Genomic DNA, 45,327 nt, shown 5'->3' on the forward strand with positions numbered 1-45,327 from the left:
ACCCCACCCCAGGCCCCCCGCGAGCCTGTAGTTACCGTGCTCGCTACTCGCACTTCTTCGCGCCAACTCTCCCCCGCAAGCGGGAGGTACCCCCAGGCTCGCGAAAGATGTCGGTGCCGATCGGCAGCATCTGGCCATGGCAGAGGTCTTCATCGGGAGCGAGGCGCTGGCGCACAGCCGGCTCACCGAATACGAGCTGCGCCGCTGGCACCGGGCGATCTTCCGCGACGTCTACGTGCCGAAGACACGCCAGCTGACCCTGCGCGACCGGATCGAGGGGGCGTGGCTGCGCTCTGGACGGCACGGCGTGATCGCGGGTGTCGCGGCTTCCGCGCTGCACGGCGCCCGGTGGATCGACACCGATACCCCGATCGAGCTGGTCTGGTCGAATACCCGGCCGCCGCCCGGCCTGATCGCCCGCGACGAAACCCTGGCCGATGACGAACACACCACAGTCGCCGGCATACCGGTCACCACGCCGGCCCGCACCGCTTACGACCTGGGCCGCCACCTGCCCCGGGGCCATGCGGTGGCTCGGCTCGACGCGCTCGCGAGGGCCACCCCGTTCAGCGCCGAGGACGTGCTGTTGACCGCCAAGCACCACAACGGCGCCCGCGGTTCACGACGGCTGCGCGCGGTGCTACCGCTCATCGACCCCGGCGCCGCCTCACCCCAGGAGTCCTGGCTGCGGCTACGACTTATCGACGCCGGCCTGCCCACCCCGGCCACCCAGATCCCGGTGTGCGACCGCAGCTACTGGCCGTTCGCCTGGCTGGATATGGGATGGGAGGACTACAAGGTATCCGCGGAATACGACGGCGATCAGCATCAAAAGGATCGTCAGCAGTACGTCAAAGACCACAAGCGACAGCGCAGGCTGGAACGCCTCGGCTGGATCAACATCCGGGTGATCAACGAGGACAATCCCCGCGAGACCATCCGCCGCGTCACCGAGGCCTTGCGAACCCGCGGCTGGAGACGCTAGACCGGCTGCAGCACATCGGCGATCGGCGCCCCCACCGCGATCTTGCCGCGTGCCGTGCGGACCTTCTCCGGGATACCCGCGCCCACCACGCCCACGAGCACACCATCGCGCTCGTAGTAGGCGAGGAACCTACGCCCGTCGTCCTCGGCCAGGTGCACGGTGTCGAGCACCCGCGGGTGACCGAGGCACTGGATCTTGATCTCGTACTGGTCGCTCCAGAAGTACGGCACACCCGCCGCCACCGGACCCAGGCCCAGCATCGCCGCCACCAGGATCTTCGCCTGCTCGGCGACGTTGCTCCAATGCTCCACCCGCGCTTGGGAACCCGCCTCGTCACGCCACGACGCCACGTCGCCGAGGGCCCAGACGTCCGGGGCGCTGGTACGCCCGGCTCCGTCGCAGACGATCCCGTCGTCCACCGCGATGTCGCTGCCGGCCAACCAGTCGCAGGCGGGCCGCGACCCGATGCCCACGACCACCAGATCGGCCGGGACCACCGCACCGTCCGACAAGCTCACCGACTCGACACCGTCTGCCCCGGAGACCGAAACCACCCTCGCGCCGGTGCGCACGTCGACGCCCTCGGCCTGGTGCAGCCGGGCGATCAGCGCCCCGACCTGCTCACCCAGCACCGAGGCCAGCGGCGTGGGCTGCGGCTCCACCAGCACCACGTCCACCCCCGAGCTGCGCAGGCTGGCCGAGACCTCACACCCGATGAAACCGGCACCGATCACCACCGCGCGGCGCGCGCCGGCCGCCCGCTCCCGCAGCGCCACACAGTCGTCCAACGACCGCAGCACGTGGATGCCGTCCAGGTCGCCGAACGCCGGGATCCGGTTGGGCACCAGGCCGGTGGCGATCACCAGCTGGTCGTAGCCGAGCACCTTCCCGTCGGCCAGCGTCACGGTGTGGGCCGCCGCGTCAAAGCCGAGGGCGGCGACGCCGAGCCGCAACCCGACGTGGTGCTGTTCGTAGAAACTCGCCGGCTTGAGGGCCACATCGTCGACCTCGCCGCGCAACATCTGTTTGGACAGCGGCGGGCGGTCATACGGCAGATGGGCCTCGGCCCCGACGACGGTGATCGGGTCGTCAAACCCGTTGCGGCGCAGTTGTTCGACGACGCGGACCGCGGCCAATCCGGCCCCGACGATGACCACCCCGCTCATGGCCGGGCCACCTCCACCATCTCGAAGTCGGCCTTCGCCGCGCCGCAGTCCGGGCAGCTCCAGTCCTCGGGGATGTCGGCCCAGCGGGTGCCGGGTGGGATGCCGTCCTCCGGCCAGCCCAGCGCCTCGTCGTACTCGAAGCCGCACTGCAGGCAGCGGAACAGAGCGTAGTCGTTCATGAGTTCACTCCCATCGCTTCGAAATCCAGCTTCTCGCGGACCGCACAGTCCGGGCAGCACCAGTCGTCGGGGATCTGTGTCCAGGCAGTCCCGGCGGGGTAGCCCTCGCGCGGTGCGCCGAGTACCTCGTCGTAGACGTAGCCGCAGCCCGGGCACTTGAAGGTGGCCATCAGACGGCTGCACCGTAGCGAGTCAGCACCTTGCTGCGCACCCGTGGGTGAATGTTGGCCCGGGTGATGTCACCGTTGTAGTGCTCGAGCACCCGGTGGTCCATCAGCTTGCGCCACACCATCGGGAAGTACGTCACCCCGATGAGCGCCCCGTATCCGGCCGGAAGGTTCGGCGAGTCGGAGAAGCTGCGCAGCGTCTGGTAGCGCCGGGTCGGGTTGGCGTGGTGGTCGCTGTGCCGCTGCAGGTGGTACAGGAACAGGTTGGTCACCATGTGGTCGGAGTTCCAGCTGTGCTGCGGGGTGCAGCGCTCGTAGCGGCCTTGCGAACCCTCACCGCCCTGCTTCTGGCGCACCAGCCCGTAGTGCTCCAGGTAGTTCACCGCCTCCAGCAGCGACGAGCCGTAGACGGCGTTGATCAGCACGTAGGGGATCAGTGCGGCACCGAAGACCGCGATCATCACGCCCCAGAACAGCACCGACATCGCCAGCGCGTTGATCACGTCGTTGCCCGGCCAGGTCCGCGGGTCCCAGGGGTTCTTGCCGGTGCGGCGGACCCGCGCTGCCTCCAGCCCCCACGCCGAGCGGATGCCGCCGAAGGTGCTGCGCGGCAGGAACTCCCAGAACGTCTCACCGAAGCGGGCCGACGCCGGGTCCTCGGGGGTGGCCACCCGGACGTGGTGGCCGCGGTTGTGCTCGACGTAGAAGTGGCCGTAGCAGACCTGGGCCAGGGTGATCTTGGCCAGCCAGCGCTCCAGCGACTCCCGCTTGTGGCCCAGCTCGTGGGCGGTGTTGATGCCGACCCCGGCCACGATCGCGGTGGTGAGCGCGACCCCGATCTTGCCCAGCCAGCCCAGCGACCCCTCGAAGCCGAGCCAGCCCAGGTCCGAGGCGGTGAACAGGTAGGCGCCGAAGATGGCGCTGGCGTACTGGAACGGGATGTAGGCGTAGGTGGCGTACCGGTAGTACTTGTCGTTCTCCAGCGCCGCCATCACCTCATCCGGCGGGTTCTGGCCGTCGGCCCCGATCATGAGGTCCAGCGTCGGCAGGATCACGTAGAGCAGGATCGGCCCGATGTAGAGCGGCAGTTGCGCCGCGGTGTGCAGGCCGGCCTGGTTCAGCGCCCAGACCAGCGGCAGCATGAGGAACAGCATGGTGGGCACGATCAGGCCCAGCAGCCACAGGTGACGTTTCTTGTCCTGCCAGATCGCCGGCTCGCTGGCCATTCGGGTGCTCATTGCATTCAGCCTTTCGTCGAGGTCACACCGCTAGTGATGACGACGTTAGGTAGCAGCGCCCGGTGGTTGCTCGTCCCGCAAGGCTGTAATTCCGTCGGCTATTCGTCTCCGGAGGACAACGGTGACAACACCGCCGCGCCGTACCACTGGCACAGCAGCAGCGCGATCTCGACGTCCAGGCGATCTTCGGCGATCGGGCGGCCGCGCCGCTCGATCGCCCGCTGCACCCGGTACTTCATGGTGTTGACGTGCAGATGCAGCTGCTCGCCGGCCGCCTTGAAGCTGGAACCGGTCCGCAGGAACACCCGCAGCGTGTCACGGAGGCGCTCGTCGGCCTCGGTCGCGCGGGCTAGCGGGCCGAGCACCTCACCGACCCAGGCCCGGGCGGCGGCCACGTCGCCGCCGCCGAGCAGTGCCGCGGCCGACAGTCCCGGATCCGCTGCCGCGCTGACCCGGGCGGTGGCGGAGGCGACCGACAGCGTGTGTACCGCCAGCGCCTGCTGGTGCGACCGGCGGAAGCCCTCAACTCCGGGCAGCGGATTGCCGATCGCCACCCAGGGCTCGCCGGAGGCGCTCTGCGCGCAGGCGCGGATCTGCGTCACCGCCTCGGCTCCGGCGGTGGACGCCAAAGGGATCCAGGCCCATCCGGTGGTGCTGTCGGCCGGGACGAACAGCGGCGCCCCTTGGACCACTAGCGACTCGGCGAGCTTCTTGATGAATCCTTCGGCGGCCGCGAGTCTGTCGCCGCCCGACTCGGGATACCACACGACCAGCGCCACGTGGGTCCGCCGCAGCGGGTAGCGGATCGCGGTCGTCATCGCATCGACGTCCAAGTCGTCCCCGGACAGGATCTCGCGGACCCGCAACGCGCGCACCGCGTTTCGGCTCTCCAACCACCGCTCGCGTTCGGCCTGGTAGACGGAGGACACCTGTTGGGACATCTCGTCGATGTAACCGAACATCAGCGTCGACATCTCCGAGAGCACATCCAGTCGCAGGTCGGGATCCAAGTCGGCGGAACGGATCTCCTGCAGCACCAGCTGGAGTGCCACCGAGTGGCCGAGCCGGTAAGCGCGCACCAGCGCATTCACCGGGATCCCGCGTTGTGCCAGGCGGCGGGCGTGCTCCAGGGCGACGACCGGCGCGGCGATATCGGCGACCGGGATGTTGTGGCGGATCGCCGAGAAGTATGCATCGACATTGGCCGCCACGGTTTCGTGCAACAGCTGCAGCAGCGACGAGTCCCCGGTCAGGTCCGGCGACTCCTTGGCGACCAGATTCTCGATCACCTGGGTGGTTTCGTCGAGGTGATCGAAGAGCCGCTGCGAGATTTCGATCGCGGCCGCGGCGATTGCGGTGTCGTCGGTCGCGCCCGGGTCGGCCATAGCCCGACGGTAGTCCGCGACTAGGAGTCTGCTGAATTAATCCCGCGTGGCGGGGTGGTTGTGGTGGGGTTTTCGCTGATGATTGTTGGGTGCAGGGTCGCTCTGATGATCAGCGTGAGTTGTTGGATGCGGAGTCGGTCGCCGGACATCTGTTGAAGGCGGACAGCATGTTTGCGTTCCTGGCAGCCCATCGCGGTGAGTTATTTCCCGAGGAGATGTTCGCCGATCTGTTTCCGTCGCGCCGGGGCCGGCCGAGTGTGCCGGCCGAGGTGATGGCCTCGGTAATCACTTTGCAGGCTCTGCACGGGATGTCGGATAACGAGACCGTCGATGCGGTGGCTTTCGACCTGCGATGGAAAGCCGCGTGCGGTCTGGCGGTGACAGCGCCGGCATTTCATTCCACGACGTTGACGTACTGGCGGCGCCGGTTGGCGGCCTCGGATCGACCGGACCGGATCTTCGAGGCGGTCAAGGCCGTCGTGGCCCAAACCGGGGTGCTGGCAGGCAAGACCCGGCGGGCTCTGGATTCCACAGTCCTCGACGATGCGGTGGCCACCCAGGACACCGTGACCCAGCTGATCGGCGCGATCCGCCGGGTGGCCCGCGATGTCCCCGGCGCCGGCGAGGTCATCGCCGCGCACTGCCGCGCTCATGATTACACCGACCCGGGCAAACCAGCGATCGCCTGGGACGACAGTGCCGCCCGGGACCGGCTCGTCGATGCCCTGGTCGGCGACGCTCACCGGGTACTGGGGTATCTGCCCGAGCAGGAGCTAGCGCCACGCGCGGCCGAGGCAGTGGCGTTGTTGGCGCTGATCGCCGGCCAGGACGTCGAGCCGGTCGAGGGCTCCGATGGCACCGACGGGCAATGGCGCATCGCGCAGAAAGTCGCTGGGGATCGCGTGATCTCCACCGTCGACCCTGAGGCGCGGCACGCGCACAAGACGGTGCATCGGCGCCAGGACGGGTTCAAAGCCCACATCGCCATCGAACCTGACACCGGAATCATCACCGATTGCGAGTTGACCAAGGCCAGCGGCTCCGACAATCACGAGGCCGTCGTCGGACTCAGACTGCTCGCCGACGAAAACACCCCGGTGCGGGTACTGGCTGATTCGGCGTATGGCACCGGGGCGGCTCGGGCCGCACTGGCTGACGCCGGCCACGTCGTGGTGATCAAACCACTGCCGCTGCGCGCGCCGGTGCCCGCCGGATTCACCAGCGACGATTTCGTCATCGACTTTGACGCCCGTATCGTGACGTGCCCGGCGGGCCACCAAACGCCAATCGGCCCCAGCGGCGGAGCCGCGTTCGAAAGACACTGCCGCTCATGCCCGTTGATGTCCCAGTGCACCACTGCGGTTCGCGGACGAAAACTCACCATCCACATTCATGAGCAGTTACTGCGCGCTGCGCGCGCCGCAGCCCGCCATCCCGACTGGCAAGCCGAATATCGACGCCACCGCCCCATGGTGGAACGCTCCATCGCCTGGCTCACTCGAGGCAACCGAAAAGTGCGTTACCGCGGCATAGCCAAGAACGATCGCTGGCTGCACCACCGCGCCGGCGCATTGAACCTGCGCCGCCTGATCACCATGGGCCTGACCCACACCGGCACCGCCTGGACCATCGCCTGACCCAGCGCCCGGGCATTGCCTTCAAACCAACCCCGTGCCACGATCGCCACGGCGGGGTGACCTCTTCTGTCGACCTCAGGGTCTGACTTCAAACCAGCGCCAACGAGAGCGCCGCGAGGCACCCCGCCCCCGAAGACCACTAATTCAGCAGACTCCTAGACGCGCCGCGGCGCGACCAGCCGCTCGCGGCGCAGCGTCTCGACTTCGGGCAGTTCCAGCGGCGCCAGGGTGCCGACCACGTTCGACAACAGCAGATCGGCCAGTTCGGGGTTGCGAGCCAGGCACGGCCCGTGCAGATAGGTGGCGACGACGCTGCCCTGCACCACGCCGTCGTGCCCGTCGCCGGCCCGGTTTCCGGCGCCCTTGGTCACCGCCGATAGCGGTGTCGCCGACGGGCCCAACACGGTTCCGCCGCGGTGGTTCTCGAATCCGGTCAGCGGCTGCGTCAGCCCCGCCAGCAGCGGGGTGCCGACCACCTCGCCGATGGTGCGCGTCTCCTGCGGTGAGGTGGTGACGTCGAGCAGTCCGACCCCGTCGACGCGTTCTCCGGCCGAAGTCTCATACCAGTGTCCGAGCACCTGGATAGCTGCGCAGATCGCCAGGACCGGCGCCCCGCGTTCGGCCGCGCGCTGCAGTCCCGGATACCGGATCAGGTGCCGGGTGGCCAGTCGTTGCGCGTAGTCCTCGGCGCCGCCCAGGGTGTAGAGGTCGAGTGATTCCGGTACCGGGTCGGCGAGCGTGATCTCGACGATCTCGGCGGGGATGTCGCGCAGCAGCAGTCGCTGTCGCAGCACCACCGCGTTGCCGCTGTCGCCGTAGGTGCCCATCACGTCGGGCAGCACCAGCCCGATCCGCACCGTCATGCCAACCGCCGCTGCAGCTGTAGGAACGCCGTGTAGTTGGCGACGACCTCGACCGGCCCGGGCGGGCAGGACGCGATCGCCGCGCAGGTGTCGTGCACCAGGCTGTGCTGCACACCGGCGTACCCGAGCCGCACCGCCAGGTCGGTGCCGCGCTCACCGGCGGCCACCACGTGGACCCCTTCGAAATGCTCGAAGCGCACATCCCACAGCCAGGACAGGTCTTCGCCGTCGGGGACCTGGCCGTTGACGGCGATCACCACCCCGGCGGCCTGGTGGTCGACCATCGACAGCGCCTCCTGCCAGCCGGCCGGGTTCTTGGCCAGCAGCATCCGCACCGTGTGCTGGCCGACCTGCACGCTGCGGTAGCGCCCCGCGACCTCGTCGACGGCGCCCACGGCGGCCACCGCTGTGCCGGGATCGGCGCCCACCGCCACGGCGGCGGCGACGGCCTGGGCGGCGTTGCCGCGATTGACCTTTCCGGGCAGCGCGAGCCGCATCGGCAGCATCAGACCGTCGGGCCCGTACAGCGAGTCGTCGTCGAACCACCACTGCGGGGTGGGGCGGTGAAAGTCGCATCCGGTGGAGCGCCAGTGCCCATCGCGGCGTTCGATCACCTCACCGCTGCGCGGGCAGCTGACCGAGTCACCGGCCCAGCCGCCGCCGGCGGCCACCCACACCACGTTGGGGGAGTCGTAGGCGGCCGAGGTCATCAGCACGTCGTCGCAGTTGGCGACGACCACCGTCTGCGGATGCCGGGCCAGCCCGGCGCGCAGCGCGCGTTCCACGGCGTTGATCTCACCGACCCGGTCCAGTTGGTCGCGGGACAGGTTGAGCAAGACGACCACGGCCGGCGAGACCGCATCGGCCACGTGGGGCACGTGCATCTCGTCGACCTCGAGGGCGGCCAGCGGCGCGGTGCGGTCGGCGGCTAGGGCCGCGATCAGCCCGGCGTCCATGTTGGCGCCCTCGGCGTTGGTGGCCACCGCGCCCAGGTCACGCAGCGCCGCGGCGACCATGCGGGTGGTGGTCGACTTGCCGTTGGTGCCGGTGACGACAACGCTGCGCCGTCCGGTGCCCAGCTGGCGCAGGATCGAGCGGTCCAGGGTCATCGCGACCAGGCCGCCGATCATCGCCCCGGCGCCGCGGCCGGTGACCCGCGACGCCCAGCGCGCGCCGGCTCCAGCGGCCAGCGCTAGGCGTCCACGTGCGGTGATCACGCTCGGCAGTTTATGGCGATCGCCGGCGCGCCGTCCGCGCCGGGCGTCGCGGACCGCGCTCAACGGTTTAAGTCGCCGACACGAGGTGCAGCAGACGTGGAACGGTCACCCCGGCGTGCCATCCTCATCGCATGAGTGCGCTGTGGGGCCGCCCGGCTCGCGATCCCGGCGACGGCTGGGCCGTCGTCGACGTCGAGACGTCGGGGTTTCGGCCCGGGCAGGCTCGCGTGCTCAGCGTCGCCGCGCTGGCGCTCGACGCCGACGGGCGCATCGAGCGGTCGGTGTCGCACCTGGTCAACCCGGGCACCGACCCCGGCCCCACCCACGTGCACGGGCTCACCGCCGAGATGCTGGCGGGTCAGCCGCGGTTCGCCGACGTCGTCGACGAGGTCGCCGAGCTGCTGGCCGGTCGCACCCTGGTGGCGCACAACGTGGCGTTCGATTACACCTTCCTGGCCGTCGAAGCCGAGATGGCCGGCGCCGAACTGCCCATCGACTCGGTGATGTGCACGCTGGAATTGGCCCGGCGGCTGGACCTGGGCCTGGCCAACCTGCGGCTGCAGACCCTCGCCGCGCACTGGGGCATCGTCCAGACCCGGGCGCACGACGCGCTCGATGACGCTCGGGTGCTGGCCGGGGTGCTGCAGCCTGCCCTGCAGCGGGCCCGGGAACGCGACGTGTGGCTGCCGGTGCGGCCGGTCACCCGCCGCCGGTGGCCCAACGGCCGGATCACCCACGAGGAACTGCGGCCGCTGAAGGCGCTGGCATCGCGGATGCCGTGTGCGTATCTGAACCCTGGCCGATACGTGCGGGGGCGTCCGCTGGTGCAGGGTATGCGGGTCGCGCTGTCCGCCGAATGCACCCGCACCCACGAGGAACTCGTCGAGCGCATCCTGTACGCCGGCCTGGCCTACAGCGACGTCGTCGACACCACCACCTCGCTGGTGATCTGCAACGACGAACGTCCGGAGCAGGGCAAGGGCTACCAGGCGCAGGAATTGGGTGTGCCGACGGTCTCCGACGAGCAGTTCATGGCCTGCATCGGAAGGGTGGGCGGGGTCGTCCAAGGCACCGGCATCGAGCAGTTCGTCGACGCCGGGGCGGCCGGCGAGCAGATCTCACTGTTCTGAGGGGTTGGCGCGCCGCTGGACTACGCGGTGATGCCGTAGGTCTTCAATTTCCGGTACAGGCTGGAACGCGACATTCCCAGTTCTGTCGCGGCAGCTACCCGGTTGTGGCCCACATTCTGCAAGGCCGCGACGATCGCATCGCGTTCGATGATTTCTAGCGGGGTCAGGGCGCGCCGCGAGCTGGTATGGCAGTAGCCAGGCAGATCGCCATCCTGAATTTCACCGACCGGACGCTGGCGAACTGCGTGCGCCAGCGCTTCGCGCAGCTGAGAGATGTTGCGGGGCCACGAATATCGGGAGATGAGCCGTTGCGCCGACGGGCTGATGCGGATCTTGTGTTTGGGCGCGATCGTGTGCAGAAGTGTCGCGGTGATGGCCGGTAGATCATCGGTGCGGCACCGCAGCGGGGGCACAGTGATCGTGGTGTCGAAATGACCCAGCAGTTCACAGCATGGCATGTCTGAGTTAGACGGGGATTGCGACACGGTCGCTACGATCCATGCCGGCCCATCCAACGATTCGACCGCCGAGAAATATGCCTCGAGCCTTTCAACCTCGTCCGGGCTCGCCTGATCGATGTCACGCACGATGTGCAGTGCGGGTTCACTCAGGTTGCTCACTAGCGAGCCGATATCCGATGGAGTGACTTCTATCCCGACCTGTGCCGCGTCGAGCGCAATGCTGCGTGCGTTGGGATAGATCGAGTGGAAGAGCTCAATGGCCAAGGTGGACTTGCCTACACCGGTCTCGCCGACCAGCAGTGCCGGCTGCTTGTTCTCCAGCGCCGTGCGTAGTTCGCAGCAAGCTCGAACCCACGCCGGCGAGCGGCCGCCGGCCAGAGCGCCACGTGAGCAGAAGGGTGCATCCGCGATCTGTGCGGGCTGGTGGGTCGCCACACCGATTCGCGGCGACGCTTGCGCGGCGAAATGGTCGTGTGATCCGGCGCGGCCAGAGTTGACCAGTTCGGCCGTCACCACGATGCCGGCGACCTCCGAGCCGGCAAAGATGCGGGTTCCCCAGAGGTGCACGAGACGGTCTCGGCCCGACAGGGCGAATGTGTCGCTCGCGTGTTCCTTGTGCGTCATCAGGAAGGTTGCGTGCTCTCGGAGCACCTGCTGCTCGCCGGCGTCGAACATCTGTTGGGCGCAGGGGCTGGCGATGAACAGCGTGTCGCCGAACGCGAAGACCGCGTGCCGAGCCGATCGGGCGGCAACACGTAGGTAGGTCTCGAATATCGCGCGTTGGGACTGGTTACGGTCGAGCAGCAGGTTGCGGCTGATGTCGTTGGCGGCGTTCTTGATCAAGGTGGGTATCAGCGGACTCCACGCCTGGGCCAGTGACGTGATGTCCAAGACCCCCTCGATTCGCCTGGTGACAGGGTCGATGATGGGAGCGCCTGTGCATGCGAACCTTCGCAGGTTCTCGGTGAAGTGTTCTGATCCGATCACGCTGAGTGGCTGGCCCGCCTCGAGGACGGTTCCGATGCCGTTGGTGCCTAGGGCCGCCTCGGAGCAGTCGAAGCCCGGAGCGAACCGGACCTCGTCAAGGAGTTGGCCGACCACCGACGAGCAGTCGATCCGCTGGACGATGCGGGCCTTCTTATCTGACAAGGCGATGACCAGTGGCAGGTCGGCGGTGTCGATCTCCATCTGTTGGAGCACGGGCCGGGCACAGCGCACCAGCAGAGATCCGGTGTCGATCTCATTGGTGAACGAACTTTGCGGTTGCGCGGCATCTACGCCCGCGGCCCTGCTGCGCTCCCAGGACGCCGCAATCAGGTCGGAAACCCCTACTGACCTGGCGCGCAGCAGAACATCAGCACCGGTGGCGGGCCCATTCGGCAAGGGGTCGCAGGCGTCGGCCGTCACCGTTCCTCACTTAAAACACACATACTCATTTATATTACATAAATCATATTTTCGCTAATTTTAGACGTGGATCACGTTTGCGCGTTTGGGCTGCCGCGGGACGGCAGTGGTCACGGCCATGCCGTAATGGTCGGTGCTGCGCCGAGCGGGCAAGCGGGCTCCCTCAACGGCGTGTACTCCAATGGGATCGATGTCTGCTCGACCCATTTGCGACAGCGGCGTCGACGGCCGGGATCATAACGACCATGGTTGGTGCACTTGACTTCTCAGTCAAAACCAACTGATCGCAATCAATCGACCTTACCGCCGCCGGTACCGCTGGGGTGTGTCCCAATTTGGGATTTGCCAATGCATTGCGATTGCTGCGGGCGCCACGGTAGACATCAGTCACGCCATCCGCGTACGGCGCCGGGCGGCGGGTCAATCTCTCAGGCATCGAGGAGGCCAAGGTTGTGCTGATGTTGTCGCAGCGATCGGAACGGCTGGTAGGTCGGACATGAAGAGTCAGACGGTGCGCGGAGTGGTCTCGCAAAAGCAGGGCATGCCGGTCGAGGTGACCGACATCGTGATCCCGGATCCGGGTCCTAACGATGTGGTGGTCGCGGTGACCGCGTGCGGGGTGTGTCACACCGATCTGACCTACCGCGACGGTGGCATCAATGATTCGTATCCGTTCTTGTTGGGCCATGAGGCCGCCGGGACTGTGGAGGCGGTGGGTTCGGCGGTGAGCGCGGTCGAGCCCGGCGACTTCGTGATCTTGAATTGGCGTGCGGTGTGCGGGCAGTGCCGGGCCTGCAAGCGCGGCCGGCCGCACCTGTGCTTTGACACCTTCAACGCCTCGGTGCCGATGACGCTGACCGACGGCACCGAACTCACCCCGGCACTGGGTATCGGGGCGTTCGCCGACAAGACCTTGGTGCATGAGGGGCAGTGCACCAAGGTCGATCCGGGCGCTGATCCGGCGGTGGCCGGGCTGTTGGGCTGCGGGGTGATGGCCGGTCTGGGTGCGGCGATCAACACCGGCGGCGTCAGCCGTGACGACACCGTCGCGGTGATCGGCTGCGGCGGTGTGGGCGACGCGGCGATCGCGGGCGCGGCCCTGGTGGGTGCGCGGCGCATCATCGCCGTGGACACCGACGAGACCAAGCTGGCCTGGGCCCGAGACTTCGGTGCCACCGACACCGTCAACGCCGGCACCCAGGACCCGGTCGAGGCGATCCAGGAGCTCACCGACGGTTTCGGTGCTGATGTGGTGATCGATGCGGTGGGTCGACCGGAGACCTGGAAGCAGGCGTTCTACGCGCGTGATCTGGCCGGAACGGTTGTGCTGGTGGGAGTCCCGACGCCGGATATGCGCTTGGAGATGCCGCTGGTGGACTTCTTCTCCCGCGGCGGGTCACTGAAGTCGTCGTGGTATGGCGATTGCCTGCCCGAGCGTGACTTCCCGACCTTGATCAGTCTGTATCTGCAGGGGCGACTGCCGTTGGAGAAATTCGTCTCCGAACGCATCGGCCTGGGCGAGGTCGAGGAGGCGTTCGCAAAGATGCACGACGGTACGGTGCTGCGTTCGGTGATGGTGCTGTGAGCGGCATCGAGCGGGTCGTCACCAGCGGCACCTTCGAGCTTGACGGCGGCAGTTGGGACGTCGACAACAACATCTGGATCGTCGGTGACGATTCGCAGGTGGTGGTCTTCGACGCCGCCCACGACGCGGCACCGATCCTCGACGCGGTCGGGGGCCGCAAGGTGGTGGCGGTGGTGTGTACGCACGGCCACAACGACCACATCACGGTGGCGCCGCAGCTCGGCGAAACCCTCGACGCCCCGGTGTGGCTGCACCCGGCCGACGAGATGCTGTGGCAGATGACGCATCCGGACAACAACTTCGAGCCGATCTCGGACAACCAGACGCTGCGGGTGGCCGGCACCGAGCTGCAAGCCCTGCACACCCCGGGCCATTCGCCGGGCTCGGTGTGCTGGTATGCCCCGGATCTGGGGGCGGTGTTCAGTGGCGACACACTGTTCTGCGGTGGCCCGGGCGCCACCGGACGCTCGTTCTCGGACTTTCCCACGATCCTGGCCTCGATCTCCGAGCAGCTCGGCACACTACCGGCCGAAACCGTCGTCTACACCGGCCACGGCGACACCACCCGCATCGGGGATGAACTGGTGAACTACGACGACTGGGTAGCGCGCGGCCACTGACGACGCGCCACGAGGAACGAGCCGCGCGCTCATCCTCGACGGCTGGATCCACTGATGTTCGGTACCGCCGAAGCCGTCTGCGCTCTCAAATCCCTTGGGAACGCGCCCGACTCGTGTACCGAAATGTCCCATCGTGGGACATCGATCAACGAAACGACGACCCTAGGCTGATAAGCGACCAGAAATAAGGCCAATCAGCGAAGGGAGCACTATGGCCATCGACTTTACGCTGACTAGGGAGCAGAAGGAGCTCCAGAAGACTGCACGAGAATTTTCTCGAGATCTTCTCGCTCCTGTTGCGCTGAAGGCGGATGCGGAGTCTGACCCACAGCGGGCATTCGCGATGATGAAGCCCGTGTACGCCGAAGCGTACAAACTCGGCTTCGCCTTCGGATTTCTGCCGGAAGAGTATGGCGGATCGGGAGCAACCAATCTCGATGTCCAGATCATTTCCGAAGAAATTTGCGCAGTGGACCCCGGCTTCGGGTGCATTCTTCTCGTGAATGGCCTCGCGCTCATGCCGTTGCTGTGGTTCGGCTCGGAGGAGCAGAAGAAGAAGTGGTTTACCGAGGCCACCAGTGATCCGACCGGCGAATACATTGCCGGCTACAATGTGAGTGAGGCCAACGGCACGGCCAATTTTGATCACCCTGGTACCCATTCCGCAGGTCTGCAGATGACAGCGGAATTTGATAAAAGCACGGGTGAGTATGTGCTCAATGGCTCGAAGTTCTGGCCGAGCAGCTCAGGTGGATGGGACCTCAAGGGCGCCAATGTCAACATGTTCATCGTGCGGTCGGACCGCAACAAGGGTGGTAAAGAGGGCCTGAGTTGCATTCTGGTTCCGCGCGGAACGCCTGGCATGGAATTCAAGCCACCAATTGACAAGGTGGGCCATCGGACCAACCAGAACAACTGGATCGAGTTCGACAACTGCCGGGTCCCCGAGGAAAATGCGTTTGCGATCGGAAACGGCGACCTGGTTATTTCCAAGGCCTTCACCTGGTCGGGCCCCGTTGCGGGTATCGCCGCCGTGGGGGTGGCGCGCTCCGCGTTGGAATGGACTATGGATTGGTCGAAAACCTATACCGCCGCCGGCGATAAGGCGATCATCAATTATCAGGCCGTCGGCTACATGTTGGCCGATATACAAATGCGGATTGAAGCGAGTCGCTACCTGTGCTGGAAGGCGGCACACTACCTTGATATGTATCAGGAGGAAGGTCAGGCATTCGGTGCCATGGCCAAAGTATTTGCCTGCGAACTGTTGTTCGACACTGTCTTCAAGTGTATGCAGGTCACTGGCACAAACTCGCTGAACCGGGAATACCCACTGGAGCGGTACCTGCGCGAGGCCGTCGTTCTCCCGATATATGACGCGGGAACGATTGGGATGCAGCGCCGCAAGATCTGGGGTGTCATGGCAGACCCTGACTATGACATCAACGCCTTTAGGGACTGCAAGCCCGTTCCCTTTAAGAAGTCAATGGAGGGATGGGGGCTCTGATCCCCCTCAGCCCGAGTGGTGGACGGGCCCCGGTCGGTTGACGATACGGCAGTCTAAGCCGTTTCGCATGGCTGCCGGGGTCCCGTGTCCCGAGTGCTCGCTACTGCAGGTGTCTGCTCGAGTGGGCTTCTGAGCCGCCTCGCAGCTCAGCCGAGCCGGGCCGCCCGGTTCACCGCCGAGACCACCGCCCGCAGCGACGCCGTGGTGATCGACGACGCGATCCCGACCCCCCAGACCACGCTCTCGCCGATCTTCGCCTCCACATAGGCCGCTGCTTGGGCTTCCTCGCCGGCGCTCATCGCGTGCTCGGAGTAGTCAAGCACGTGCACGTGCACGTCCACCTGGGCCAGTGCATCGACGAACGCGGCCAGCGGACCGTTGCCCGCCCCGGCGATCTCGGTCTCCACGCCGTCGATCAAGACGGTGGCCTCGATACGGTCGGTGCCGTCGTCGGTCTCGGCGGCGATCACCCGCTGCCGCATCCGTTCCAGCGGCCGGATCGGGTTGAGGTATTCGTCGGCGAAGGCGTCCCACATCTCCTTGGGCGTGACCTCACCGCCTTCGCCGTCGGTCAGCTGCTGGATCACCTTGGAGAACTCGATCTGTAGCCGGCGCGGCAGCACCAGCCCGTGATCGGTCTTCATCACATAGGCCACGCCGCCCTTGCCGGATTGCGAGTTGACCCGGATCACCGCCTCGTAGGTGCGGCCCACGTCGCGGGGGTCGATCGGCAGGTAAGGCACCTGCCACAAGATGTCGTCGACGTCGGCGTCGGCGGCATCGGCGTCGATCTTCATCTGGTCCAAGCCCTTGTTGATGGCGTCCTGGTGGCTGCCGGAGAACGCGGTGTAGACCAGGTCGCCGCCGTAGGGGTGACGCTCGGGCACGTTGAGCTGGTTGCAGTACTCGACGGTGCGGCGGATCTCGTCGATGTTGGAAAAGTCGATCTGCGGGTCCACGCCGCGGGAGAACAGGTTCAGACCCAGCGTCACCAGGCAGACGTTGCCGGTGCGTTCGCCGTTGCCGAACAGGCAGCCCTCGATCCGGTCCGCGCCGGCCTGATACCCCAGTTCGGCTGCGGCGACGGCGGTACCGCGGTCGTTGTGCGGGTGCAGGCTCAGGATCACCGAGTCACGCCGCTTCAGGTTGCGGTGCATCCACTCGATCGAGTCGGCGTAGACGTTCGGGGTGGCCATCTCCACGGTGGCCGGCAGGTTGAAGATGATCGGGTTGTCCGGCGTCGGCTCGATGACGTCGCCGACGGCGTCGCAGACCTGCTTGGCGTACTCCAGCTCGGTCCCGGTGTAGGACTCCGGTGAGTACTCGTAGCGCCACCGGGTGTCCGGGTACTTGGCCGCCTCCTGCAGGCACTTGCGCGCCCCGGCCACCGCGATCTCTTGTACCGCCGCCCGGTCGGCGCGGAACACCACCCGGCGCTGCAGGACCGACGTCGAGTTGTAGAAGTGCACGATCACGTTCTTGGCGCCCGCGCACGCCTCGAAGGTGCGCTCGATGAGCTCGTCGCGGCATTGCGTCAGCACCTGCAGGGTGACGTCGTCGGGGACGGCGCCGTCGGTGATGATCTCGCGGACGAAGTCGAAGTCGGTCTGGCTGGCCGACGGGAACCCGACCTCGATCTCCTTGTAGCCCATGGTCACCAGCAGGTCGAACATCCGCCGCTTGCGGGCCGGGCTCATCGGGTCGATCAGCGCCTGGTTGCCGTCACGCAGATCCACCGCGCACCACAGCGGGGCGCGCTCGATGACGCGGTCGGGCCAGGTGCGGTCGAAGGGAACCGCCGCTGCGCCCAGCGCCGGGCTGCCGCCCGGCACCTCCTCGGCGAAGCTGCGGTAGCGGCGGACCGGCATCGCCGAGCCGCGCTGGGTGTTCCAGGAGGGTTGGCCGGGATTGGGCGGACCGGCAGGTTTGGTGATGCCTCGACCCGAGGTGAATGCGTCGGGAGACGGCTGGGAAAAACTGGTCACGGTGATTGCTCCGGGGTTCTCAGATGGATTCAGACCGGCGCATCGCGAACACCCGCGACGGGAAGCCGGTCTGGATCAGACCCCGCCGCGGCGTCCGAGAAGGAGCACCCGCTGCACATCGTGCAGTTTACGCGCTCAGACGGCGTTGACAGAAAACGGCCCCGGGCGCAGCGTCAACGCCGCAACCGGCTTCCCCTATCCTGGGACAAGCCCAGTGAGGAAGGGACGAAAAGTGGCGCTCGTCGTGCAGAAATACGGCGGATCATCGGTGGCTGACGCCGAACGGGTCCGCCGCGTCGCCGAGCGCATCGTCGAGACCAAGAAAGCCGGCGACCACGTCGTCGTGGTCTGCTCGGCGATGGGCGACACCACCGACGACCTCCTGGATCTCGCTCAGCAGGTCTCCTCCGCCCCGCCGGCCCGTGAGCTCGACATGCTGCTCACCGCCGGGGAGCGGATCTCCAACGCCCTGGTGGCGATGGCAATCGAGGAGCTGGGCTGCAACGCCCGGTCCTTCACCGGGTCGCAGGCCGGGGTGATCACCACCGGTGTGCACGGCAAGGCCAAGATCATCGACGTCACCCCCGGTCGGCTGCAGGCCGCCCTGGGCGAAGACCAGGTGGTGCTGGTCGCCGGCTTCCAAGGCGTCAGCCAGGACACCAAGGACGTCACCACCCTGGGCCGCGGCGGCTCGGACACCACCGCGGTGGCGCTGGCCGCGGCGCTGAACGCCGACGTCTGTGAGATCTACACCGACGTCGATGGCATCTTCAGCGCCGACCCGCGCATCGTGCCCAATGCCCGCCGCCTGGACACCGTCTCCTTCGAGGAGATGCTCGAACTCGCAGCGTGCGGCGCCAAGGTGCTGATGTTGCGTTGCGTGGAGTACGCCCGGCGCTACCACCTGCCCATTCACGTCCGGTCCTCCTACTCGGACAAGCCCGGCACCATCGTTTCCGGATCGATCAAGGACATCCCCATGGAAGACGCCCTCCTGACCGGAGTCGCACACGACCGCAGCGAAGCCAAGGTGACGGTGGTCGGCATTCCCGACCTGCCCGGCTACGCCGCCAAGATCTTCCGCGGCGTCGCCGACGCCGACATCAACATCGACATGGTGTTGCAGAACGTCTCCAAGGTGGAGGGCGGCAAGACCGACATCACCTTCACCTGCCCGCGCGACAACGGCCCGGCCGCGGTGGCCAAGCTGGAATCGCTCAAGGCCGAGATCGGCTTCACCGAGGTGCTCTACGACGATCACGTCGGCAAGGTGTCGCTGATCGGCGCCGGGATGCGCAGCCACCCGGGCGTGACGGCCACGTTCTGTGAGACGTTGGCCGACAACGGCGTCAACATCGACCTGATCTCCACCTCCGAGATCCGGATCTCGGTGCTGGTCGCCGAGGCCGACCTGGACAAAGCCGTCCGCTCACTGCACGAGGCGTTCGGGCTGGGCAGCGACGAGCAGGCCACGGTCTACGGCGGGACGGGGCGCTAAATGGTTTCCATCGGAGTGGTCGGCGCCACCGGCCAGGTCGGCCAGGTGATGCGCACCCTGTTGGAGGAGCGCGACTTTCCCGCCGATGAGGTGCGGTTCTTCGCCTCGGCGCGCTCGGCGGGGCGCAAGCTGGCGTTCCGCGGCGCCGAGATCGAGGTCGAGGACGCCGAGACGGCCGACCCGACCGGGCTGGACATCGCCTTGTTCTCCGCCGGTGGGGCGATGTCGAAGGTGCAGGCGCCGCGCTTCGCCGCCGCCGGGGTGACGGTGATCGACAACTCGTCGGCCTGGCGCAAGGACCCCGACGTGCCGCTGGTGGTCTCGGAGGTGAACTTCGAGCGTGATGTGCGGGGCAAGCGCCTGGCCAAGGGCATCATCGCCAACCCGAACTGCACCACGATGGCCGCGATGCCGGTGCTCAAGCCGCTGCACGACGAGGCGGGCCTGACCCGGCTGATCGTCTCGACCTACCAGGCGGTCTCGGGCAGCGGGCTGGCCGGCGTGCAGGAGCTCGCCGAGCAGATCCGCGCGGTCGCCGACGGCGCGGAACAGTTGGTGCACGACGGCGGGGCGGTCGACTTTCCGCCGCCGAACAAGTACATCGCGCCGATCGCATTCAACGTGGTGGCGCTGGCGGGCAGTTATGTCGACGACGGTTCCGGTGAGACCGACGAGGACCAGAAGCTGCGCTTCGAGAGTCGCAAGATCCTCGGCGTCCCAGACCTTTTGGTGAGCGGCACCTGTGTTCGGGTGCCGGTGTTCACCGGGCACTCGCTGTCGATCAACGCCGAATTCGCCCGGCCGCTCTCCCCGGAGCGGGCCGCCGAATTGCTCGCCGACGCCCCGGGCGTGACGCTGACCGACGTGCCGACCCCGTTGGCCGCCGCCGGCGCCGACGACTCCCTGGTGGGCCGGATCCGGGTCGACCCCGGCGCACCCGAGGGGCGCGGTCTAGCGTTGTTCGTCTCCGGGGACAACCTGCGTAAAGGTGCGGCGCTCAACACGATCCAGATCGCAGAACTGCTGGCCGGGTCTTCCGGATCCTGACCCCCCCGAGGCGCCGAACGTGCACCGGCTGCGAAAGACCGCGCGGAATTTCGCAGTGGCTGCACGCTCGGTGGGGGCTGTCGCTCTGCTGGTCTGCCCGCCCGCACACGCCGAACCGCCGGCTCCGATCCCACTCCCGGTGCTCTGGCCGCTGGCCGAAGGGCAGGTGGTCCGGATCGGGCCGAGCGCCGGAACCGGCACGCCCACCGGTGATTACGGCATCGGCGCCACCGATCTCTGCGAATTCATGGAGTTCCCCACTGCGGTGCTGCAGATCTGCGGGGACAGCTTCGCCGGCCAGGGCGTCGGGTTCGGCGGTTGGTATTCGCCGATAGCCCTGCGCCTGGATCCGGACTCGGTCGACGACTCCGCCGGGGTGCGCTACACCGGGGTGATCGGGGTGGACAAGCCACTGCTGGCAGACCCGACGCCGGCCGGCTGCACGCAGCTGCCGGCGGGGATCGTCTCGATCAACCGGAGCAACTACCTGATGGTGACCACCGCCAAGATGCTGGTGCCTCAGACGTCACGTCTGGTGAAAGCCGATCCGGCGCAACCGGGCTGGCAGACGGTGCCGGGTTCAGTGCGACCGGCCTCCTACCAGGATTTCGGCCAGTCCCAGATCAGCGGTTACTACGACCCGATTCCGACGCCGGATTCGGTTACCGGTTGGGTGTATGTGGTCGCCAACAACTTCGATCGCAGCGCCGCGGTGACGCTGTACCGGGTCAGCCCGGACAAGTTCACCGACCGGTCGGCCTGGCAGGGCTGGGCGAGCGACAAGGGCTGGGGTCACAAGCCCACACCGCTGTGGAACGACCAGATCGGCGAGCTGAGCCTGCGCCAGATCGACGGCAGGCCGGTGCTGTCCTACTTCAACGGCACCACCGGCAACATGGAAGTCCGGGTGGCCTACGAGCCGACCGGCCTGGGAACCGCCCCGGTGACCACCGTGGTGCAGCACACCGAGTGGCCGGATCCGCCGGTGTCCGTGGAGACCCTGCCCTCACCGTTCGACAACCGGCTGGCCCAGCCCTACGGCGGCTACATCTCGCCCGGGTCGACCCTGGACGAGCTGCGGGTGTTCATCAGCCAGTGGAACACCGAGCCCCGACATCGGGCTCCCTACCGGGTGATCCAGTTCGCGGTCAATCCGTTCAAACCGTGGTCGGTCAGTTGAACAGGCCCCACAGGTCCGTCCAGAAGTCGCCGCCCGACCCGGAGTCGCCGAGGAGATCGAGGCCCGCGTCGGCCGATCCGAACGGGGTGCCGTCCGGCGCGTAGTCCTGGATGTTGTCGCCGAGGGCGCTCGCGACATTGCTGCTGCTCCCGTCCCAGCCGGCATAGGCGATGGCGTGCAGGCCCTCGGCGGTGGCGGTGTTGAAGTGGCTGTCGTAGACGCCCGGCACGACAGAAGCGCCCGCGTGTGCGACGGCATAGTCGCCGGTAGCGGTCGCTACGTTGCCGTTGCCCCACGCCGCCGAAGCGCTGGCGTGATCGCCTAGCGCGGACGCATAGTTGAACGACCCGGTGTCTCCGACCACGGCGTTGCTGTGGTCGCCCTGCGCCGAGGCGTAGTTGAAGAAACCGCTCATGGCGTTGGCGTTGGCGAACTCCCCGTAGGCGAAGGCGACGTTGCAGAAGCTCGAGCTCGCGCTCGCGTTGCCGAGAGACAACAAGTCGAACCCGCTGATCGACAGTGCAATGTTGCCGAAGTCATCGGGGAGGGTCGGTGCTGTCGCGGCCGCCGTACCCACCGTGGCGACGGCGTCGCCGAGGTCCGCGGCGGCCAGCGCGCCGGCGACACCCAACGCACCGGCGCCGCCGTCAGCCGAGAGTGTTCCCGCCCCGGCCATCGGTGTGGCTGCCAAGGCGGCCCCGACCCCCAGTCCCAGCGCCAGCATGCCGAGACCGCTGACTCGCTTCACATTCCCCATGTTCGTGCCTTCCCCTACTTTCCAGCCGACCTGGCTGGTGTAGTCCTGACGCTAGAAGCGCAACGCACGGCTGCGATACAGGGTTTTCCCTGGACTTTCTGAAGTGCTGTACAGGGTCGGGTCGGGGTAGCCCCCGACCCGATGGCCCCCACGGCTCATAGCCGACGCATAGCCAGCACCTAGCGGTGCCGGGTGTTGCCCTCGCACGATGTCAACCATGAGCGAAACACCTGAAACCACGAACCCCCCGGCCGGGCCGCCGGGCCCGGGAGAGCAGAAGCCGTACTGGGTCTACCGACTCGCCGCCTGGGTCGCCATCGTCGCCGGGGTCGTCTTCATCGTCTCGTCGATCTTCTTCGCCGGTGTCTGGGCCAGTCATGGCGGGCCGCGCGGGCACCACTGCCACCACGGCCACCACCACGGGGCCATGCATCACGACGGGTTCCACCGGGGCTTTCACCACGGTCCCCATCGCGGTCCCGGCCCCATGGCCCCTGCCGGCCCGGAAGGCCCGGGCCCGAGCGAGGTCCCCCCGTCGGTCACCCACTCGCCGGCGCCCACCCGCGGCCGGTAACCGGCCCGGCCACGATCAACCAGCCGCCGCCCCTCCCGAAGGGCGGCGGCTGGCGTCGTCCTCAGGCATGATGGGGCGATATGACCGAGACACCAGAAACCCCGCCGCCGCCACCCCCGCCGCCGGTGGCCAAGCCGAACCGGCTGTTCCAGGTCGCAGCCTGGGTGGTGATCATCGCCGGAACCGTCTTCGTCGCCGCGGTGGTCTTCTGCACAGGCGTCTACCTCAGCGATAACGGGTGGCAAGGGGACCGTCACGGACCCTGCATGATGCATCATCACGGTCCGCCGATGGGTCCCGGCTTCGGGCCCGCCGGCCCGGGCAACGAGCCGGGTTGGCCCGGCTTCCGTCCGGCCGGCCCCGGCAACGGCCCGGGCGGCCCGGGCGGTCCGCCGCCCCCGCCGGTCCCGCCGCACCGTTAATCGGCTCTGGAAACGCGAATGCCCCCGGATCCCAAGGGGTTCGGAGGACACTCCCGGTTGCGCCCACCTGAAACGGAGACACCGATGACCGAGCACTACACCACCACCGAGGCCGGCGCACCGGCACCGAGTGACAGCGATGCGCTGACGGTCGGCCCGGACGGCCCGATCCTGCTGCAGGACCATTACCTGCTCGAACAGATGGCGATGTTCAACCGGGAACGCACCCCGGAACGCCAGCCGCACGCCAAGGGCGGCGGGGCATTCGGGCGTCTCGAGGTGACGGCCGATGTCAGCGCCTACACCCGGGCGGCGGTGTTTGCGCAAGGCGCCGAGACCGAGATGCTGGCCCGGTTCTCCACCGTCGCCGGGGAACGCGGCAGCCCCGACACCTGGCGCGACGTGCGCGGCTTTGCGCTCAAGTTCTACACCTCCGAGGGCAACTTCGACATCGTCGGCAACAACACCCCGATCTTCTTCTTCCGCGACCCGATGAAGTTCCAGCACTTCATCCGGTCCCAAAAGCGCCTGGTGGCAAGCAATCTGCGCGATCACCACATGCAGTGGGACTTCTGGACCCTCAGCCCGGAATCGGCGCACCAGGTGACCTATTTGATGGGGGATCGGGGCCTGCCGAAATCCTGGCGGCACATGAACGGCTACGGCAGCCACACCTACAGCTGGATCAATGCCGCCGGCGAGATCTCGTGGGTCAAATACCACTTCATCAGTGACCAGGGTGTGGAGAACCTCACCCAACAGGAGGGAGATCGGCTTGCGGGAGCCGACGCCGACTTCCACCAGCGCGATCTGTACGACGCCATCGAACGCGGCGAACATCCCAGCTGGGCGGTGAAGGTGCAGATCATGCCCTTCGAGGAGGCCAAGACCTACCGGCTCAACCCGTTCGATCTGACCAAGGTGTGGCCGCACGCCGACTACCCGCTGATCGACGTCGGACGTTTCACGCTGGACCGCAACGTCACCGACTACCACGCGGAGATCGAGCAGGCGGCGTTCGAACCCAGCAACACCGTGCCAGGCACCGGGCTGAGTCCCGACAAGATGCTGCTGGCCCGCGGCTTCTCCTACGCCGACGCCCACCGCGCCAGGATCGGCACCAACTACAACCAGCTGCCGGTCAACGCCCCGAAGACGGACGTGCACGCCTACTCCAAAGACGGCGCCATGCGGTTCCGCTACGCGAGTGATCCGGTGTACGCGCCGAACTCGGTCGGTGGGCCGGTGGCCGACCCGGCCCGGGCCGCCGAGGTGCGCTGGCACGCCGACGGCGACATGGTGCGCGCGGCGTACACACTGCGCGAATACGACGACGACTTCGGCCAAGCCGGCACGCTGGTTCGTCACGTCTTCGACGAGGAGCAGCGAGAGCGGCTGGCCGCCAACATCATTGGGCATGTTTCCGCCGGCGTGCGCGAGCCGGTGCTGTCGCGGGTGTTCGAGTACTGGCGCAACGTCGACGAGGATCTGGGCCGCACCGTGGAAGCCGGGGTCAAGGCGAATCTCTCCTGACGGGCGGGCCGCCGGCCTGGCATGATCGAGCCATGAGCATCACAGTGGTTTTCGCCACCGAGTCGACCGCGACCGGCGGTGGTCGAGACGGCCACGTCCACTCCGCGACCGGCCGCATCGACCTGGACACCCGTCCGCCGCGCGAGCTGGGCGGCAACGGTGAGGGCACCAATCCCGAGGAACTGTTCTCCGCGGGTTACGCGGCGTGTTTCCTGGGAGCGTTGCGGCTGGTGGCGCGCCGGTCGGCGGTCGCGCTGGACGACGCCACCAACGTCACCGTCCAGGTCGCCCTGGGCAAGGACACCGCCACCGAGGAATTCGGCCTGACCGGCACCATCATCGGGAGTCTGCCGGGGTTGTCGCAGGCCGTCGCCGACGACCTGATGGCGCAGGCCCACGAGGTGTGCCCATACTCGCGGGCCACCCGCGGCAACGCCGACTTCACCGTTTCGGCGAAGGTCTAGCGTGCGGGGCGCCGCGACGGTGGTGGTGGCGGGCCTGGGTCTGGCGCTCGCGGGCGCCCCGGCCGTCGCGGCCCGGCCCTCCGATCCGGGCGTGGTGTCCTACGCCGTGCTGCCGAAAGGATCCGTCGGCAACATCGTCGGCGCCCCGATGGGGTGGGAAGCGGTGTCCGGGCAGCCTTTCCAGGCGTTCTGGGTCGACGACCCCGCCTGCAACAACTGGGCCGACATCGGCCTGCCCGAGGTCTACAACGATCCCGACCTGGCCTCCTACAACAGCGCGATCACCCAGACCTCGGCCGGCGACCAGGGACACTACGTCAAACAGGCGGTCGGGGTGTTCGCCACCGAGGCCGCCGCCGAGCGGGCCTTCCACCGCATCACCGACCGCACCGCCGGGTGCTCGGGGCGCACCACCGCGATGCACCTCGACACCGGCGCCACGCAGGTCTGGGCGTTCGACGGCGGCCCGCCCGGCGTCGCCGACGCCGCCTGGACCAAGCAGGAGGCCGACACCGACCGTCGCTGCTTCAACCAGACCCGCCTGCGGGCGAACGTGCTGTTACAGGCCAAGGTCTGCCAGTCCGGCAACGCGGGTCCAGCGGTAAACGTGCTGGCAGGGGCGATGCAGAACACCCTGGGCCAGTAAACGGGAGGCGACTTGTCGGGCGGCTCCGGTAGCGTCGGGGAGATCGACAGGCGGAGGGGTTGATATATGGCGCTCGCCGCGGCGACACCACTGTCCCGCGCCGATGAGTCGCGCCCCGGTGAGGCCGACCTGTCCGGTGCCGCCGATGCCGCCGACTACATCGCCGCTCGCTGCCTCAGCGACGCGCCGCTGGGCCGGGTGGGTCTGGAGATCGAGGCGCACTGTTTCGACCCCGCCGATCCGCTCCGCCGCCCCGGCTGGTCCGAGATCGGAGAGGTGCTGGATTCCGTGCCGGTGTTGCCCGGCGCCAGCCGCGTCACGGTGGAACCCGGCGGCGCGGTGGAGCTTTCCAGCCCGCCACTGATGGGGGCGGTCGCCGCGATCGAGGCGATGGCCACCGACCAAACGGTGCTGCGCTCGGCGTTCGCCGAGGCCGGGCTGGGGTTGGTGTCCCTCGGTGCCGACCCGCTGCGACCGGTGGGTCGGGTCAACCCCGGCGCGCGCTACGCCGCGATGGAGCAGTTCTTCGCCGCCAGCCACACCGGCTCGGCGGGGGCGGCGATGATGACGTCGACGGCCTCGGTGCAGCTCAACCTCGATGCCGGGCCGCGGGCCGGCTGGGCCGACCGGGTGCGGCTGGCCCACGCGCTCGGTCCGACGATGGTCGCGATCGCCGCCAACTCCCCGCTCTTGGGCGGGGAGTTCTCCGGTTGGCGGTCCACTCGGCAACGAGTGTGGAGCCGGCTGGACTCGGCGCGCTGCGGCCCGGTCCTGGGCCTTGACGGCACCGATCCCGCCGCGGACTGGGCGCGGTATGCGCTGACGGCGCCGGTGATGCTGGTGCACGCCCCGGAGGCCATCCCGGTCAGCCGCTTCGTGCCGTTCGCGCACTGGGCCGACGGGCGGGTGATGTTGGGCGATCGCCGCGCCGGCATCGCCGACCTGGACTACCACCTGACCACATTGTTCCCGCCGGTGCGGCCCCGCGGGTGGCTGGAGATCCGCTACCTGGACAGCCTCGGTGACGCGCTGTGGCCGGCGGTCGTCTTCACCTTGGCGACCCTGCTCGACGATCCGGTGGCCGCCGACGCCGCCGCCGAGGCCGTCGGGCCGGTCGCGACCGCGTGGGACGTCGCCGCCCGGATCGGCCTGGCCGACCCGCGCCTGCACAACGCCGCGCTGCGGTGCGTGGGGCTGGTGGCCGATCAGGCGCCGGCGTCCCTGCGCGACGGGATGGACCACCTGGTGGCGATGGTCGAACGGGCCCGCTGTCCGGCCGACGACATCGCCGACGAGGCGGACCGCACCGGCGTTCCCGCGACGGTGGCCCGGCTGGCGCGAAGGCAATAGTGAGCACACCGGAGACGCTGGCCCGCGATTTGACCCGGGCACGCGAGCGCACGCTGGCGCTCGTCGACTTCGACGACGCCGAACTGCGCCGCCAGTACGACCCGTTGATGAGCCCGCTGGTGTGGGATCTGGCCCATATTGGTCAGCAGGAAGAACTGTTTCTGCTGCGCGGCGGGGATCCGGACCGGCCCGGGATCCTGCCGGCCGACGTCGAGGGCCTCTACGACGCGTTCATCCACCCGCGGGCCAGCCGCGTCGACCTGCCGCTGCTGGACCCGGAGCAAGCCCGGAAATATTGCGCCACCGTGCGTTCCAAGGTCTTCGACAAACTGGACGCGCTGGCCGCTGACTTCCGGGACGGCTTCGTGTTCGGTCTGGTGCTCAGCCATGAACACCAGCACGACGAGACCATGCTGCAGGCACTGAACCTGCGCACCGGCGCACCGCTGCTCGATGCGGCCGCCCCGCTGCCGGCCGGGCGGCCCGGGCTGGCCGGGACCTCGGTGCTGGTGCCCGCCGGCGAGTTCGTGCTCGGCGTCGATGCCTCCGATGAGCCGTTCGCGCTCGACAATGAGCGGCCCGCGCACCGGGTCGAGGTGGCGGCATTCCGGATCGGCCGGGTACCGGTGACCAACCGCGAATGGCGGGCGTTCATCGACGACGGCGGCTACCGGCAGCCCCGGTGGTGGACCGAGCGCGGATGGAACCACCGGGTTCAGGCCGACCTGACCGCACCGCAATTCTGGAGCCCCGACCACGCCTCGCGGACCCGGTTCGGTCGTGTCGAGGACCTTCCCGACGACGAGCCGGTGCAGCATGTCAGCTACTTCGAGGCGCAGGCCTACGCGAAGTGGGTCGGTGCTCGGCTGCCCACCGAGATCGAATGGGAGAAGGCCTGCGCCTGGGACCCGGGTGCGGCCACCCGCCGTCGCCGCCCGTGGGGCGAGGGCGCCGCGACGGCAGAGCTGGCCAACCTGGGCGGGGCGGCACTGCGCCCGGCCCCGGTCGGGGCCTACCCCGGCGGTGCGTCGGCCTACGGGGCCGAACAGATGCTCGGCGATGTGTGGGAGTGGACCAGTTCACCGCTGCAACCGTGGCCGGGCTTCACACCGATGATCTACCAACGCTATTCGGAACCGTTCTTCGGCGGCGACTACCGCGTGCTGCGGGGCGGATCTTGGGCGGTGGCGCCCGAGATCCTGCGGCCGAGCTTCCGTAACTGGGATCACCCGTACCGGCGGCAGATCTTCGCCGGTGTCCGTCTGGCCTGGGACGTCTGATGTGCCGACACCTGGGCTGGCTGGGCAAGCCGCGTTCGCTGGCCGAGCTGATGCTGGAGCCACCGCACGGCCTGCTGGTGCAGTCCTACGCCCCGCGCCGGCAGCGGCATGGGTTACTCAACGCCGACGGCTGGGGCGCAGGGTTTTACGACATCGCGGGCAGCGACGAGCCGCGGCGCTGGCGCAGCGCGATGCCGCTGTGGGGGGACACCTCGTTCGCGTCGGTGGCCCCGGCGTTGTCGAGTCACTGTGTGGTGGCCGCGGTGCGTTCGGCCACCGTCGGCATGCCGATCGAGGCCAGTGCCACGGCCCCGTTCACCGACGGAACGTGGCTGCTGTCGCACAACGGGGTGGTGGACACCTCCGTGCTGCCCACCTGCGCAGGCGCGGAATCTGTCTGCGACAGCGCCATTCTGGCGGCCTCGATCTTCTCCCGCGGATTGGAATCGCTCGGCGAGTTGATCATCGAGGTCGGCGCCGCCGATCCCCGGGCCCGGCTGAATATAGTGGCCGCCAACGGTTCCCGTCTGCTGGCCACCACGTGGGGGGACACCTTGTCGATGCTGCACGGTTCCGACGGCGTGGTGCTGGCCAGTGAACCATACGACGATGACCCGCGCTGGATAGATATTCCCGATCGGCACCTGATCGACGCCCGTGGCGGCGAGGTCAGTGTCACGGCGTTGGAAGGAAGTCGATGACAGGTTTCGATGCGTCAGGTGTGTCGGTCGGCGCGGTCTCGCTGTCCAACCACCTGGCGGACGACGCGGCCCGCACCGCGCTGTGCGACGACGTCCGGTACGGTCTGCGGCAGATTCCGAAAACGCTGCCGCCCAAATGGTTCTACGACGAGACCGGCAGCGATCTGTTCGATCAGATCACCCGGTTGCCCGAGTACTACCCGACCCGCGCCGAGGCGGAGATCCTGCGGCGGCACTCCGCGGAGGTGGCCTCGTTGTCCGAGGCCGACACGTTGGTCGAGTTGGGCAGCGGAACCTCGGCGAAGACCCGCATGCTGCTCGATGCGTTGCAGGCCACCGGTTCACTGCGCCGGTTCGTCCCGTTCGACGTCGACGCGGGCGTGCTGGAGACGGCCGGCGAGGCCATCGCCCGGGACTACCCGGGTGTGCGGGTAGAAGCGGTCTGCGGCGACTTCGAGCACCATTTGGGGAAAATCCCCGACGGCGGTAGGCGGCTGTTCGTGTTCCTCGGCTCCACCATCGGCAACCTGACTCCCGCGCCGCGCGCCGCCTTCCTGGCGGCTCTCGCCGAGGTGATGCACGACGGCGACGGCCTGCTGTTGGGCACCGACCTGGTCAAGGACACCGCACGGCTGGTGCGGGCCTACGACGACGCCGCGGGCGTCACCGCTGCGTTCAACCGAAACGTGCTCGCGGTGGTCAACCGGGAACTCGACGCGGACTTCGACCTGGACTCCTTCGCCCATGTGGCGCGGTGGAATTCGGCCGAGCAGCGTATCGAGATGTGGCTGCGGTCCCGCCGCGATCAGCACGTGGTGATCGCGGCGCTGGACCTGCGCGTCGACTTCGCAGCCGGGGAGGAGATGCTGACCGAGGTGTCGTCCAAGTTCCGCCCGGAGCAGGTCGCCGCCGAATTGGCCGACGCGGGCCTGCGGCGCCGGCGGTGGTGGACCGACCCGGCGGGTGATTTCGGTTTGTCGCTCGCCGTCAAATGAGCCTTGCCGACACCTGGCGCGCGGCACGCCCGCCGGTGGCCGGGCTGCACCTGGACAGCGCCGCGTGCTCACGGCAGAGCTACCCCGCCATGGCGGCCGCCGCCCGGCATGCCCGCCACGAAGCCGAGGTCGGCGGCTATGTCGCCGCCGAGGCCGCCGCACCGGTGCTCGACGCCGGCCGGGCCGCCTTCGCGGCACTGACCGGCATGGCCGGCGCCGACGTGGTGTTCACCACCGGCTCGCGGCATGCGCTGGATCTGCTGTTGTCCCGGTGGCCGGGCGGCCGCACCCTGGCCTGCCTGCCCGGTGAGTACGGACCGAACCTGGCGGTGATGGCGGCGCACGGCTTCGCCCGGCGGATGCTGCCGGTCGACGGCGCCGGGCGGTTGCTGGTCGAGGAGGCGGCGGCCGCGCTCGCCGACGACCCACCGGATCTGGTGCACCTGACCCCGGTCGGCAGTCATCGGGGACTGGTGCAGCCGTTGGCCGACATGGCGCGGGTGTGCGCCCAAGCGGGGGTGCCGCTGGTGGTCGATGCCGCTCAGGCGCTGGGCCAGATCGACTGCGCCGTCGGCGGCCCCGCTGTCTGTGCCGTCTACTCATCCTCACGCAAGTGGCTGGCCGGTCCGCGGGGGGTGGGGGCGCTGGGGGTGCGGCCCGATCTCAGCGACCGGATGCGGCCCGGGCCGGAAGCCGGTGATGTGAATGTTGCCGCGCAGGTCGGGTTTTCAGCGGCGCTGGGCGAGTATCTGGCGGCCGGGCCGGCGGCTGTGCGGGTGCGGCTGGCGGAGCTGGGTTCGCTGAGTCGGCGGGTGCTGGGCGAGGTGCTGCCGGGCTGGCGGGTGGTCGAGCCGGTCGACGAGCCGAGCGCGATCACCACCCTGGCGCCGACCGACGGTGCCGATCCGGTGGCGATACGTTCCAGCCTGATCGCCGAGCATGGGATCGTGACCACCGCGGCCGGCGTCGAACGCGCACCGCTGGAGCTGGCCGGGCCGGTGCTGCGGATCTCCCCGCACGTCGATACCACCGCCGAGGATCTGGCGGTTCTCGCGCGGGCTCTGGTGGCCGTGACCGACATCGGGTGAACCCCAGCCCTTTCGCTGACGTTAATTGATTGATTGACCGTTGATGTGGGTAGGCACCGACGCACCGCCCGCCGACGGGAGCGGGCTGGATCAGCTTGGGACGGGGCACACCATGACCACAGTGAAGACGGAACGCGCTCGCGCTACCAAAGGCCGGCTGGGGCTGGCCGAGATCCTGCTGATTCTCGCCGGCGGCGGGCAACCGCCAATCAAGATCACCGCCTACGACGGCAGCAGCGTCGGGCCCGACGACGCCGAGCTGGGTGTGCACCTGTGCACGCCGCGCGCCACCACCTACCTGGCCACCTCGCTCGGCCAACTGGGCATCGCCCGGTCCTATATCTCGGGTGACTTGGAACTGCGCGGGGTGCATCCGGGCAACCCCTACCCGGTGCTCGATGCGTTGGCGGATCTGGAATTCAAACAGCCCTCGCCGCAGACGCTGGTGAACATCGTGCGCTCGATCGGCTTCAAGCGACTCCGGCCGATCTCCCCGCCGCCCGAGGAGGCGCCGCCCAAGTGGCGGCCCACGGCGGTGGGCCTGCGGCACTCCAAGGCCCGCGACGCCGACGCCATCCGTCATCACTACGACGTTTCCAACACCTTCTACGAGATGGTGCTGGGTCCGGCGATGACCTACAGCTGCGCCATCTACCCGAACGACGAGGCGACGCTGGAGGAAGCCCAAGAGAACAAATACCGGCTGATCTTCGAGAAGCTGCGTCTGCAACCCGGCGACCGGCTGCTCGACGTGGGCTGCGGCTGGGGTGGCATGGTGCGCTACGCCGCCCGCCGTGGTGTCGCCGGGATCGGTGTGACGCTATCGACCGAGCAGGCCGACTGGGCGACGAAAGCGATCGCCGCAGAGGGGCTTTCGGAACTTGCCGAGGTGCGGCACTGCGACTACCGCGACGTCCGGGAAGGTGAGTTCGATGCCATCTCCTCGATCGGGGTGTCCGAGCACATCGGGGTGAAGCACTACCCGGAGTACTTCGGCACCCTCAAGGCGAAATTGCGCACCGGCGGCCTGCTGCTCAATCAATGCATCACCCTGGCGGACAACTCGATCTACCGGGGTGACGCCTTCACGGACCGGTACGTCTTCCCCGACGGGGAGATCACCGGTTCGGGGCGGGTGATCAGCGAGGTCCAGCAGACCGGTTTAGAGGTGCTGCATGAGGAGGACTTCCGGCATCACTACGCCAAGACGCTGCGTGCCTGGGGCCAGAACCTGGTCGACCACTGGGACGAGGCCGTCGCCGAAGTCGGTGTGGGCCGCGCCAAGGTGTGGGGTCTGTACATGGCGGCGTCGGTACTCGGCTTCGAGCGCAACCTGTTTCAGCTGCACCACGTGCTGGCCGCCAAGCTCGGTGAGCGAGGTGACGACGGTGGGCTGCCGCTACGGCCCTGGTGGCAGCCCTAACCGTCAGGCCGCACCGGCGGGTTGCCGGCGCTAGCGACCGAACAGGCCGCCGCCCCCGCCGAACAGGCCCCCGCCGTGGCCGCCGCCGAACAAGTTACCGCCGCCGCCGAACAGACCACCGCCGCTACCGCCGCCGAACAGGCCGCCGCCGGGCTTGCCCCCGAAGATGCCCCCGCCCGGATTGCCGCCGAAGATGCCCCCGCCGGGCTTGCCGCCGAAGATGCCCCCGCCGCCGCCCCCGAGGTTGGGCAGCGCCGGTGCCTTGGGCGCCGGGAGTGACGGCAGTGCAGGCGCCTGGGGTGCCGGCAGGCCGGGTGGGTTGAACACCGGGATCGTCGGCGCCTGGGGCGCGGGGAGTGACGGCAGCGCAGGCGCCTGGGGTGCCGGCAGGCCGGGTGGGTTGAACACCGGGATCGTCGGCGCCTGGGGCGCGGGCAGCGCGGGAAGTGCCGGTGACTGCGGAAGACCGGCCGGTGGATCCGGCAACTTCACCGGTGGGTCGGGCAGCTGGATCGGTGGGTTGGGCTTAACCACCGGTGGGTCGGGCAGCTGGATCGGTGGGTTGGGCTTGATCACCGGTGGGTCGGGCAGCTGGATCGGTGGGTTGGGTTTGACCACCGGCGGATTGGGCTTGACCACCGGCGGGATCGGCTTGATCACCGGTGGCTGTGGTTTGACGACGGGTGGATTCGGCTTGACCACCGGCGGGGTCGGAATCTCTACCGGCGGGTTGGGCTTGATCACCGGGGGGATCGGCTTGACGACCGGGGGGATCGGCTTGACGACCGGCGGTTGGGGCTTGACCACGGGCGGGGTCGGAATCTCCACCGGCGGGAGCGGAATCTCCACCGGCGGGACCGGTTTGACCACCGGTGGATCCGGCTTGACCACCGGCGGGGTCGGAATCTCCAGCGGCGGCGTCGGCGCGACGTGGGGCACGGCGGGCAGCCTCGCGGGCAGCCCGAGCAGGAAGGACAGATCGGGCAGAGCCGCCGCGACCGGCCTGATCGCCGGCGACGGGTGAGGCGCCGGCAGCGGAGCCGGCGGCAAGATGAACGGGGTCGCGGCCGCCGCCGGAGTCGGCACGTGCAACGGGGGCCCGAACATCGGGGGAGCGGACACCTCGGGCGCCGGTGGAATCGGAACCGACACCGGCGCTGCCAGCGGGGTGGCCAGCGGAGGCAGCGGCAGCGCGTCCGGCTGACTCATCGCCACGGGCGGTTCGACGTACGGCTGCAACGAGGGTCCCTGGGCCTTCGGTGGTTCGAGCGGGAAGCTCAGCACCCGACCGATTTCCGGCCGCAACGCGACCAGGTTGGGCGTGATGTCCAGCGCCATGGACACCATCAGCGCCGAGGCGGCCGCGAACATGGTGGAGGCCAGTATCGTGCCGGCGACCAGCAGCGGACGTCTGGCCGGCGGGTTCACCGGCTCGAGGAGTTCGGTTGCGGTGTCGGCCTCGTCGTCGGGAATGGCACTGTAGGCCAGGTCGTCGGAGTCGAAGGCGGGGATGTCGTAGTACCCGGGAGAGATCGCGCCGGAGTCGGCTTCCTGCGTGTAGGCCAGCGCCGAGGTCGACTCCTCGGCCGCTCGCGTCACCCGGGTGGAGGCCAACGCGGCGCCGCGAGCCAGTGCCGCCTGCGGCTCCGCGGGCTCACACACCTCATAGTCGAACGCCGCCTCCAGCCGCGGCCTGATTGCGGGCGAGTCGGCCGGGGGGCACACCAGAAGCAGACCGTCGGGGCGGGTTTCCGGAGTGTTCAGCCGCCCGGCGACGGTGTCGACCGCGCCGGTGGCATCCCCGTCGTGCAGGGGCTGGCGGAAGAGCCGGGTGATGGAGCCGTCGGCGCAGTCGATGACGGCGAGGGTCGCGTCGGTCGACTCGATCGACAGCAAGCCCATCCGGTTGCAACCGACCGTCTGGCCCAGGTTCCGGGCGAGGCTCGCGGCGGCCAGGCCAGGGGAGATCACAGCGACATCCGCGAGGCCGTTGGCGGCCAACCGCGAGCTCACCGCGGTGGCGTCGAGCGGTTCGGTCACCGTCAACCCGGTTGAAACCAGGCGGTACCCGGCGTAGCCGGCGGTCTCGCGGGCCTGCAGGATCGCGGCGATCACCGCGTCCACCGCGGCGAAGTCGGTGTCGGTATCGGTCGGCACCTCGAAGCGGTGCGCCTCCAGGATGACGCCGTCCCCGTTCTCACCGCCCACCAGCACGGTGTGGATGGTGGTGGTGGGCGCGGTTGATGCAAGTGTCACACCGAGAACGACGTCCATTGCTTCTCCGATTGAGTTGTGAGCTGCACGTGCCGGGCGAGGCGACGAGGGTCTTCGGGCGATGTCGGCCACCTGACCGACACCGTTCGTTCACCATTACGACATCTACCGGTGACACATCGAAATATGCGATCCCGCGAATAAATACTGACTGATGGGTTCGTGAAGACTGGCTAATTTTGTTGCCGCCGGTGGCTCACACCGGCGTCGCCGCGACCGTGTAGCGTCGCCCGATCCGGGCCGGTTTGGGCCATGATGGACCCGGACGGACCGGCACGGCAGGCACTGTGGACAGGAGTCAGACTTGGGCGATTTCGTCGCGTCGATCGACCAGGGCACCACCAGCACCCGTTGCATCATCTTCGACCATGACGGTGCCGAAGTGGGCCGTCACCAGCTGGAACACGAACAGATCCTGCCGCGGGCGGGCTGGGTGGAACACGACCCCTTCGAACTGTGGAATCACACTGCGGCGGTGCTGGTGTCGGCACTGAACACCACCAAACTCGAAGCCTCCGATCTGGCCGCGATGGGCATCGCCAACCAGCGTGAGACAACCGTGGTGTGGAATAAGAAGACCGGTCAGCCGTACCACAACGCGATCGTCTGGCAGGACACCCGGACCGACTACATCGCGGCCGCCCTCGAGCGTGACGGGCACGGCGAGGTGATCCGGCGCAAGGCGGGCCTGCCGCCGGCGACGTATTTCTCCGCCGGCAAGTTGCAGTGGATTCTGGACAACGTCGACGGCGTGCGCGCCGACGCCGAACGCGGGGACGCCCTGTTCGGCACCTGCGACACCTGGGTGCTGTGGAACCTGACCGGCGGCCCGCGCGGCGGGATGCACCTGACCGACGTCACCAACGCCAGCCGCACCATGTTGATGAACCTGGAGACCCTGGACTGGGACGACGAACTGCTGGCGCTGTTCTCGATCCCGCGGGAGATGCTGCCGCGCATCACCGCGTCGTCGTCGCGACGGCGGCACGCGGTCACCGTCAGCACCGGGCCGGTGCGCGGCGAAGTCCCGATCGCCGGCATCCTGGGGGATCAGCAGAGCGCCATGGTCGGCCAGGTGTGCCTGGCGGCCGGGGAGGCCAAGAACACCTACGGCACGGGAAACTTCCTGTTACTCAACACCGGTGAGCAGATCGTCCGTTCCGACAACGGGCTGCTGACCACGGTCTGCTACCAGTTCGGCGACGCCAAACCCGTCTATGCCCTGGAGGGTTCGATCGCGGTCACCGGATCGGCGGTGCAGTGGCTGCGCGACCAACTCGGCATCATCAGCGGCGCCACACAGGTGGAGTCGCTGGCCCGTCAGGTCGCCGACAACGGGGGGATGTACTTCGTGCCCGCCTTCTCCGGACTGTTCGCGCCGTACTGGCGTTCGGATGCGCGGGGCGCGATCGTCGGGTTGTCCCGATTCAACACCAACGCGCACCTGGCCCGGGCGACGCTGGAGGCGATCTGTTATCAGAGCCGGGACGTCGCCGAGGCGATGGAAGCCGATTCCGGTGTGCACCTGGGGGTTTTGAAGGTCGACGGCGGTATCACCGCCAACGACCTGTGCATGCAGATCCAGGCCGACGTGCTCGGCGTCGACGTGGTCAAGCCGGTTGTCGCCGAAACCACCGCGCTGGGTGCGGCCTACGCCGCCGGGCTGGGCGTCGGGTTCTGGAAGAGCCCCGAGGATCTGCGGGCCAACTGGCAGGAGCACAAACGCTGGACACCCAACTGGTCGGAGGATCAGCGCGCCGAAGGCTACGCCGGATGGCGAAAAGCCGTGCAGCGCACCCTGGACTGGGTCGAGCTGTCCTGAATGGGCCGAAGCGCCCGAACCCGCGGGTTTCATCGCCGGGCCCTGCGGGGCGCCGGAGTGGTCCTGCTGATTGTCGCCGCGGCGGTCGGCTGGGCCTGGTGGCACAACGGGTTCCCGCGGTCCTCGGGCCCCTCACCGACCTGGGCGCCGCCGCCGACGCCGAGCACCGCGCCGCTGAATCCGGGCTACGATGCCGCCCGCCGGATGCTCGATGCGCTGCCGGTCAAGGGCTGGGACCGGGTGCAGGACTTCAAGCGCTACCGCTTCGGCGAACGCTGGAGCGATGATGTCGATGTCGAATTCGGCCACAACGGCTGCAATACCCGTGACGACATCCTGCGCCGCGACCTGACCCGGATCGAACTGCGCCGCGGCACCTGCCTGGTGCAGCGCGGCATCCTGCACGACCCGTATTCCGGGAACACCATCGAATTCGTGCGGGGACCGGCGACATCCGAGTCCGTGCAGATCGATCACCTGGTCTCCCTGGCCGACGCCTGGTACAAGGGCGCGCGGTCCTGGGACGACGCACGCCGCCGCGACTTCGCCAACGACCCGCGCAACCTGCTGGCGGTCAGCGCACAAGCCAACTTCGACAAAGCATTCCGCGACGCCGCCGGCTGGCTGCCGGCGAACGCCGCGTTCGAATGCGAGTTCGTGGCCCGTCAAGTCACGGTCAAAACCGAATACGGGCTATGGGTTTCGGCGAACGAGAAGAACGCGATGCATCGGGTCCTGCGCCGCTGCTGAACCCTAGTCGGTCTCCCCGAGGATGCCGTAGACCTCCTTGCGGGCGGCATTGACGATGTCGACGATGCGCTGCTGTTGTTCGGGTGTGGCGGCTTGAGCCGCCTGGGCAACCGCACCGAAGAGCTGGCCGATCGCGGTGCGCAGGCTGGCCTGCCCCGGGTCGATCCCGTCGGTGATCTCCTCCCAGGGCGGGGTTTCGATTTTTTCGGCGGCCGAGCGGCCCTCCTCGGTCAATTCGAAAAGGCGCTTCTTGCCGTCGGTTTCGCTACCGCTGAGCAATCCCTCATCCACCAGCATCTGCAGGGTCGGGTAGACCGATCCGGGGCTGGGGCGCCAGAGTTGCTGGCTGCGGTCGGCGATCTGCTGGATGATCTCGTAGCCGTGCATCGGGCGCTCGGCCAGCAGCGCCAGGATGGCGACTCGCACGTCACCGCGCCGGCTGCGGTGCCCGCGCCGGTGCCCACGGTGCCCGCCCGGACCGAACCCGAAACCGAACCCGGGACCGCCCGGGCCGAACCCCGGGCCGAAGCCCGGACCGAAGCCGTGCCGGAAGTCGGGCCCGAACCCCGGTCTGAAGCCGGGGCCGACGGCCTCGGGGCCGGGGCTGAAGCCGAACGGTCCGCAGTGCTCGGCGGCATGGTCGCGCAGCTGCCTGCGGAACTCTCGGCGAGCGGCCCGGCGCGCGGCGTGCGCGGCGCGGCGCTGATGCGCGATCGGGGGTCCGAAGCCGAAACCACCGGGTTGCTCAGCGTCGTCAGTGCAGGGTCCGCCGGGCGGACCGAAGGGGATGTTCATGGGTCACCTCGTGCTCTCGAACGGAAACGCCAGCCGCTTCCGATACGTTGACGATATATCGAGAACTATCGATGTGCAACGATTGGCCGTGCCGGCGGCTCAGCCCGGGGGAATGAACCCGCCCGCGCGCGGCGGCGGCCAGGGGCCGGGCGCCGGCTGGAAATAGGGCAGCGGCGGTCCGGCCTGCAACCGCGCCAGCTCGCGTTGATGGCGCTCGGCGAGCACCGCGGCCAGCACCAACTCCGGCGGGGCGTCCGGGGGTGGCGGCGGTGAGATGTGGGCGAGCACTTCACCGGAGATCCGATACGCCATCATCTGCCGGGTGTGCGGGTCGAGTTGGGTGGCGCGGCCTAGGAATTGCCGTGCCAGCTCAGCGGATTCAGGTCTCAGTCCGGATAGTTGCAGCGTCGATGCCCACCAGGCCAGCCCGGGTGGCATCAGCGGGGGCGGCGCCGACGCCGGGGCCCGCTCACTGATCACCACCGTGCCGGCGAAGATGTCACCCAGCCGTTTCCCGCGGGCCGACAGCAGGCTGCAGATCACCGCCGGGCTGCCGGTCAGCGCCCAGATCTCCACCACCCCGGCGAGTGCCCGAAACAGGGCCTGCCGGAAGCGTTCCGGGCCACCGTCATCGGAGACCACCCGCAGACCCATCGCCATCTTGCCCAGCGACCTGCCCCGGGTGAGGGTCTCGATGGTGACCGGATAGCCGACCAGCAACAGCACCGCGAAGATGATCATGATCGCCCCGGTCAAGGCGTCGTCGAACCGGCCCAGGGTCATCGCCCAGAGCACTATCGAACACAGGTAGGCCACCATGACGACGGTGATGTCGATCAGCGCGCTGACCGCTCGCACCGGCAGTTGCGCGATCGCGATGTCGAGGACGACGGCGTCGCCGGTCACCAGCTCCTGGCTGCGATTCGGCATAGAGCCGACGCTACCCGCCGATCCGGCCCGGTCGGCGATGGCGCGGTTAGGCTCGACGCCGTGGATGTCGACGCCTTCGTGCTGACCCATCGCCCCACCTGGGATCGGCTGGAGTCGCTGGTCAAAAACCGGCGCCGGCTCAGCGGCGCGGAAGTCGACGAACTCGTGGAGCTCTACCAGCGGGTGTCCACCCACCTGTCGGTGGTGCGCTCGTCCTCGGCCGATTCGGCGCTGATCGGCCGGCTCTCCGGTCTGGTGGCGCGCTCGCGTGCCGCGGTCACCGGCGCGCACGCACCGCTGGCCTCGGAGTTCGCGCGGTTCTGGATGGTGTCGTTTCCGGTGGTGGCCTACCGGGCCTGGCGGTGGTGGTTGGGTACCGCGGTCGCCTTCCTGGCCGTCGCGGTGATCATCGCCTGCTGGGTGGCCGGAGATCCCGACGTGCAGGCGGTGATCGGCACGCCCGCGGAGATCGACCGGTTGGTCAACCATGAATTCGCCGCGTACTACAGCGATCATCCGGCCGGGTCGTTTGCCCTGCAGGTCTGGGTGAACAACTCCTGGGTGGCCGCCCGGGCCATCGCGTTCTCGGTGTTGCTGGGCCTGCCGATCCCGGCGCTGCTGTTCGCCAACGCCGCCAACCTCGGTGTGGGACTGGGGTTGATGTTCCACGCCGGTCGGGGCGGCTTCATGCTCGGCCTGCTCGCCCCCCATGGTCTGTTGGAGCTGACCGCGGTGTTTTTGGCCGGCGCGGTGGGCATGCGGCTGGGCTGGATGGTGATCGCACCGGGGGACCGGCCGCGCGGACAGGTGCTCGCCGAGCAGGGCCGCGCCGTCGTCGCGGTCGCCGTCGGCCTGGTGGTGGTGCTGGCCGTCTCCGGGCTACTGGAGGCGATGGTGACCCCGTCACCGTTGCCGACGTGGCTGCGGATCGGCATCGGGGTTCTCGCCGAGGCGGCGTTTCTGGGCTACGTGGTGTACTTCGGGCGCAGGGGGGTTGCCGCCGACGAGACCGGCGACATCGCCGACGCACCCGACGTCGTCCCCACCGGCTGAGCCCGACCCCCCTGGCGCGAGCGGGCGTGTTTGCGCAGTGACACGCCGCGAATCATGGCATTCTCCGCACGCTCGTGCCCGTGATCAGAGCTGTCCGGCGGCCTTCATCGCCAGGTAGGCGTCGGCCAGCGCCGGCGCCAGCTCATCGGGCGGGGCATCGATGACCTGGACACCGCCGCGCCGCAACTTCGCCGCCACCGCCCGCCGCTCGTTGCGGGAGCGTTCGGCGGCACCCGCGTCATACACCGCGGCAGCATCGCCGCGTCCGCGAGCCAGACGTTCCACCCGGGGATCGGCGACCGCGGCCAGGATCACCTGATGTTCGGCGGTCAGTTTCGGCAGAACCGGTAGCAGCCCTTCCTCCAGCGCGGAGGCATTCAGGTCGGTGAGTAGCACCACCAGGTTGCCGCGGCGCGCTCGCCGCGACAACGTGGCCAGCATTGCCGCCGCGTCGGATTCGACCAGCGCCGGCTGCAGCGGTGCCATCGCGTCGACCAGCTGGGCGAACAGCCTGGTGCGCGACGCGCCGAACACCCCGGCCCGGGTCACCTGATCGTGGGCGAGCAGATCGACATGGTCGCCGGCACGTAACGCCAACGCCGCCAACAACAGTGCGGCGTCCATCGACCAGTCCAGCCGGGGCCAGCCCGCCGGGTCGCGCGCGGTCGGGTCGACTCCGATCCGGCCGGCCGCCGTCCGTCCGGTGTCGAGGACGATGACGACCCGCCGGTCCCGCTCGGGCCGCCAGGTCCGCACCATGACGTCCGAGCGCCGGGCGGTTGCCCGCCAGTCGATCGAGCGCACGTCGTCGCCGACGACGTATTCCCGCAGTGAGTCGAACTCACTGCCCTGGCCACGGACCAGCGCCGGCAGGTTCCCGTCGATCTCCCGCAACCGGGCCAGCCGCGCGGGCAGGTGCCGGCGGGACAGGAACGGCGGCAGTACCCGCACCTGCCCGGGCACCGCCCGTGACCGCTGCCGCCCCGCGAGCCCCAGCGGACCGACCGAGCGCACCGTGACCCGGTAGGCGTGCTGATCACCGCGCCGGATCGGCCGCAGCTCGGTGAGCACCCGGTGTTCCTGGCCGGCGGGCAGGTCCAGCCGGTGGGCGCGCGGCGAGGCGCAGGCACTGGGCGGCCAGGCGTCGCGCAGCTGCCCGCGCAACCGGCGGCCGTCGTTGACGATCGACAGGGTGGTCGCCACCGACTGGCCGAGTCGCACCGCGGTCTCCCCGGATCGGGTGATCCGCAACGCGGCCGGATCGCCGGCCAACGCGACGTCGAGCACCACCGCGACGCCCAGGCCTGCCAGCAGGACGGTGAATGCCGTCGCGGGCCAGGGGGCCAGCGCGACGGGCAGGGCGCACAGCAGTGCTGCCAGCGCGGTGCGGCCGGTCAGAATCACCAGCGTGGCACCGGGACCGAGGCCAGGATGCCTTCGAGGACGCCGTCGGCGCTGGCGCCTTCGAGTTCGGCCTCCGGACGCAACATCACCCGGTGCCGCAGCGTCGACCGGGCCATCGCCTTGACGTCGTCGGGCGTCACGTAGTTGCGCCCGGACAGCCACGCCCACGACCGCGACGTGGCCAGTAGTGCGGCTGCGCCGCGCGGGGAGACACCCAGCTGCAAGGCCGGCGAGTGCCGGGTCGGCGTCACCACGTCGACGATGTAGCCCAGTACCTGGTCGGCCACCAGCACCTGTCGCACCGCGGCGCGTCCCGCCGCCAGATCCTCGGCGCCGGCCACCTGCGCGACCGCGGACAGATCGTGCGGGTCGAATCCGTGCGCGTGCCGGGACAGGATGTCGATCTCGGCGTCGCGTCCCGGCAGCGGGACGGTCAGTTTGAGCAGGAACCGGTCGAGTTGGGCCTCGGGCAGCCGGTAGGTGCCCTCGTATTCGATCGGGTTGGCCGTGGCGGCGACGATGAACGGGTCAGGCAGCGGCTTGGCTACGCCGTCGACACTGACCTGCCCCTCTTCCATCGCTTCCAGCAGTGCCGCTTGGGTTTTCGGTGGGGTGCGGTTGATCTCGTCGGCCAGCAGCAGGTTGGTGAAGACCGGGCCGGGCCGGAACACGAACTGTGCGGTGTGGGTGTCGTAGACCAGCGAGCCGGTGATATCTCCGGGCATCAGGTCCGGGGTGAACTGGACCCGTTTGAAGTCCAGCCGCAACGCGGCGCTGAGCGTGCGGACCAGCAGCGTCTTCGCCACGCCCGGAACGCCTTCGAGCAGCACGTGGCCGCGGCACAGCAGGGCGATCACCAGGCCGCTGACCACGGCGTCCTGGCCGACCACCACCTTGGCGACCTCGGTGTGCAACGTCAGCAGCGCCTCGCGTGCCGCCGCCGGATTGTGCGGGGGAGTCTGAGTCACGAGCGGGTGACCTGCCTTTCGATGTCTTCGAGTGCGTGGGCCAAAGCAACCAGGGTGTCGTCGGATTCCGGTGGCGGTCCGAACAGCGTGTGCCACAACCAGTCCGGGTGCGTTCCGATGCGCTGGGCCGCCGCCGCGACCAGCATCGCCGGATCCGGAGCAGGCCCCAACCCCAGCCGCGGGGTGAGGCGCCGCAGGGTTGCGGTGCGCAATGCGGCGGCGGCCCGGTCGCGGGCCCGGTGGGACCGGTAGAGCCGGCCGAGGCCCTCGACGGTCTCCGATGCGCGCACCACCACCGGCATGCGCTCGGCGACCAATGGGCCCAGCCGGCGCCCTTTCCACAGCGCGGTCAGCGCCAGCGCCACACACAGCTGCCAGAACAGCCACGTCACATTCTTCGGGACCAGCTCGAGAAGTGTTGCGCTGCCCGGCCTTCCGCCCTCGATGTGTTGCGGCGCATACCAGATCAGGCGCGCCCGCGAACCGGCCAGGTTCATCGCCAGCGCGGCGTTGCCTTCGCGGGCCAGATCGCCGTTCGTCATGAAGGACGCGCTGCCGACCACCGTGATGGTCCGAGCGTCCTTGCGATAGCGGACCAGCGCACCGTCATAGCAGCTGAGGATCGAGTTGTCGTGAACCGCACGGTAAGTCGCCGTGGTGCCCAGGTCGACAGTTCCGGCTCGGTCGGCCTCGCGCAGGCTGCAATCGGGTCGGCGGGTGAACGTACGAGCCGGGCCGGACCGAATGCCGGGGGCCAGGGCGGTGCGCGCCCGGGCGTCCGGCGCTACCAGCAGCAGGTCGCCGGGAAGATCGGCCAGCCGGTTCAACAGATCTGCGCCGACGATCCGGTGGGTCTCGGCCACCAGCACCAGGGCGTCGGGTCGCGCCGCGCGGGCGGCGTCATCAACGGTGTCGGCGACCACCACCTCGACGCCACGGTCGCGCAACAGCGTCACCACCGCGTGTGCGCCTGCCGGTCCGGTGGCTTTCGGATCCATCCGGCCACCCGGCCGGGTACCGGTCAGGTAGACGCCGACCGCCGAAATCACCACGATCACAGCAACAGCCAGCGCCCCCCACAGCCACGTGCGTCGGGTGGCCGTCACCGGTACTGCCGCCGCTGCGTCGAGGAGCGCATCTGCTCATCCAGTTCGGCCACGATCCGGTACCGCTGCGGGGTGGCCGGCACCTCGCCGTAGCTGACGTCGTTGAACGTCTCGGCGGCCCGCAGCAATCCGCCCGCCAGGTCGGGCAGCACCGCGCCGGCGTCGCGGGCCAGTTCGGTGGCGGTGCGCCCCGGGGCGGGGTGCAGCATCCCGGTCTCCTCGAGTTCGCGGGCCACCGCCCGCAGCCGGTGCCGGATCGCCTCGACCCATTCCCCCGACGCGGCGCAGCGCTCCGCGGTCGCGCGGTGTTCGGCGGCGCTGAGCTGCGTCGTGCCGAACAACGGCCGGCCGCCCTCGCCGTCGCGCAGCATCCGCCGGCCGACGTGGACGGCGGCCACGGCCGCAGCGACGAGCACGATCAGCAGCACACTGATGGTGAACCACCCGCCCGGCAGCTCCGCGCCCTTGAGTATCAGCCGCCGGATCAGTGTCTCGATGAAATCGATGAACTGCTGTTTGGGCGACGGCCGCGGGTAGATCGGTTTGCTCAGCTCACGTTCGGCGGCCTCGCGGGCGGCTTCGCGGTCGATGTCGACGGTGGGCACCCGGTGTCCTCACCCCGGCGGCCGGGTCAGCCACAGGTGATCGGTCGAGCCGCCGCCGTAGGGCCCGCTCGTGACGCCAGTCCGCAGCACCAGGTCGAATGCCTCGGCGCGGATGCGGCGGTCGGTGTACAGCAGCACCGCCACACCGGCGCTGAAGGGCAGCACGATGATCTGGCCGATCGTCGCACCTATCCGGGCGAACAGGCCCAGCTGTGCCGTGCCGGTCAGGGCGTCCGCGCCGTGGGTGACGGCCATCCCGATGATGTTGAACGGGAACGCCACCGCGCTGCTGACCAGGGAGGCGATCAGCGCGGTCAGCACCATGATGCCCAGCACTCGCCAGAAACTGTTGCGTACCAGGGCGAACGATCGGCGCATCGCCTCGAACACCGGTTGCCGTTCCAGCACGATCACCGTCGGTGCGAACACCAATACCGCGTAGCCGTAACCCAACACCGCGATCAAGGCCAGTGCCAGCGGCAGCCCGACCAGCACGGCGGCTCCCATACCCCCGGCTCCGGCGGCGACCGCGATGACGAACGCGGCGAAGCCGCACAGCACCGCTGCCGCCAGCCCCACCAGTGCGGTCAGGCCGATCAACGCCGCGAAACGGGTACGGACGATCGCCCAGGCTTCGCCGACGGTGATCGGCGAGCCGAACACCGAGCGCCCGACGACGGCGGTCAGCATCCCGGTCAGCACGATGGTGCCCAGGGCTGTCGCGATGCCGGCGCCGGCGAACGCGATCATCCACGCCGCGACGTCACCCCCGGAGATCTCGGTGGCCGACCGCCCGGAATGCGCCGGCCCGACCGCGGTCAGTAGGCCGACCAGCGCGACTCCGCTGATGATCTGGGTGGCCACCACGACGATGGCGGTCAGCCCGAGCACGACCGCCGGGTTGGCGCGGACGTAGCCGACCGCACCGTTGTAGATGTCGGTCAGGCTGAGCGGACGCAGCGGGATCACGCCGGGTTTGAGCTCAGGCTGCGGGTATCCCGGCGGCGGGCCGTAACCCGGAAACGGCCCGTAACCGGGCGCCGGCCCGTAACCGGGTGGGGGCCCGTAACCCGGAGGCGGGGGCCCGTAGCCGGGTGGTGGACCGTAACCGGGCGGGGGTGGCCCATACC

At 68.8% G+C, this 45,327-nt stretch carries 41 protein-coding genes; 23 read left to right on the plus strand and 18 right to left on the minus strand.

The window, feature by feature from the left end:
• Positions 1–136: 136 nt before the first annotated feature.
• The gene (locus BST28_RS18265) at positions 137–985 is read left to right on the plus strand and encodes a type IV toxin-antitoxin system AbiEi family antitoxin (protein WP_065289658.1); all 849 of its coding nucleotides are present in this window, start codon (positions 137–139) and stop codon (positions 983–985) included.
• Here BST28_RS18265 and BST28_RS18270 read toward each other — a convergent pair.
• The 5 genes from BST28_RS18270 to BST28_RS18290 form a co-directional block, all read right to left on the minus strand.
• Entirely contained in the window at positions 982–2,151 is a 1,170-nt protein-coding gene (locus tag BST28_RS18270; RefSeq protein ID WP_083082193.1) for an NAD(P)/FAD-dependent oxidoreductase, read from the minus strand. The two genes, BST28_RS18265 and BST28_RS18270, sit on opposite strands and share 4 nt — an antisense overlap.
• A complete protein-coding gene (locus BST28_RS18275) occupies positions 2,148–2,330 on the minus strand; it encodes a rubredoxin (RefSeq protein WP_019738098.1) in 183 nt (60 codons plus the stop codon). Before BST28_RS18275 ends, BST28_RS18270 begins: the two co-directional genes overlap by 4 nt.
• Positions 2,327–2,500 carry a rubredoxin gene (locus tag BST28_RS18280; RefSeq protein ID WP_019738099.1) on the minus strand — a complete coding sequence of 58 codons (174 nt, stop codon included), beginning with the start codon at positions 2,498–2,500 and terminating at the stop codon, positions 2,327–2,329. The genes BST28_RS18275 and BST28_RS18280 overlap by 4 nt, the downstream gene beginning before the upstream one ends.
• The gene (locus BST28_RS18285; protein WP_083082194.1) at positions 2,500–3,735 is read right to left on the minus strand and encodes an alkane 1-monooxygenase; all 1,236 of its coding nucleotides are present in this window, start codon (positions 3,733–3,735) and stop codon (positions 2,500–2,502) included. Before BST28_RS18285 ends, BST28_RS18280 begins: the two co-directional genes overlap by 1 nt.
• Positions 3,736–3,833: 98 nt before the next feature.
• Positions 3,834–5,120: a PucR family transcriptional regulator gene (locus tag BST28_RS18290; protein ID WP_083082195.1), complete on the minus strand. Its 1,287-nt coding sequence runs from the start codon at positions 5,118–5,120 to the stop codon at positions 3,834–3,836.
• 89 nt (positions 5,121–5,209) lie between these two features.
• On the opposite strand from BST28_RS18290, the gene BST28_RS18295 reads away from it, so the two are divergent.
• Complete coding sequence (locus BST28_RS18295) at positions 5,210–6,757, plus strand: IS1182 family transposase (protein WP_029249625.1); 1,548 nt, start codon at positions 5,210–5,212, stop codon at positions 6,755–6,757.
• 155 nt (positions 6,758–6,912) lie between these two features.
• On the opposite strand, the gene BST28_RS18300 is transcribed toward BST28_RS18295, so the two are convergent.
• Complete coding sequence (locus BST28_RS18300) at positions 6,913–7,620, minus strand: type 1 glutamine amidotransferase (protein ID WP_065289664.1); 708 nt, start codon at positions 7,618–7,620, stop codon at positions 6,913–6,915.
• On the minus strand, positions 7,617–8,837 hold the full coding sequence (locus BST28_RS18305; protein WP_083082197.1) for a Mur ligase family protein: 1,221 nt from the start codon (positions 8,835–8,837) through the stop codon (positions 7,617–7,619). Before BST28_RS18305 ends, BST28_RS18300 begins: the two co-directional genes overlap by 4 nt.
• Before the next feature lie 131 nt (positions 8,838–8,968).
• Here BST28_RS18305 and BST28_RS18310 point away from each other — a divergent pair, with 131 nt between their 5' ends.
• Entirely contained in the window at positions 8,969–9,967 is a 999-nt protein-coding gene (locus BST28_RS18310) for a DEDDh family exonuclease (RefSeq protein ID WP_065289666.1), read from the plus strand.
• A gap of 20 nt (positions 9,968–9,987) precedes the next feature.
• Here BST28_RS18310 and BST28_RS18315 read toward each other — a convergent pair whose 3' ends face one another.
• Entirely contained in the window at positions 9,988–11,835 is a 1,848-nt protein-coding gene (locus tag BST28_RS18315; RefSeq protein WP_165758101.1) for a sigma-54-dependent Fis family transcriptional regulator, read from the minus strand.
• Positions 11,836–12,331: 496 nt separating this feature from the next.
• Between BST28_RS18315 and BST28_RS18320 the strand changes: the two genes are divergently transcribed.
• The 3 genes from BST28_RS18320 to BST28_RS18330 all read left to right on the plus strand — a co-directional run bounded on the left by BST28_RS18320 (position 12,332) and on the right by BST28_RS18330 (position 15,547).
• Entirely contained in the window at positions 12,332–13,420 is a 1,089-nt protein-coding gene (locus tag BST28_RS18320; RefSeq protein ID WP_083082199.1) for an S-(hydroxymethyl)mycothiol dehydrogenase, read from the plus strand.
• A complete protein-coding gene (locus BST28_RS18325; protein WP_019735939.1) occupies positions 13,417–14,040 on the plus strand; it encodes an MBL fold metallo-hydrolase in 624 nt (207 codons plus the stop codon). Before BST28_RS18320 ends, BST28_RS18325 begins: the two co-directional genes overlap by 4 nt.
• A 211-nt stretch (positions 14,041–14,251) precedes the next feature.
• A complete protein-coding gene (locus tag BST28_RS18330) occupies positions 14,252–15,547 on the plus strand; it encodes an acyl-CoA dehydrogenase family protein (RefSeq protein WP_065289562.1) in 1,296 nt (431 codons plus the stop codon).
• Positions 15,548–15,693: 146 nt separating this feature from the next.
• Here BST28_RS18330 and leuA read toward each other — a convergent pair whose 3' ends face one another.
• Positions 15,694–17,532, minus strand: a complete 1,839-nt coding sequence (leuA, locus tag BST28_RS18335) for a 2-isopropylmalate synthase (RefSeq protein WP_083082200.1) — start codon at positions 17,530–17,532, stop codon at positions 15,694–15,696.
• Between the two features lie 232 nt (positions 17,533–17,764).
• Here leuA and BST28_RS18340 point away from each other — a divergent pair, with 232 nt between their 5' ends.
• From BST28_RS18340 to BST28_RS18350, 3 genes are read left to right on the plus strand one after another with little or no spacing between them, the layout of a single operon-like run.
• Positions 17,765–19,030 carry an aspartate kinase gene (locus tag BST28_RS18340; RefSeq protein ID WP_019736922.1) on the plus strand — a complete coding sequence of 422 codons (1,266 nt, stop codon included), beginning with the start codon at positions 17,765–17,767 and terminating at the stop codon, positions 19,028–19,030.
• Positions 19,031–20,077 (plus strand): aspartate-semialdehyde dehydrogenase, encoded by a 1,047-nt coding sequence (locus BST28_RS18345; protein WP_019736923.1) that lies wholly within the window; start codon positions 19,031–19,033, stop codon positions 20,075–20,077.
• A 55-nt stretch (positions 20,078–20,132) separates the two neighbouring features.
• A complete protein-coding gene (locus BST28_RS18350) occupies positions 20,133–21,257 on the plus strand; it encodes a DUF4185 domain-containing protein (protein ID WP_083082220.1) in 1,125 nt (374 codons plus the stop codon).
• Here the strand turns inward: BST28_RS18350 and BST28_RS18355 are convergent.
• Positions 21,250–22,005 (minus strand): hypothetical protein, encoded by a 756-nt coding sequence (locus tag BST28_RS18355; RefSeq protein ID WP_083082202.1) that lies wholly within the window; start codon positions 22,003–22,005, stop codon positions 21,250–21,252. The genes BST28_RS18350 and BST28_RS18355 overlap by 8 nt on opposite strands.
• A 226-nt stretch (positions 22,006–22,231) precedes the next feature.
• Between BST28_RS18355 and BST28_RS18360 the strand changes: the two genes are divergently transcribed.
• The 11 genes from BST28_RS18360 to BST28_RS18405 all read left to right on the plus strand — a co-directional run bounded on the left by BST28_RS18360 (position 22,232) and on the right by BST28_RS18405 (position 32,490).
• Complete coding sequence (locus tag BST28_RS18360; RefSeq protein ID WP_065289558.1) at positions 22,232–22,588, plus strand: hypothetical protein; 357 nt, start codon at positions 22,232–22,234, stop codon at positions 22,586–22,588.
• Positions 22,589–22,668: 80 nt separating this feature from the next.
• The gene (locus BST28_RS24165) at positions 22,669–23,010 is read left to right on the plus strand and encodes a hypothetical protein (protein ID WP_165758102.1); all 342 of its coding nucleotides are present in this window, start codon (positions 22,669–22,671) and stop codon (positions 23,008–23,010) included.
• A gap of 84 nt (positions 23,011–23,094) precedes the next feature.
• Positions 23,095–24,543: a catalase gene (locus BST28_RS18365; RefSeq protein WP_083082204.1), complete on the plus strand. Its 1,449-nt coding sequence runs from the start codon at positions 23,095–23,097 to the stop codon at positions 24,541–24,543.
• Positions 24,544–24,575: 32 nt separating this feature from the next.
• On the plus strand, positions 24,576–25,007 hold the full coding sequence (locus tag BST28_RS18370; RefSeq protein ID WP_065289555.1) for an organic hydroperoxide resistance protein: 432 nt from the start codon (positions 24,576–24,578) through the stop codon (positions 25,005–25,007).
• Between the two features lies 1 nt (position 25,008).
• Positions 25,009–25,653, plus strand: coding sequence for a sensor domain-containing protein (locus BST28_RS18375; RefSeq protein ID WP_083082205.1), 645 nt, complete (start codon positions 25,009–25,011; stop codon positions 25,651–25,653).
• A gap of 66 nt (positions 25,654–25,719) precedes the next feature.
• Complete coding sequence (egtA, locus tag BST28_RS18380; protein WP_083082207.1) at positions 25,720–27,003, plus strand: ergothioneine biosynthesis glutamate--cysteine ligase EgtA; 1,284 nt, start codon at positions 25,720–25,722, stop codon at positions 27,001–27,003.
• Complete coding sequence (egtB, locus tag BST28_RS18385) at positions 27,003–28,283, plus strand: ergothioneine biosynthesis protein EgtB (RefSeq protein ID WP_083082209.1); 1,281 nt, start codon at positions 27,003–27,005, stop codon at positions 28,281–28,283. The genes egtA and egtB overlap by 1 nt, the downstream gene beginning before the upstream one ends.
• A complete protein-coding gene (gene egtC, locus BST28_RS18390; protein ID WP_019738270.1) occupies positions 28,283–28,984 on the plus strand; it encodes an ergothioneine biosynthesis protein EgtC in 702 nt (233 codons plus the stop codon). The genes egtB and egtC overlap by 1 nt, the downstream gene beginning before the upstream one ends.
• Positions 28,981–29,979 (plus strand): L-histidine N(alpha)-methyltransferase, encoded by a 999-nt coding sequence (gene egtD / locus BST28_RS18395; protein WP_052312309.1) that lies wholly within the window; start codon positions 28,981–28,983, stop codon positions 29,977–29,979. The genes egtC and egtD overlap by 4 nt, the downstream gene beginning before the upstream one ends.
• Positions 29,976–31,067, plus strand: coding sequence for an ergothioneine biosynthesis PLP-dependent enzyme EgtE (egtE, locus tag BST28_RS18400; protein ID WP_083082211.1), 1,092 nt, complete (start codon positions 29,976–29,978; stop codon positions 31,065–31,067). The genes egtD and egtE overlap by 4 nt, the downstream gene beginning before the upstream one ends.
• Before the next feature lie 112 nt (positions 31,068–31,179).
• Positions 31,180–32,490: a class I SAM-dependent methyltransferase gene (locus BST28_RS18405; RefSeq protein WP_083082221.1), complete on the plus strand. Its 1,311-nt coding sequence runs from the start codon at positions 31,180–31,182 to the stop codon at positions 32,488–32,490.
• A 30-nt stretch (positions 32,491–32,520) separates the two neighbouring features.
• Here the strand turns inward: BST28_RS18405 and BST28_RS25150 are convergent, their stop codons facing one another.
• The gene (locus BST28_RS25150) at positions 32,521–34,764 is read right to left on the minus strand and encodes a DUF7159 family protein (RefSeq protein WP_083082212.1); all 2,244 of its coding nucleotides are present in this window, start codon (positions 34,762–34,764) and stop codon (positions 32,521–32,523) included.
• A gap of 304 nt (positions 34,765–35,068) precedes the next feature.
• Here BST28_RS25150 and glpK point away from each other — a divergent pair, with 304 nt between their 5' ends.
• Positions 35,069–36,586, plus strand: coding sequence for a glycerol kinase GlpK (gene glpK / locus BST28_RS18415; RefSeq protein ID WP_019737064.1), 1,518 nt, complete (start codon positions 35,069–35,071; stop codon positions 36,584–36,586).
• A gap of 57 nt (positions 36,587–36,643) precedes the next feature.
• Positions 36,644–37,336: an HNH endonuclease family protein gene (locus tag BST28_RS18420; RefSeq protein ID WP_019737065.1), complete on the plus strand. Its 693-nt coding sequence runs from the start codon at positions 36,644–36,646 to the stop codon at positions 37,334–37,336.
• 3 nt (positions 37,337–37,339) lie between these two features.
• On the opposite strand, the gene BST28_RS18425 is transcribed toward BST28_RS18420, so the two are convergent.
• Entirely contained in the window at positions 37,340–38,131 is a 792-nt protein-coding gene (locus BST28_RS18425; RefSeq protein ID WP_019737066.1) for a PadR family transcriptional regulator, read from the minus strand.
• A 99-nt stretch (positions 38,132–38,230) separates the two neighbouring features.
• Entirely contained in the window at positions 38,231–39,061 is an 831-nt protein-coding gene (locus BST28_RS18430) for an RDD family protein (protein WP_083082214.1), read from the minus strand.
• A gap of 60 nt (positions 39,062–39,121) precedes the next feature.
• Between BST28_RS18430 and BST28_RS18435 the strand changes: the two genes are divergently transcribed.
• Positions 39,122–40,114, plus strand: a complete 993-nt coding sequence (locus BST28_RS18435; RefSeq protein WP_019737068.1) for a stage II sporulation protein M — start codon at positions 39,122–39,124, stop codon at positions 40,112–40,114.
• A gap of 84 nt (positions 40,115–40,198) precedes the next feature.
• Here the strand turns inward: BST28_RS18435 and BST28_RS18440 are convergent, their stop codons facing one another.
• The 5 genes from BST28_RS18440 to BST28_RS18460 form a co-directional block, all read right to left on the minus strand.
• Entirely contained in the window at positions 40,199–41,518 is a 1,320-nt protein-coding gene (locus tag BST28_RS18440) for a DUF58 domain-containing protein (RefSeq protein ID WP_019737069.1), read from the minus strand.
• Positions 41,515–42,486, minus strand: coding sequence for an AAA family ATPase (locus BST28_RS18445; protein WP_083082215.1), 972 nt, complete (start codon positions 42,484–42,486; stop codon positions 41,515–41,517). Before BST28_RS18445 ends, BST28_RS18440 begins: the two co-directional genes overlap by 4 nt.
• Positions 42,483–43,592: a DUF4350 domain-containing protein gene (locus tag BST28_RS18450; protein ID WP_083082216.1), complete on the minus strand. Its 1,110-nt coding sequence runs from the start codon at positions 43,590–43,592 to the stop codon at positions 42,483–42,485. Before BST28_RS18450 ends, BST28_RS18445 begins: the two co-directional genes overlap by 4 nt.
• Positions 43,589–44,197, minus strand: coding sequence for a DUF4129 domain-containing protein (locus tag BST28_RS18455; protein ID WP_083082217.1), 609 nt, complete (start codon positions 44,195–44,197; stop codon positions 43,589–43,591). Before BST28_RS18455 ends, BST28_RS18450 begins: the two co-directional genes overlap by 4 nt.
• A gap of 9 nt (positions 44,198–44,206) precedes the next feature.
• Positions 44,207–45,327, minus strand: a 1,121-nt coding sequence (locus tag BST28_RS18460; RefSeq protein WP_234808322.1) for a DUF7847 domain-containing protein, incomplete at its 5' end; no start/stop codon positions are given.

This window comes from Mycolicibacter kumamotonensis, assembly GCF_002086285.1.
Lineage (GTDB): Bacteria > Actinomycetota > Actinomycetes > Mycobacteriales > Mycobacteriaceae > Mycobacterium > Mycobacterium kumamotonense.

Bases quoted from the DNA above. Each gene is read 5' to 3' on its own strand.
- egtE (WP_083082211.1), top strand. From the start codon at position 29,976: ATGAGCCTTGCCGACACCTGGCGCGCGGCACGCCCGCCGGTGGCCGGG.
- BST28_RS18310 (WP_065289666.1), top strand. From the start codon at position 8,969: ATGAGTGCGCTGTGGGGCCGCCCGGCTCGCGATCCCGGCGACGGCTGG.
- BST28_RS25150 (WP_083082212.1), bottom strand. From the start codon at position 34,764: ATGGACGTCGTTCTCGGTGTGACACTTGCATCAACCGCGCCCACCACC.
- BST28_RS18425 (WP_019737066.1), bottom strand. From the start codon at position 38,131: ATGAACATCCCCTTCGGTCCGCCCGGCGGACCCTGCACTGACGACGCT.
- BST28_RS18365 (WP_083082204.1), top strand. From the start codon at position 23,095: ATGACCGAGCACTACACCACCACCGAGGCCGGCGCACCGGCACCGAGT.
- BST28_RS18275 (WP_019738098.1), bottom strand. From the start codon at position 2,330: ATGAACGACTACGCTCTGTTCCGCTGCCTGCAGTGCGGCTTCGAGTAC.
- BST28_RS24165 (WP_165758102.1), top strand. From the start codon at position 22,669: ATGACCGAGACACCAGAAACCCCGCCGCCGCCACCCCCGCCGCCGGTG.
- BST28_RS18300 (WP_065289664.1), bottom strand. From the start codon at position 7,620: ATGACGGTGCGGATCGGGCTGGTGCTGCCCGACGTGATGGGCACCTAC.
- BST28_RS18290 (WP_083082195.1), bottom strand. From the start codon at position 5,120: ATGGCCGACCCGGGCGCGACCGACGACACCGCAATCGCCGCGGCCGCG.
- BST28_RS18370 (WP_065289555.1), top strand. From the start codon at position 24,576: ATGAGCATCACAGTGGTTTTCGCCACCGAGTCGACCGCGACCGGCGGT.
- BST28_RS18360 (WP_065289558.1), top strand. From the start codon at position 22,232: ATGAGCGAAACACCTGAAACCACGAACCCCCCGGCCGGGCCGCCGGGC.
- BST28_RS18265 (WP_065289658.1), top strand. From the start codon at position 137: ATGGCAGAGGTCTTCATCGGGAGCGAGGCGCTGGCGCACAGCCGGCTC.
- egtA (WP_083082207.1), top strand. From the start codon at position 25,720: ATGGCGCTCGCCGCGGCGACACCACTGTCCCGCGCCGATGAGTCGCGC.
- egtD (WP_052312309.1), top strand. From the start codon at position 28,981: ATGACAGGTTTCGATGCGTCAGGTGTGTCGGTCGGCGCGGTCTCGCTG.
- BST28_RS18320 (WP_083082199.1), top strand. From the start codon at position 12,332: ATGAAGAGTCAGACGGTGCGCGGAGTGGTCTCGCAAAAGCAGGGCATG.
- BST28_RS18280 (WP_019738099.1), bottom strand. From the start codon at position 2,500: ATGGCCACCTTCAAGTGCCCGGGCTGCGGCTACGTCTACGACGAGGTA.
- egtC (WP_019738270.1), top strand. From the start codon at position 28,283: ATGTGCCGACACCTGGGCTGGCTGGGCAAGCCGCGTTCGCTGGCCGAG.
- BST28_RS18430 (WP_083082214.1), bottom strand. From the start codon at position 39,061: ATGCCGAATCGCAGCCAGGAGCTGGTGACCGGCGACGCCGTCGTCCTC.
- BST28_RS18270 (WP_083082193.1), bottom strand. From the start codon at position 2,151: ATGAGCGGGGTGGTCATCGTCGGGGCCGGATTGGCCGCGGTCCGCGTC.
- BST28_RS18405 (WP_083082221.1), top strand. From the start codon at position 31,180: ATGACCACAGTGAAGACGGAACGCGCTCGCGCTACCAAAGGCCGGCTG.
- BST28_RS18330 (WP_065289562.1), top strand. From the start codon at position 14,252: ATGGCCATCGACTTTACGCTGACTAGGGAGCAGAAGGAGCTCCAGAAG.
- BST28_RS18345 (WP_019736923.1), top strand. From the start codon at position 19,031: ATGGTTTCCATCGGAGTGGTCGGCGCCACCGGCCAGGTCGGCCAGGTG.
- BST28_RS18285 (WP_083082194.1), bottom strand. From the start codon at position 3,735: ATGAGCACCCGAATGGCCAGCGAGCCGGCGATCTGGCAGGACAAGAAA.